The organism is Pseudoalteromonas sp. CH_XMU1449-3 (assembly GCF_037027245.1).
GTDB classification, from domain to species: domain Bacteria; phylum Pseudomonadota; class Gammaproteobacteria; order Enterobacterales; family Alteromonadaceae; genus Pseudoalteromonas; species Pseudoalteromonas shioyasakiensis.
Genome location: NZ_JAYMDY010000013.1, coordinates 1 through 57,671 on the forward strand (window position 1 = coordinate 1; position 57,671 = coordinate 57,671).

58 protein-coding genes and 1 tRNA gene (1 of these 59 running past the window's edge) are annotated in these 57,671 nt (G+C 42.3%); 19 read left to right on the plus strand and 40 right to left on the minus strand.

Features of this window, described 5'->3' with window-relative positions:
- Window positions 1-172: 172 nt before the first annotated feature.
- Window positions 173-1,168 (minus strand): aspartate--ammonia ligase, encoded by a 996-nt coding sequence (gene asnA / locus WA256_RS15435; protein WP_054563419.1) that lies wholly within the window; start codon window positions 1,166-1,168, stop codon window positions 173-175.
- Between the two features lie 197 nt (window positions 1,169-1,365).
- On the opposite strand from asnA, the gene asnC reads away from it, so the two are divergent.
- Genes asnC through recG form a run of 3 tightly spaced genes read left to right on the plus strand, consistent with a single transcriptional unit; the run spans window position 1,366 to window position 4,706 of the window.
- The gene (gene asnC, locus WA256_RS15440; protein WP_054554220.1) at window positions 1,366-1,824 is read left to right on the plus strand and encodes a transcriptional regulator AsnC; all 459 of its coding nucleotides are present in this window, start codon (window positions 1,366-1,368) and stop codon (window positions 1,822-1,824) included.
- Between the two features lie 44 nt (window positions 1,825-1,868).
- Window positions 1,869-2,585: a tRNA (guanosine(18)-2'-O)-methyltransferase TrmH gene (gene trmH, locus WA256_RS15445; RefSeq protein ID WP_055197629.1), complete on the plus strand. Its 717-nt coding sequence runs from the start codon at window positions 1,869-1,871 to the stop codon at window positions 2,583-2,585.
- A gap of 39 nt (window positions 2,586-2,624) precedes the next feature.
- A complete protein-coding gene (gene recG / locus WA256_RS15450; RefSeq protein ID WP_335992580.1) occupies window positions 2,625-4,706 on the plus strand; it encodes an ATP-dependent DNA helicase RecG in 2,082 nt (693 codons plus the stop codon).
- Window positions 4,707-4,801: 95 nt separating this feature from the next.
- Here the strand turns inward: recG and WA256_RS15455 are convergent, their stop codons facing one another.
- Window positions 4,802-5,734, minus strand: a complete 933-nt coding sequence (locus WA256_RS15455; protein WP_054563416.1) for a porin — start codon at window positions 5,732-5,734, stop codon at window positions 4,802-4,804.
- A 196-nt stretch (window positions 5,735-5,930) separates the two neighbouring features.
- Complete coding sequence (locus tag WA256_RS15460) at window positions 5,931-6,785, minus strand: LysR family transcriptional regulator (RefSeq protein WP_054554216.1); 855 nt, start codon at window positions 6,783-6,785, stop codon at window positions 5,931-5,933.
- A 90-nt stretch (window positions 6,786-6,875) separates the two neighbouring features.
- Between WA256_RS15460 and WA256_RS15465 the strand changes: the two genes are divergently transcribed.
- Window positions 6,876-7,250: a DUF413 domain-containing protein gene (locus WA256_RS15465; protein WP_054563414.1), complete on the plus strand. Its 375-nt coding sequence runs from the start codon at window positions 6,876-6,878 to the stop codon at window positions 7,248-7,250.
- 78 nt (window positions 7,251-7,328) lie between these two features.
- On the plus strand, window positions 7,329-8,564 hold the full coding sequence (locus tag WA256_RS15470) for a GGDEF domain-containing response regulator (RefSeq protein WP_335992581.1): 1,236 nt from the start codon (window positions 7,329-7,331) through the stop codon (window positions 8,562-8,564).
- A 2-nt stretch (window positions 8,565-8,566) separates the two neighbouring features.
- Here the strand turns inward: WA256_RS15470 and rarD are convergent, their stop codons facing one another.
- The gene (gene rarD, locus WA256_RS15475) at window positions 8,567-9,490 is read right to left on the minus strand and encodes an EamA family transporter RarD (RefSeq protein WP_063529309.1); all 924 of its coding nucleotides are present in this window, start codon (window positions 9,488-9,490) and stop codon (window positions 8,567-8,569) included.
- A gap of 225 nt (window positions 9,491-9,715) precedes the next feature.
- Here rarD and recQ point away from each other — a divergent pair, with 225 nt between their 5' ends.
- From recQ to WA256_RS15495, 4 genes are all read left to right on the plus strand, one after another.
- Window positions 9,716-11,539, plus strand: coding sequence for a DNA helicase RecQ (recQ, locus tag WA256_RS15480; protein WP_055021899.1), 1,824 nt, complete (start codon window positions 9,716-9,718; stop codon window positions 11,537-11,539).
- Between the two features lie 7 nt (window positions 11,540-11,546).
- Complete coding sequence (locus tag WA256_RS15485) at window positions 11,547-11,843, plus strand: DUF3630 family protein (RefSeq protein WP_062565955.1); 297 nt, start codon at window positions 11,547-11,549, stop codon at window positions 11,841-11,843.
- A 67-nt stretch (window positions 11,844-11,910) separates the two neighbouring features.
- Window positions 11,911-13,626, plus strand: coding sequence for a BamA/TamA family outer membrane protein (locus tag WA256_RS15490; protein WP_335992582.1), 1,716 nt, complete (start codon window positions 11,911-11,913; stop codon window positions 13,624-13,626).
- Window positions 13,627-13,690: 64 nt separating this feature from the next.
- Window positions 13,691-14,251, plus strand: a complete 561-nt coding sequence (locus WA256_RS15495) for a mechanosensitive ion channel domain-containing protein (protein ID WP_063529308.1) — start codon at window positions 13,691-13,693, stop codon at window positions 14,249-14,251.
- Between the two features lie 341 nt (window positions 14,252-14,592).
- Here WA256_RS15495 and WA256_RS15500 read toward each other — a convergent pair whose 3' ends face one another.
- The 3 genes from WA256_RS15500 to WA256_RS15510 are packed head-to-tail and all read right to left on the minus strand — an operon-like array spanning window position 14,593 to window position 17,071.
- On the minus strand, window positions 14,593-15,651 hold the full coding sequence (locus WA256_RS15500) for a succinylglutamate desuccinylase/aspartoacylase family protein (protein ID WP_062565957.1): 1,059 nt from the start codon (window positions 15,649-15,651) through the stop codon (window positions 14,593-14,595).
- Between the two features lie 32 nt (window positions 15,652-15,683).
- Window positions 15,684-16,589 carry a 30S ribosomal protein S6--L-glutamate ligase gene (gene rimK, locus WA256_RS15505; RefSeq protein WP_054563407.1) on the minus strand — a complete coding sequence of 302 codons (906 nt, stop codon included), beginning with the start codon at window positions 16,587-16,589 and terminating at the stop codon, window positions 15,684-15,686.
- A gap of 59 nt (window positions 16,590-16,648) precedes the next feature.
- Complete coding sequence (locus WA256_RS15510; protein WP_054554208.1) at window positions 16,649-17,071, minus strand: ATP-dependent zinc protease family protein; 423 nt, start codon at window positions 17,069-17,071, stop codon at window positions 16,649-16,651.
- Between the two features lie 160 nt (window positions 17,072-17,231).
- On the opposite strand from WA256_RS15510, the gene zntB reads away from it, so the two are divergent.
- Window positions 17,232-18,203 (plus strand): zinc transporter ZntB, encoded by a 972-nt coding sequence (gene zntB, locus WA256_RS15515; RefSeq protein WP_062565958.1) that lies wholly within the window; start codon window positions 17,232-17,234, stop codon window positions 18,201-18,203.
- Here the strand turns inward: zntB and WA256_RS15520 are convergent.
- Both WA256_RS15520 and WA256_RS15525 read right to left on the minus strand, forming a co-directional pair.
- A complete protein-coding gene (locus WA256_RS15520; protein WP_058583795.1) occupies window positions 18,198-18,419 on the minus strand; it encodes a Rho-binding antiterminator in 222 nt (73 codons plus the stop codon). The genes zntB and WA256_RS15520 overlap by 6 nt on opposite strands.
- Before the next feature lie 62 nt (window positions 18,420-18,481).
- Window positions 18,482-18,556, minus strand: a tRNA-Arg gene (locus tag WA256_RS15525).
- A gap of 219 nt (window positions 18,557-18,775) precedes the next feature.
- On the opposite strand from WA256_RS15525, the gene WA256_RS15530 reads away from it, so the two are divergent.
- On the plus strand, window positions 18,776-18,958 hold the full coding sequence (locus tag WA256_RS15530; protein WP_054563404.1) for a helix-turn-helix domain-containing protein: 183 nt from the start codon (window positions 18,776-18,778) through the stop codon (window positions 18,956-18,958).
- On the opposite strand, the gene WA256_RS15535 is transcribed toward WA256_RS15530, so the two are convergent.
- From WA256_RS15535 to WA256_RS15545, 3 genes are read right to left on the minus strand one after another with little or no spacing between them, the layout of a single operon-like run.
- The gene (locus WA256_RS15535; protein ID WP_062565960.1) at window positions 18,955-19,761 is read right to left on the minus strand and encodes a phosphotransferase family protein; all 807 of its coding nucleotides are present in this window, start codon (window positions 19,759-19,761) and stop codon (window positions 18,955-18,957) included. The two genes, WA256_RS15530 and WA256_RS15535, sit on opposite strands and share 4 nt — an antisense overlap.
- On the minus strand, window positions 19,762-20,385 hold the full coding sequence (gene pnuC, locus WA256_RS15540; protein ID WP_058583797.1) for a nicotinamide riboside transporter PnuC: 624 nt from the start codon (window positions 20,383-20,385) through the stop codon (window positions 19,762-19,764).
- A 20-nt stretch (window positions 20,386-20,405) separates the two neighbouring features.
- Entirely contained in the window at window positions 20,406-20,663 is a 258-nt protein-coding gene (locus WA256_RS15545; RefSeq protein ID WP_054563401.1) for a YkoF family thiamine/hydroxymethylpyrimidine-binding protein, read from the minus strand.
- Window positions 20,664-20,778: 115 nt separating this feature from the next.
- On the opposite strand from WA256_RS15545, the gene WA256_RS15550 reads away from it, so the two are divergent.
- Window positions 20,779-21,018: a DUF2960 domain-containing protein gene (locus tag WA256_RS15550; RefSeq protein WP_054554201.1), complete on the plus strand. Its 240-nt coding sequence runs from the start codon at window positions 20,779-20,781 to the stop codon at window positions 21,016-21,018.
- 5 nt (window positions 21,019-21,023) lie between these two features.
- Here the strand turns inward: WA256_RS15550 and alr are convergent, their stop codons facing one another.
- The 17 genes from alr to radC all read right to left on the minus strand — a co-directional run bounded on the left by alr (window position 21,024) and on the right by radC (window position 32,764).
- Window positions 21,024-22,103 (minus strand): alanine racemase, encoded by a 1,080-nt coding sequence (gene alr / locus WA256_RS15555; RefSeq protein ID WP_062565961.1) that lies wholly within the window; start codon window positions 22,101-22,103, stop codon window positions 21,024-21,026.
- Window positions 22,103-23,482: a replicative DNA helicase gene (gene dnaB / locus WA256_RS15560; RefSeq protein WP_054563398.1), complete on the minus strand. Its 1,380-nt coding sequence runs from the start codon at window positions 23,480-23,482 to the stop codon at window positions 22,103-22,105. The genes alr and dnaB overlap by 1 nt, the downstream gene beginning before the upstream one ends.
- 291 nt (window positions 23,483-23,773) lie before the next feature.
- Window positions 23,774-24,715: a DUF4097 family beta strand repeat-containing protein gene (locus WA256_RS15565; RefSeq protein WP_062565962.1), complete on the minus strand. Its 942-nt coding sequence runs from the start codon at window positions 24,713-24,715 to the stop codon at window positions 23,774-23,776.
- 11 nt (window positions 24,716-24,726) lie between these two features.
- Entirely contained in the window at window positions 24,727-25,212 is a 486-nt protein-coding gene (locus WA256_RS15570; RefSeq protein WP_082401718.1) for a hypothetical protein, read from the minus strand.
- Window positions 25,199-25,750 carry an RNA polymerase sigma factor gene (locus WA256_RS15575; RefSeq protein ID WP_054554197.1) on the minus strand — a complete coding sequence of 184 codons (552 nt, stop codon included), beginning with the start codon at window positions 25,748-25,750 and terminating at the stop codon, window positions 25,199-25,201. The genes WA256_RS15570 and WA256_RS15575 overlap by 14 nt, the downstream gene beginning before the upstream one ends.
- Before the next feature lie 142 nt (window positions 25,751-25,892).
- Entirely contained in the window at window positions 25,893-27,641 is a 1,749-nt protein-coding gene (locus WA256_RS15580; RefSeq protein ID WP_335992583.1) for a DUF7305 domain-containing protein, read from the minus strand.
- The gene (locus tag WA256_RS15585) at window positions 27,634-28,158 is read right to left on the minus strand and encodes a prepilin-type N-terminal cleavage/methylation domain-containing protein (RefSeq protein WP_062565963.1); all 525 of its coding nucleotides are present in this window, start codon (window positions 28,156-28,158) and stop codon (window positions 27,634-27,636) included. Before WA256_RS15585 ends, WA256_RS15580 begins: the two co-directional genes overlap by 8 nt.
- On the minus strand, window positions 28,155-28,556 hold the full coding sequence (locus WA256_RS15590) for a type IV pilus modification PilV family protein (protein ID WP_335992584.1): 402 nt from the start codon (window positions 28,554-28,556) through the stop codon (window positions 28,155-28,157). The genes WA256_RS15585 and WA256_RS15590 overlap by 4 nt, the downstream gene beginning before the upstream one ends.
- Window positions 28,553-29,005, minus strand: coding sequence for a GspH/FimT family pseudopilin (locus tag WA256_RS15595; RefSeq protein WP_058583802.1), 453 nt, complete (start codon window positions 29,003-29,005; stop codon window positions 28,553-28,555). Before WA256_RS15595 ends, WA256_RS15590 begins: the two co-directional genes overlap by 4 nt.
- A gap of 5 nt (window positions 29,006-29,010) precedes the next feature.
- A complete protein-coding gene (locus WA256_RS15600) occupies window positions 29,011-29,442 on the minus strand; it encodes a type IV pilin protein (RefSeq protein ID WP_306464842.1) in 432 nt (143 codons plus the stop codon).
- Window positions 29,443-29,744: 302 nt separating this feature from the next.
- Entirely contained in the window at window positions 29,745-30,197 is a 453-nt protein-coding gene (rplI, locus tag WA256_RS15605) for a 50S ribosomal protein L9 (RefSeq protein ID WP_054554192.1), read from the minus strand.
- A gap of 35 nt (window positions 30,198-30,232) precedes the next feature.
- Window positions 30,233-30,460, minus strand: a complete 228-nt coding sequence (rpsR, locus tag WA256_RS15610) for a 30S ribosomal protein S18 (RefSeq protein WP_002962753.1) — start codon at window positions 30,458-30,460, stop codon at window positions 30,233-30,235.
- A gap of 12 nt (window positions 30,461-30,472) precedes the next feature.
- Window positions 30,473-30,775: a primosomal replication protein N gene (gene priB, locus WA256_RS15615; protein WP_036973732.1), complete on the minus strand. Its 303-nt coding sequence runs from the start codon at window positions 30,773-30,775 to the stop codon at window positions 30,473-30,475.
- Between the two features lie 67 nt (window positions 30,776-30,842).
- A complete protein-coding gene (gene rpsF, locus WA256_RS15620) occupies window positions 30,843-31,184 on the minus strand; it encodes a 30S ribosomal protein S6 (RefSeq protein ID WP_036973113.1) in 342 nt (113 codons plus the stop codon).
- Window positions 31,185-31,412: 228 nt separating this feature from the next.
- The gene (rpmG, locus tag WA256_RS15625; protein ID WP_022946036.1) at window positions 31,413-31,568 is read right to left on the minus strand and encodes a 50S ribosomal protein L33; all 156 of its coding nucleotides are present in this window, start codon (window positions 31,566-31,568) and stop codon (window positions 31,413-31,415) included.
- 11 nt (window positions 31,569-31,579) lie between these two features.
- Window positions 31,580-31,816: a 50S ribosomal protein L28 gene (rpmB, locus tag WA256_RS15630; RefSeq protein ID WP_036973115.1), complete on the minus strand. Its 237-nt coding sequence runs from the start codon at window positions 31,814-31,816 to the stop codon at window positions 31,580-31,582.
- Between the two features lie 273 nt (window positions 31,817-32,089).
- Complete coding sequence (gene radC / locus WA256_RS15635) at window positions 32,090-32,764, minus strand: RadC family protein (RefSeq protein WP_175080365.1); 675 nt, start codon at window positions 32,762-32,764, stop codon at window positions 32,090-32,092.
- A 144-nt stretch (window positions 32,765-32,908) separates the two neighbouring features.
- Here radC and coaBC point away from each other — a divergent pair, with 144 nt between their 5' ends.
- The 5 genes from coaBC to WA256_RS15660 all read left to right on the plus strand — a co-directional run bounded on the left by coaBC (window position 32,909) and on the right by WA256_RS15660 (window position 42,029).
- The gene (gene coaBC, locus WA256_RS15640) at window positions 32,909-34,102 is read left to right on the plus strand and encodes a bifunctional phosphopantothenoylcysteine decarboxylase/phosphopantothenate--cysteine ligase CoaBC (RefSeq protein WP_335992585.1); all 1,194 of its coding nucleotides are present in this window, start codon (window positions 32,909-32,911) and stop codon (window positions 34,100-34,102) included.
- A gap of 112 nt (window positions 34,103-34,214) precedes the next feature.
- Window positions 34,215-34,802: a nucleoid occlusion factor SlmA gene (slmA, locus tag WA256_RS15645; protein WP_054554189.1), complete on the plus strand. Its 588-nt coding sequence runs from the start codon at window positions 34,215-34,217 to the stop codon at window positions 34,800-34,802.
- A 238-nt stretch (window positions 34,803-35,040) separates the two neighbouring features.
- The gene (locus WA256_RS15650; RefSeq protein WP_335992586.1) at window positions 35,041-37,794 is read left to right on the plus strand and encodes a S9 family peptidase; all 2,754 of its coding nucleotides are present in this window, start codon (window positions 35,041-35,043) and stop codon (window positions 37,792-37,794) included.
- Window positions 37,795-37,983: 189 nt separating this feature from the next.
- On the plus strand, window positions 37,984-40,197 hold the full coding sequence (katG, locus tag WA256_RS15655; protein ID WP_304638233.1) for a catalase/peroxidase HPI: 2,214 nt from the start codon (window positions 37,984-37,986) through the stop codon (window positions 40,195-40,197).
- Between the two features lie 185 nt (window positions 40,198-40,382).
- On the plus strand, window positions 40,383-42,029 hold the full coding sequence (locus tag WA256_RS15660) for a diguanylate cyclase (RefSeq protein ID WP_335992587.1): 1,647 nt from the start codon (window positions 40,383-40,385) through the stop codon (window positions 42,027-42,029).
- A 58-nt stretch (window positions 42,030-42,087) separates the two neighbouring features.
- On the opposite strand, the gene WA256_RS15665 is transcribed toward WA256_RS15660, so the two are convergent.
- The 6 genes from WA256_RS15665 to WA256_RS15690 form a co-directional block, all read right to left on the minus strand.
- The gene (locus WA256_RS15665) at window positions 42,088-43,353 is read right to left on the minus strand and encodes a sensor domain-containing protein (RefSeq protein ID WP_335992588.1); all 1,266 of its coding nucleotides are present in this window, start codon (window positions 43,351-43,353) and stop codon (window positions 42,088-42,090) included.
- Window positions 43,354-43,675: 322 nt separating this feature from the next.
- Entirely contained in the window at window positions 43,676-43,885 is a 210-nt protein-coding gene (locus WA256_RS15670) for a hypothetical protein (protein WP_130167293.1), read from the minus strand.
- A gap of 305 nt (window positions 43,886-44,190) precedes the next feature.
- The gene (locus WA256_RS15675; protein WP_130167292.1) at window positions 44,191-44,544 is read right to left on the minus strand and encodes an immunity protein Imm33 domain-containing protein; all 354 of its coding nucleotides are present in this window, start codon (window positions 44,542-44,544) and stop codon (window positions 44,191-44,193) included.
- A gap of 106 nt (window positions 44,545-44,650) precedes the next feature.
- Window positions 44,651-44,998, minus strand: a complete 348-nt coding sequence (locus tag WA256_RS15680; RefSeq protein WP_335992589.1) for an immunity protein Imm33 domain-containing protein — start codon at window positions 44,996-44,998, stop codon at window positions 44,651-44,653.
- A 227-nt stretch (window positions 44,999-45,225) separates the two neighbouring features.
- Window positions 45,226-45,507, minus strand: coding sequence for an Imm27 family immunity protein (locus WA256_RS15685; RefSeq protein ID WP_130167290.1), 282 nt, complete (start codon window positions 45,505-45,507; stop codon window positions 45,226-45,228).
- 196 nt (window positions 45,508-45,703) lie between these two features.
- Window positions 45,704-46,888, minus strand: coding sequence for an NAD(P)/FAD-dependent oxidoreductase (locus WA256_RS15690; protein ID WP_054563381.1), 1,185 nt, complete (start codon window positions 46,886-46,888; stop codon window positions 45,704-45,706).
- Window positions 46,889-47,211: 323 nt separating this feature from the next.
- On the opposite strand from WA256_RS15690, the gene WA256_RS15695 reads away from it, so the two are divergent.
- A complete protein-coding gene (locus tag WA256_RS15695; RefSeq protein ID WP_335992590.1) occupies window positions 47,212-49,347 on the plus strand; it encodes a S8 family peptidase in 2,136 nt (711 codons plus the stop codon).
- An 88-nt stretch (window positions 49,348-49,435) separates the two neighbouring features.
- On the opposite strand, the gene WA256_RS15700 is transcribed toward WA256_RS15695, so the two are convergent.
- The 5 genes from WA256_RS15700 to prlC all read right to left on the minus strand — a co-directional run bounded on the left by WA256_RS15700 (window position 49,436) and on the right by prlC (window position 56,228).
- Window positions 49,436-49,909 carry a peroxiredoxin gene (locus WA256_RS15700; RefSeq protein WP_063529354.1) on the minus strand — a complete coding sequence of 158 codons (474 nt, stop codon included), beginning with the start codon at window positions 49,907-49,909 and terminating at the stop codon, window positions 49,436-49,438.
- A gap of 105 nt (window positions 49,910-50,014) precedes the next feature.
- Complete coding sequence (locus WA256_RS15705; protein WP_335992591.1) at window positions 50,015-51,940, minus strand: methyl-accepting chemotaxis protein; 1,926 nt, start codon at window positions 51,938-51,940, stop codon at window positions 50,015-50,017.
- A 149-nt stretch (window positions 51,941-52,089) separates the two neighbouring features.
- Window positions 52,090-52,845 carry a class I SAM-dependent methyltransferase gene (locus WA256_RS15710; protein WP_054563365.1) on the minus strand — a complete coding sequence of 252 codons (756 nt, stop codon included), beginning with the start codon at window positions 52,843-52,845 and terminating at the stop codon, window positions 52,090-52,092.
- A 43-nt stretch (window positions 52,846-52,888) separates the two neighbouring features.
- On the minus strand, window positions 52,889-54,067 hold the full coding sequence (locus WA256_RS15715) for a response regulator (protein ID WP_335992592.1): 1,179 nt from the start codon (window positions 54,065-54,067) through the stop codon (window positions 52,889-52,891).
- Between the two features lie 109 nt (window positions 54,068-54,176).
- Window positions 54,177-56,228: an oligopeptidase A gene (gene prlC / locus WA256_RS15720; RefSeq protein ID WP_335992593.1), complete on the minus strand. Its 2,052-nt coding sequence runs from the start codon at window positions 56,226-56,228 to the stop codon at window positions 54,177-54,179.
- A gap of 415 nt (window positions 56,229-56,643) precedes the next feature.
- Here prlC and gorA point away from each other — a divergent pair, with 415 nt between their 5' ends.
- Window positions 56,644-57,671: the 5' portion of a glutathione-disulfide reductase gene (gene gorA / locus WA256_RS15725; protein WP_335992594.1), read on the plus strand. 334 nt of this gene lie beyond the right edge of the window; only the first 1,028 of its 1,362 coding nucleotides appear in the window; it begins with the start codon at window positions 56,644-56,646; its stop codon lies off the right edge, out of view.

Genomic DNA, 57,671 nt, shown 5'->3' on the forward strand with positions numbered 1-57,671 from the left:
ATCTGTTAGGTACGCTGAGACTATTTAAACTGCCACCTAGAAGAGAAGATAGGCGATACCCAAGAGCGATAAAGCCTAAGCCATCAAAGTACCCACATAAAAAAAGAAATGCCAGTCAGCTTAACTGACTGGCATTGGGCTTAAAGCCTCTTTTTACCAGGATCATTACTCTTTAAAGAATTCCTTCCACTTGCTGTTTTAGCTGTTCAGGCCAAACACCAACTTGTACTTGCCCGATATGCTGTTTTTGTAACAGCAGCATAGCGAGTCGTGATTGACCAATACCACCACCAATTGTTTGCGGAAACTTTTTCGCCAGTAGCTGTTTATGCCAATCAAACTCTAGGCGAGCTTGATCGCCTGTAATCGCTAATTGTGTAGCTAAGGCATCAGGGCTAACACGAATGCCCATTGAAGAGATTTCAAATGCATCTTCAAGCACAGGGTTCCAAACTAAAATATCACCGTTTAAGCCTGCAAATTTACTACAGGTTTGTGTTGACCAATCGTCATAATCCGGTGCTCGTACGTCATGAATTTTGCCATCTGCAAGTGTGCCGCCTATACCAATTAAAAATACCGCACCGTATTCTTGTGCTACCGCTTTTTCACGTTGTTTCGCAGTAAAGTCAGGATACATCTGGCGTAGCTGTTCACTGTGTACAAAGGTGATTTGCTCTGGCAAAAACGGCGTTAAATCAAACTCGCTTGCGACAAAACGTTCGGTTGCTTTAATAGCCTGGTAAAGTGATGTCACGGTTTCTTTTAGCTTGTCTAAAGTACGCTCTGTACTCTCGCAAATTACTTTTTCCCAGTCCCATTGGTCAACATACACCGAGTGAATTGGGCTTAAAGATTCTTCATCAGGACGAAGCGCCTTCATGTGCGTATAAAGTCCTTCACCTACCGAAAAATCGTAATCAGCCAAAGTTTTGCGTTTCCACTTAGCTAATGAGTGGACTACTTCAAATTGGCTACCCGGAATTGTTTTCACTGCTACCGATACAGCATTTTCAGTACCGCTTAAGTTATCTTGAATACCATCGCCTACTTTTGCCAAGATTGGTGCTTGTACTTCAACTAACCCTAATTGTTGTTCTAATTGGCTTGAAAAAAACTGTTTTACTTTACTAATTTGCTGCTGTTGCTGCAGGTAGTGTGAACTCATAATAATTGGCCTCATTCCCAGTTATTGTTACTTGCTTAATTAGAGAAACCCGCTGCTTGGCCCCTCCTGTTAAAACAATCCTCAACTAAACAAAGGTAATTTTCAATAACCCGCAATAAAAAGAACTTAACATTGAAATTTTCATAAAAATAATGCTATAAAATTTATTGATTCAATAATTAACACTAATAAATACCATGGAAAATTATCAAATCGATAATCTCGATAAAAACATCCTTAATGCTTTAATGGAAAATGCGCGAACAGCCTATGCAGAACTCGCTAAACGCTTTGCAGTCAGTGCCGGGACTATTCATGTACGGGTCGAAAAGATGAAACAAGCGGGAATTATTACAGGCACCCAAGTCAGTATTGATGCCAAACAGCTTGGTTACGATGTTTGCTGTTTTATTGGTATTAACCTCAACAATGCCCGTGATTACCCACAAACTTTACTGCATTTAAAAGAACTAGAAGAAGTTGTCGAAGCCTATTACACCACAGGTAATTACAGTATATTTATCAAAGTGATGGCGCGCTCAATTGATCATCTACAAGATGTGTTAATTAACAAAATACAAGCCATCGAAGCTATTCAATCAACAGAAACGCTGATCTCATTACAAAACCCAATTAGCCGTGCTGTTGTTCCCTAGGGTATAATCAGCGCCAATTAGAATCCGTCAACGAGCACACAACTATGGATACAACTCGCTTTGAGCGTGTTAAGCGCGTGTTAGACCGCCGCCAAACGGACCTAACGGTTTGTTTAGAAGAAGTACATAAGCATCATAATTTATCGGCCATTGCCCGCACAGCTGACGCGACTGGCTGCCATCACGTACATGCAGTATGGCCAGAGAATCAAAAATGGTTAACTAACAATACCTCAGGTGGTAGTAAAAACTGGCTAGAAACTCACTTGCATCGTAATATCGATGAAGCGGTTGCCATGATGCGTGCGCAAAATCCTGAAGTACAAATTTTAGCAACTCATCTCAGCGACGATGCAGTCGACTTTCGTGAAATTGATTACACCAAACCGACGGCTGTTATTGTTGGCCAAGAACGTGATGGTATTTCACCACGCGCCCTCGCTCATGCTGATAAAAATATCATTATCCCAATGCAAGGAATGGTGCAATCTCTTAATGTATCTGTTGCTGCGGCACTTATTCTATTTGAAGCACAGCGCCAACGTGAAGAAGCCGGACTTTACAACCGCGATATGCTTGATGCGAAAATTAAGCACCGCATCTTGTTTGAAGGCTGCCACCCTATCATTGCTGAACAATGCCGTGAAAAAGAGCTACCGTACCCTGAGCTTGATGAAAATGGTGAAATTGTTGCTGATGAAACGTTCTGGAACATTTTAAAACACACGCAACCGCTTGAAGCCACTAACGAGTGCAAGTAAACTGAAAAACAGTCTACTAATTAATAATTTGAGTCACCTTTGAGTCATCCTAGCTTAGCGTTATACCCAATTACAGAATTAAAAGGCGTCGGCCCGAAAATGGCCGAGCGTCTTGCTAAGCTAAATATTCATACGGTGCAAGACATGCTGTTTCATTTGCCTCACCGTTATGAAGACCGCACCCGCATTCACCCAATTTGCGAACTCCAACCGCATAGCCATGTTAGTGTTGAAGCCACCATTGAAACCAGCCAAATTACTTTTGGAAAAAGGCGCATGCTGGTTTGCCAAGTAAATGATGGCACGGGCCGTTTAACACTGAGGTTTTTTAACTTTAGCGCAGCTCAAAAAAATGCCTTAAGTACAGGTAAAATCATTCGCTGCTTTGGTGAGATCCGCCGTGGTCGTGCTGGCTTTGAAATGACACATCCAGAATACAGCTTATCGGATACCCCTTCTGAGCAACCAACTAATACCACGCTTACGCCGGTTTATCCTGTTACCGAAGGGCTAAAACAGTTATCTATTCGTGCACTTAGCGATCAAGCACTTGCACTATTAACTAAATACCCTGTCGAAGAGTTACTGCCAGAACAGTTTCAACCGACCGGAATGCGTTTAGCCGATGCACTTATGACCTTACATCGCCCACAAAACGATGTTGATTTAACTGCCCTTGAACAAGGTATGCACCCTGCCCAGCAACGGCTAGTGTTTGAAGAGCTGCTTGCGCAAAACTTAAGTCTTTTAAAGCTACGTCAAAAAGGGCAAACGGTAAAAGCAGTATCATTAAAGCCTCATAATCAACTTGAGCAGCAGTTTTTAGCTAATTTAGCCTTTAGCCCAACTAACGCGCAAAGTCGTGTGGTGGCAGAAATCAAAGGTGACTTACAACACCCGTTTCCGATGATGCGCCTAGTGCAAGGCGATGTAGGCTCCGGTAAAACCTTAGTTGCAGCACTCAGTGCGCTCACCGCGATAAGCGAAGGCTACCAAGTAGCTTTAATGGCACCAACAGAGATTTTATCAGAGCAACATGGTATCAACTTTAGCCAATGGTTTAATCAACTCGGTGTTGAAGTCGCTTGGTTAGGTGGCAAAAGTAAAGGTAAAGAGCGCGCAGCAACTTTGGAAAAAATCGCCTCTGGGGAAGCACAAATGATTGTTGGCACCCATGCGTTATTCCAAGAGCAGGTTGAGTTTAACAATCTCGTTTTAATTATTATTGATGAGCAGCACCGCTTTGGTGTTCACCAGCGCTTATCACTGCGCGAAAAAGGCCGCTTTGGTGATTGTTACCCGCACCAATTAGTGATGACAGCAACACCTATCCCGCGAACGCTAGCAATGACAGCCTACGCTGACTTAGAAACCTCAGTGATTGATGAGTTACCACCCGGTAGAACACCTATTACAACGGTGGCTATTCCAGATGCACGCCGAGACGAAATAATTCAACGTGTGAGAACAGCGTGTACAGAGCAAGGTCGTCAAGTGTATTGGGTTTGCACTCTGATTGATGAATCTGAAGTACTGCAATGCCAAGCCGCGGAAGATAGCGCAGAGCAATTAAAAGCGGCATTGCCAGAGCTAAACGTTGGCTTAGTGCATGGCCGGATGAAAGCCGCCGAAAAACAAGCCATTATGAGCGAGTTTAAAGCGGGTAATATTCATGTACTCGTTGCCACAACGGTGATTGAAGTAGGTGTTGATGTGCCTAATGCCAGCCTTATCATTATTGAAAACCCTGAACGGTTAGGCCTTGCACAACTCCACCAGCTGCGCGGCCGTGTTGGTCGTGGGGCAACGGCATCACACTGTGTTTTACTTTATCATGCGCCATTATCAGCGACGGCTCAAAAGCGCTTAGGTGTGCTGCGTGAAAGTAATGATGGCTTTGTTATCGCTGAGCGAGATCTCGAAATCCGTGGCCCTGGTGAAGTACTTGGTACCAAACAAACAGGCCTAGCCGAATTTAAAATCGCCGACTTAAACCGCGATAAACAAACACTCGATCATGTAAGACCCATTGCCTTCAAAATTTTGAACGACTATCCAGAGCTTACCGATAAATTGATTCAACGTTGGCTTGCTGGCAAATCAAACTACGCACAAGCTTGATCGCAAGTCTAACTAGGCTACAAATTCTCGGCTAGAACAAAAAAGCCCAGCTAATTAGCTGGGCTGACAAGTTAGGGAGTTATCCAAAGGTTGGATTAGAACTTGTATTCAATACCAACACCTAGGTAGTCTTGGTCAACTTGATTGTCTGTATCAAACGTTGAGTAGAAACCAAATACTTTGGTGTTTTTGCTAAGCTTGTGATCAACACCTGCAGAGATAGCTGTTTTCTTATCGCCTTCATCAAAGTCAATTACTTGGTACTGTACTTTGAAAGTGTTGCTATTCATTTGGTAAGCAGCATTTACTAAGTAACCATCAGCTTCTGCACTACCATCCACTTTTTCTTGTGTTTGGTACATAGCACCTAGTTTGAAGTCACCTAGTTTACCTTGAACTGTTGCACGAACAATGTCGTAACCTTTTACTTCGCTGTCAGCTGCAACTGATGCATAAAGTTTGCTTTCTTTAAGTTTAGCATCGCCGTAAGTTAACGCTACTGAGTAACCGTTATCAGCATCTACATCATCTTCAGCCACATAAGTTGCTAATACTTTGAAGCCACTGAAGTCTTTAGAAGCATAAGAAATTGTGTCGCCTAAACGGTTTTCACCTTTAAATGCGTTCTTGATATCACCTTCAAGGTCATTGAATAAATCAACTTTACCTTGAGACTGCTTCATTGCTGTATCGTTACGACCGATAACAACTTGACCAAAGCTACCTTTAACACCCACGTATTGGTTACGTGCAGTGATGTTATCGTCGTTGTCGCCTTTTGAATCAGCGTCAGATACGTCTACACCAAACTCAAATTTATAAACAGCTTCTAAACCTTCAGAAATTTTTTCTGAACCTTTTAAGCCAAAACGTGAGTTATTGCTTTTAATTTCAGTGAAAGACCCTTCGCCATCATCTGATGATTGAACAGTCACGTTTGCTTTACCATATACATCTACATCAGCTAATGCAGAAAAAGATAAACCACCAAATAAAGCTAGGAATAAGCTAGACTTTGCAAATTTCATGTCGTTTCCTCAATAATCGCAACAAAAAACACATGTTGTGTTTCAATGCGCGCAGTGTGACAGCGAAAAATGACAGAAAGATGACAATTGAAATAAAAGCGTCAATTTAGCTTCACAAAATGTAATTATTTTTGAAATAAAAACGTAACCTGCTGTTGCAGCATTAATTTTTTATGAAAGCTAAATTAAATTAATTTTAAGCTTTTATTTGTAGTTCAGTTAATAAGGTCACTAACTTCTCTAATAAAGGAGTTTGTTCGTTATCTCTGTGGTAAGCAACAAACACATCGCGCGAAGTATGCGCAACATCTTCAACATGATAAAGCTCACCAGATTTAAGCTGCTCTTCAACTAGTAACTGAGGAATAAACGCACTGCCGCCACACTTCAAAATTAAGTCAAGTGCAATACGACCTGTGCTGGTTCTAAAATAAGGAGGAGCGTGACCGTTAAACTCACGAGCATGCCATAAAGAAAAGGTGGTTCCCCAATCAACATAAACATATTGGTTATCGAAAAAGTTTTCACTATTTGCAGTTTCAAAGGCGCTCACTGGAATAATAGGTAGCTCACAAATTCGCTGTACAACTAGTTCATCTACTTTAGGGGGATCGAACAACACTGCTAAATCTAGAGTACGTTCCAGTAATAAGCGAGTACTCTCTTGTTGTGCTTTGACTTCAGCAACTAACGACACACCCGGCATAGCAGAAACAATATTAGTAATACCAAACTGTAAAAATGCATCCCATATATTAGGTGTTCCCGCTAAGCTAATTTGCTTATGCATATTATCTGCAAGTGCCACATCAACTTTTGCGCGCTGCATACCCGTAATGATCATTTGTGCGTGTGGCAGTAGTCTCTCACCCGGCGCCGTTAACTGTATGTTGTTTCGTTGACGAATAAATAAGTTAACGCCTAAACCTTGCTCTAATTGTCGGATCCGAAAACTCACCGCAGACTGTGTAATATATAAATTTTCAGCTGCTTTACCGAAATGGCGTGTACGAACCACTTCAACAAAAGTCTTCAATAAATCGATATCCATTTTTTACCCTTACGATAAAAATAATTTGTTTAATAAAATCGACAACTTGATCCATACTCCAGCAAGAAATTAGGGCATGAGGATAAAGCCATGAGCAATGACATTTCATCACTTCGTCAGGCATTTGCAAGCCAACGTCAATTCTATGATGATCAAAATTTCCCACGCGGTTTTGGTCGTAGTGGTCACTTCACTTTGCTAGAAGCCGACATTCTCGAGCAGCATGGTGTTGTTCTAAAGGGTTTATACAACAAAACCCTAGAACCACAAAATGAATTTCAAACTCAATTTGTACAAGTTGTTACCGGTAATCTTGAAGCGACCAATCCGATTGAGCGCGCTTGGATAAAATACCTTAAGCAAACAACCTGTAAAACCAAGTTTCACACATTATTTGGGCGCTCTCGCATTGCGACCTCAACACCACAAAGTGTTGAATATTATTCTGAGTCAGACAGCCTATAACAATTTGCTTTTTTACCCTTTTAGGGTTAAAACTTGTAATAACTTTTGTTTCGCCAATAAGTTATTACAAGGCAAGCTGTGACTCGAAGAATATTAATAATTGAAGATACGCCAACCATTGCGCGGGTGCAAAAGCACATCGCGCAAAAAGTTGGCTATGAAGCCGACATAGCCGGTAGCTTAGCTGAGGCAAAAGAGCTCATTAGCAAGCACAGTTACTTTTGTGCCGTAGTAGATTTTATTCTGCCTGATGCGCCAAACGGTGAAGCAGTTCCTTGCACCATCGAAGCCGATATCCCGACCATTGTAATGACTGGCAACCTTGACGAAACAACACGTAGTATCGTTGAAAAACACCCCATTATTGATTACATCACCAAAGAAAATAAACAAGCCTATCAATACCTAGAAAAACAACTGGCTCGCTTGCCTCGTAATGAGCAAATATTGGTATTAGTAGTCGATGATTCAGCGGCAACACGCCACCATATTTGTAACTTATTAACCCGTCATAAATACCAAACAATCGAAGCGGTTGATGGTGTTGATGCTTTAAAAGTACTGGCTGAAAACCCAAAAATATCGGTGATCATTACCGATAATGAAATGCCTAACATGAATGGGGATGAGCTCTGTGTTGAAATTCGCCGTTTATACTCCAACGATGAAAAGGCCATAATCGGCATTTCTGCACTCGATACTCTGCATTTATCAACGCGCTTTTTGAAATCTGGCGCAGACGATTACCTTCGTAAGCCATTCAACAATGAAGAGTTTTATTGTCGGCTCAGCCAGAACGTCGACATGCTTGAAAACATTAAAACGATTCGTTTACAAGCAAACACTGATTACCTCACTAAGCTGCCTAATCGCCGCTATTTCTTTGGTGAAGCAAACAGTCATCTAAAAGCTGCAAAAGTGTCAGATACCTCAGTCTCTTTAGCCATGATTGATATTGACCACTTTAAATCAATTAACGATAACTACGGTCATGATGCCGGTGATGAAGTTCTTAAGGGCCTATCGCAATGTATGGCAAAGTATTTTGAAGATAACTTAGTAGGCCGCTTTGGTGGTGAAGAGTTTGCAGTCTATTTTGCAGATCAAGACCCGCAAGAATCTCTGCAACGTTTAGAGAAATTCCGCTTATTTGTCGAAAAACACAGCCCTGAGTTCAGTAAAGACCATATCAAGTTTACACTGTCGATTGGTTTTCATAATGGGCCTGTTTATAGTTTGGATGAACTAATAAAACAGGCCGATTTAAAGCTTTATCAAGCAAAAGACACTGGACGCAATAAACTAGTAAGCTAAGCCTACACAGGCTTAGTTACCGCCTCTAATTGCGCTTTGCGTTGCTTACGGCTCTGACGATACGAATCCCAGCTGAATAATGCCAAAGCGCTCCAAATACACGCAAACGTCACCACTCGCTCAGCATCAAATACCTCACCGTAAAACGCCACGGCAAGCATAAACATTAAACTTGGGCCAATGTACTGAAAAAAGCCAAGCGTACTGTATTGCAGGCGCTTTGCTGCACCGGTAAAACATAACAGCGGTAAGGTTGTCACCACACCAGCACTAATGAGTAACACGTTAATGTGCCAATCATTCGCAGTTAAATCTGAGCTTGCAGTAGGCGCCATCAACCACCAGTAAATAAGCGCAACTGGCAATAATATAAGCGCTTCAAGCAATAACCCTGGCAATGATTCAATCGGCAGCTTTTTACGAAGTAACCCATAAATAGCAAACGATCCTGCTAATGAGAAAGCAACCACAGGGAATGAACCAAAGCTCACAAGCTGAAGCAACACACCACAAAGCGCTAGACCTACCGCAACGCCTTGCCACTTGCGTAGTCGCTCACCTAAAAATAACATACCCAATAACACATTCAGTAATGGATTTATGTAATAACCTAAACTGGCATCGAGCATATGATTATTGTTCACTGCCCAAATAAATAACCCCCAGTTAAAGCCAAGTAAACTTGCTGTTATTACCAACATCAAAAGTAATTTAGGTTGTCCGAGTACAACACGAATACGCTGCCATTGATGACGAGCAGCAATAATAAGAAGTAAAAATAACACCGACCAAATAACACGGTGCATTAAGATTTCAAACGCAGAAATCTGCTGTAGAAACTTAAAGTAAATGGGCGCAAGACCCCACATAAAAAAGGCTAAACAAGCGAAAATAACGCCTTTTCGCTGCTCAATGTTGGTAGGCATAAGTTTGGCTTTATAGTTTAAAAACGCTATTTTACGCCCCCTTAGCAGTGACGCAACCAAAACACGCTAAATAAACCCATGTATTTACTTCTTAAAAGGGACTGTCATTATTGCAAAGTAACGCCTTGATATTAAGCACCTGTGAAACGCTGAATTCTGCATCTTGAGGTCGTTTGGGTATATTTCTACAGACATCGCCATAAAAAACCACTAAAATGCACGGCGATGAATACCAATACCGCAATGTCCAACACACCCGTTAGATCACCACAAGCCGTACTCAAACAAGTGTTTGGTTACAAGGACTTTCGTGATGGCCAAGAAGCGATTATAGCCGCAGCGCTAGACGGACAAGACTCGCTTGTACTCCTACCAACGGGTGGAGGCAAATCATTATGCTATCAAGTACCTGCTTTGATCCTTGATGGTGTGACTGTGGTTATCTCGCCGCTTATTTCCTTGATGCAAGACCAAGTTGCCCAACTAAGAGCACTCGGCGTGCAAGCGGCCTACATCAACAACAGCCTGCCTTTTGAAGAGCAGCAAGCTGTCTATCAGCAATTGCACTATGGGCAAATTAAGCTGTTATATGTTGCACCAGAAAAAGTACTGCAACACGAATTTTTAGAACGCTTGAGTCATCTAAAACTCGCACTTTTTGCAATTGATGAAGCTCACTGTGTGTCGCATTGGGGTCATGACTTTAGGCCGCATTACTGTCGGCTCAACGAGTTAAAGCAACGCTTTATGCATGTGCCCATGATGGCCCTTACAGCAACGGCAGATAAAGCAACTCGTTACGATATTATTGAACAGCTTCAGCTTAACCACCCTTACGTGCACACTGGTAGCTTCGATAGACCGAACATTCGTTACACCATAGAAGAAAAATTCAAACCTATGGTGCAACTGCTTCGATATTTAAAAGAGCAGCAAAATCAAAGTGGCATTATTTATTGCACCAGCCGCAAACGGGTTGATGATGTAGCCGAAAAACTTGCAGACGCCGGGTTCAATGCCGCCGCCTACCATGCGGGAATGAGTAACGAGCAACGCCAATTTGTGCAATCGGGCTTTGCCCGTGACGATATTCAAATTGTGGTTGCGACCGTTGCCTTTGGCATGGGAATTAATAAACCAAACGTACGTTTTGTGGTGCATTACGATATTCCAAAAAGCATCGAGGCTTACTATCAAGAAACCGGTCGTGCAGGTCGTGATGGCCTGGCTGCAGAAGCGATTATGTATTTTGATCCGGCAGACATAGGCCGCGTACGCCGCTTTTTTGAAGATATTGAAGACGAGCAACGTCGTCGTGTTGAAGAGCAGCGCTTTAATGCCATGGCAAGCTTCGCCGAAGCACAAACATGCCGCAGACAAATCTTGCTCAATTATTTTAGTGAATATAAGCGCGAAACCTGTGGTAACTGTGATATTTGCTTAAACCCACCCACCAGCTTTGATGGCACCCTTGTAGCGCAACAAGCCTTGTCGTGTGTATATCGTGCTGAGCAACGTTTTGGGATTGGTTATATTGTTGAGTTACTGCGCGGTGCAAACACTAGCCGCATTCGAGATAACAATCACCATCAGCTAAGCACCTATGGCATAGGTAAAGAACACAGCGTGGAATTCTGGCTAAGTATTTTAAGGCAGCTTATCCATCAAGGGTTATTAAGCCAAGATATTACCCAAGGTTCGTCATTACGCTTAACCGAAGCCGCCCGTGCAGTACTTAAAAGTGAATATGCATTGCAACTTGCTGAGCCTCGCTTACAAGCTAAGCACGTTTACCAAGATAAACTCGCTCAGTTTAATTACGATAAAAAGTTATTTGCGAAATTACGCGCTTTACGTAAAGAACTGGCCGATGCCGATGATGTACCACCTTATGTGGTATTCAATGATAAAACCCTCGCTGAAATGGCGCAGTTAATGCCAACCAACGACAGTGAGTTTTTGAAGGTGTCAGGTGTTGGTTTCACTAAACTCAATAAGTACGGCGCACCGTTTTTAAATACCATTCGCGACTATCTTGCCACCAATTAGGACTGCTATGACTGAACTAACTTATGATGCCGAGCATGAGATTATTCTCATAACGTCGAGTGAGCTTCCACACGATGAAGACTTTGAACTTTGGGCAACCCTTTTCTTGCACGCGCCAGCCATAACAACCGCCGACTTTGATGCCGGTGCTGATCGTCATCAATTACGCTTTCACTTTACAGATCATAGTTTTAATCTAAACTTTGAACATTACAGTGAAAGTATTTGGATCAATGCTGAGGGCATAGAAGCCAGTGCTGCATTGCCACAACTTCATCAGTATTTAGTAGCGCAATTACAATAATAAGCTAGACATTTTCCCACGCTTAGTATGTAGTAGTTGCACAGGAGATACTCAACTAAGGGTGTAAATGGGATTTAAGCAGTCGCACTTTGTTGCTAGGTTAATAACACTATTACCAATCTGCATAGCAGCCAATGTTCATGCAGAGCAGTTCTTTACTGACGATAGTAATTATTGTCAAAACCAACGTACGCTTAAATCACAAGATAATAACTTACGCCGCCAGCTCGATGCGGATAACCCCCTACCCGATGCCGCTAATAACCGTAAAATAGTCTCTATTGAACTTGAACAGCTGAACGTATTTAACACTGAGCTTGAAGAAGAAAATAACTTTTTATTTCGCTTTGCCAATCGCGCTCACATGACTACAGAGCCTAATGTAATACACAGCGTTTTATTGTTTCAAGAAGGTGATGTTTACAATCCACGTAAACTGCTTGAGTCAGAGCGATTACTGCGTAAACAAGGCTACTTATATGATGCGCGTATCAACGCAAAGCTCGATTGTGATGGCAACGTACATGTAAAAGTAATTACGCGCGATCTGTGGACCCTACTGCCCGAAATAAGCTTTAGCCGCAGTGGTGGTAAGAATGAGTCGAGCATTGGCTTTCGCGAATCTAACTTTTTAGGCTGGGGTAAACGAGTGTCGTTTAGTCGTACCCGTGATGCTGATCGCACTGGTTATCTGTTTGTGTATGATGATCCGCATATTTTCTCTAGCCGTTATCAAGGCCGTTTAGAATATTCAGATAACGATGACGGTAAACGTCATTATCTCGATGTAAGCTATCCTTTTTTCTCGATTGATACGCCCTACAGCTACGGTGTTACAAGTTACTCTGATCAACGCCGAGAGTCACTTTACTATCGCGGTGACGTAGTTAGTGAGTTTGAACAAAAAACCTTATTAAACCGCGCTTACTTTGGTCATTCATCACAACTTGGTAATAGTTGGACTCAGCGCATTAAGCTTGGCATCGAAAACCGAGAAGAAACCTTTAGAGAAACGCCATTCACGCGCTTTCCTATCGCTGAAGATAGAACGCTGAGTTACCCTTACGTTAGTGGCCAATGGTTTGAAGATCACTACGTTAAGGTTAGAAACTTCGATAGCATCTACCGCACTGAAGATTTAAACCTTGGTTGGAATATCCATGCCTTACTCGGTTATTCGAGTGATGATTTTAGCGACGATGCCAGCCGTACTATTTATTCGTTATCTTTATCAAAAGCGCATTACTCTGGAGACAATCAGTTATGGCGCTTTAAAGCAGACCTTGATGGCTACTGGAATGAAGAAACCGATGATGTCGAAAACCTATTCGCTAGCACGCAGCTACAGTATTATCTCAATACCACACTAAGGCAAAGCTGGTATGCCAAAGTACGCTTACAATATGCTGAAAACCTCACTGCTGATAAACAACTCACTATTGGTGGTGAAAATGGTCTACGCGGTTACCCGCTTGACTACCAAGTAGGCGACCGCAGCTTCTTAGTGACTCTAGAAAAACGCTACTACTGGGAATATGACTTACTACAATTGTTTAAAGTGGGTGGTGCCGCGTTTTATGATATTGGTAGAGCTTGGTATAACGACAAAGATAATGGTGCCAATGGTAACGTGCTACAAAATGTGGGTGTGGGCCTGCGCTTAGCGCCAAGCCGTGCCAATGCCGGTACGGTTATTCACCTAGATATTGCCGCACCTATTAACAAGCAAGATGACGACATAGACTCTGTGCAATGGCTAGTAACGGTTAAAAATACCTTTTAAAGTAGTGTTATTGTTAAGCTAAAAAGCTAAAATCGAAGCGTAAAATATTAACTTAGGAACCCTTTTGGACTTCGTCGAATTCTTTAACGAGCAATATCATTTAATCGTGACTATTATCGCGGTTTTGCTCTATCCATTACTGCGTAAAACCACCAAAAAGCTGCTGTTAAAAGCAATTAAAGGCAAGGCTGATCCGCATCGTGAATACCGTGCGGAGCTGTTGCTGAATATTATTCTTGCCATTGTTATGCTGTGCTTAGTGTTAGTTTTTTGGGGGATAGAGCTACGGGGCTTATTAGTACTTGGCTCATCAATTTTTGCCATGCTAGGTGTCGCGCTTTTTGCCGCCTGGTCTTTACTAAGTAACCTAACAGCGTTCTTGTTGATGTTTATTCAAAACGACTGCCGTGTTGGCTTTTGGGTAAGAGTAATTGACGGTGCAAACTTCTTAGAAGGCCGCATTATCGAAATGGGCTTAATGAATGTTGTACTTGAGCATGTTGATGGTCACAAAGTGATTTACCCAAACAACATCTTTGTCACCCGCCCTGTAATGGTGTTAAAGAACCCACCTACAGCGACTAAAGCGCCAACCATAAAACGTATTTTAGGCCCAAAAAAGTAACGGCTTAAAGTTAACGAGACCTTGCTAAATAGGTGTTATTTTTCTGCTTCCGTAGGCGATTAATATAAAACAAAATAGAATGACTAAAGGGTGAAATAACACGATATGAGCAACACTTAGCTCTGTAAAAAAGCCGTGCGTAAGTGAAATAGCAAGCGTAAATAAGCCTGTGTAAAATAGAAACATTTTCATCTTTGATCCTTTAGTCATTTTTACGACAATTAAGTAAGTAAAAAAACTATAAACCTTGCACTTGCTCTAAGGTCAAGTAATAGATGGGGACAGGCGGATACAAAAAAGCCAAACATATAGTTTGGCTTTTTGAATTACAGAATAGGTTATTAGTTATTTAAATCTGCGGTTTTTAACTCGTCTTCAATATCACTTATTTCATCAATAAAGTTTTCGAGCTGTTGTTCAACTAGGCTGTTTGCGTGAGCAAAGTAAGCAAGATGGAATACTGCATCCCCCTCGTTTACCAGCGGCATAGTTTGCTGACCAATGACAATACCACTGCGTGGCGCCAGTAGTTCAAGTTCAGCATCACCTAGTGGGCTACTTATATAAGCTAGAACCTGCCCTTTCATTACTCGCTCACCCAGTGATACCTGTGCACGAACAATACCGTCAACTTCGGCACGTATCCAACTCGTCGAGCTTGCAATAACCGGCTCTGGCAGTTTCTTAGCACGCTTACCACGCACCATTTTTAAATGACGCATCACATAATCAACACCTTGCACGCCTGCAGCAATGGCAATTGGGTCAAAGCGAAGCGCTTCACCAGCTTCATAAGTAATAACGGGTATGCCTAAATTGGCCGCTTCACTGCGCAATGAACCATTACGAAGTGACGCATCAATCACTGCTGGGGTGCCAAACGCTTTTGCCATGGCTGCTGTTGCAGGGTCGCTCAAATTAGCACGAATTTGCGGCAAGTTCGTACGATGAATTGCACCTGTGTGTAAATCAATAATATGCGTACAATGCATTGCCACTTGAGTAAAAAACGCATTCGCCATTCGCCCAGCTAACGAGCCACGCGTTGAGCCCGGAAAACTGCGGTTCATGTCACGGCGGTCTGGTAAGTAGCGTGACTTGTGAATAAAGCCAAACACATTCACAATCGGTACCGCAATAATAGTACCGCGCAATTGCTCTGGATCGATTTTAGCAAGCAACTGCCTAACAACCTCAACACCATTGAGCTCATCACCGTGAATAGCAGCACATACCATTAATACAGGCCCTTGCTGCACACCATTGACGACTTCAATTGGAATATTTAACGGCGAATGGGTGTAAAGCTTGGCAGCTTCAATTGCAAATGTTTTACGTTCGCCAACACCCACCGTATCGCCTAAAATTGAAAACGGTGTATTTTTCTTAACCTTAGCCACGCACTTTTCCTTTTAATAGAGCGCTTATTTTCTTAACCTTTACCACGAGTTGCAGTTTTCTTTGATGCCGCTGTTTTTTCAATAAACTCGACAATCATGCCTGCAATGTCTTTACCGGTTGCAACTTCAATACCTTCAAGACCAGGTGATGAGTTAACCTCCATCACCAATGGACCACGAGCAGAGCGAAGTAAATCAACACCTGCTACGTTTAAACCCATCGCTTTAGCTGCAGCAACAGCTGTTTTTCTTTCTTCTGGAGTAATACGAACCAACGTCGCACTACCACCACGGTGTAAGTTAGAACGGAATTCACCTTCTTGCGCTTGACGCTTCATCGCGGCAATTACTTTATCGCCTAATACAAAGCAGCGAATATCAGCACCGCCCGCTTCTTTGATATACTCTTGCACCATGATGTTGGCTTTTAAGCCCATAAACGCTTCAATTACACTTTCTGCGGCTTTGCGTGTTTCAGCTAATACCACACCGATACCTTGGGTACCTTCAAGTAGCTTAATAACGACTGGCGTGCCACCCACCATGCTTAATAAATCTTTTACGTCATCTGGTTTACTTGCAAAGCCTGTCACTGGCATACCCACACCTTTACGAGAGAGTAGCTGAAGTGAACGTAACTTGTCGCGCGAGCGAGTGATCGCCACAGATTCATTGACAGGGTATACACCCATCATTTCAAACTGACGTAATACCGCACAGCCATAGAAAGTTACTGACGAACCAATACGCGGCACGATAGCATCAAAATCTTTTAAATTTTCACCACGGTAATGGATTTCAGGCTGCTCTGAATTGATGTTCATATAACAACGAAGTGCATCAATTACTTTCACTTCGTGGCCACGCTGCTCTGCGGCTTCAATTAAGCGACGTGTTGAATACAAATTTTGGTTGCGAGATAAAATACCAAGTTTCATAAGTTAAAAACCTTAACTGATAAACTCATACACGTAGCAACGTGTGATAAGTCCTTTTCCTATAATAAATGAGATAAAGCCGGATCAACGACTATGCGATTTTCCATTGCTGTACGCCCTAACAACATTCTAAACTTCATTGTTGAACGGTTACTTAAAGTCACCCTTACAGGCCAGCTTTGGGTTCCTGCGACTAATTTTGTTTCAATAAAGTAGCGTAGCTCACGCTGACCGCTTGAACTGGTCACATACTTACGCTCAACTACTTTGGCGCGACACTCTACCGTTGTTTCTACATCGTCTTGTAGAGGATGGGTAGTAAATTTCACCCATGCTTCGCCATTTTCTGAAAATTCCTCAATGTCAAAAGCATGAATACATGAAGTTCTCGCTCCGGTATCAACTTTTGCTTTGATTTTTTCTATTCCCAGTTCAGGCAGGCCAAGCCATTCTCGCCAGCCAACAATAATTTTTGCGCTCATTAATGTGCCCTCTATAAAAAAGTGTCTTATACGCTACAGAGCTAGAAACACCAACGAAATATATTTATCCACTCGATAAGTCGATTTCATTAATATAGTCTTGACTATACTAATGTATATACTCAACCATATCCCACTATTTGTAAAACGAGAGTTCAATATGATCAATGGGTTACTTCATGTCTTAATTTTAGACGAACAAGGCGGTGCACGTGCTATTGAAAATAGTACTGAGCTGCAAAATTGGCAACCCGAACACGGAAAACTTTGGGTGCACATGGACTACAGCCAAGCTGAAGCCGTTGACTGGCTTGAGCAAAGTAATTTATTAACTGATTTCGAGCTTGAGTCCCTTATTGCCGATGAAACACGTCCGCGTTTAAGCAAAGTCACTAATGGTAATATGCTGTTTTTACGTGGCGTTAATCTAAACCCTGCGCAAAGCCCAGAAGACATGGTCTCGTTACGCTTATTTATTAACGAAAATATTGTGATCACAACCCGTAAGCGCCGTTTATTATCGGTGCAGGATGTTGTTGAATCGTTTGATGGCGGCAATGGCCCTTGCTCAATCTCTGAGTTAGTTTGCCAATTGGCGCAAAACTTAACGTCGCGTATGCAAGCTGTTATCGACAGTTTAGATGACACACTCGATGGCTTTGAAGATGAAATTGATGAACCAAACAAAGGCTTTGATCATCAATCATTAGCACAAATACGCCGCCAAACAATCGCGTTAAAACGTTATTTAAGGCCACAAAAAGAAGCGCTTATTACTTTGTTAAACAACAAATATAAGTGGTTAGATGAAGACGATAAGGCACGCTTAAACGAAACAACCAATATGTTGATCCGTTATTTAGAAGAGCTAGATAGCTCAATTGAACGCGCGCAAATTATTCAACAAGCAATAACAAGCCAAGTATCTGAGCAACTAAACCAACGCATGTATGTGATGTCGGTGGTTGCAGCGCTGTTTTTACCACTTGGCTTTTTAACTGGCTTACTAGGTGTAAACGTAGGCGGTATTCCGGGCACTGAAAGCCCTTACGCATTTAGCTTATTTATTATTTTTTTGGTGGTGCTAACTGTTGGGATTGGCATTTACTTTAAAAATAAGAAGTGGCTATAACGCGACAACCTTTTTAATTAAATCAAGGCGGACGGCATGTTCGCCTTTTTTTGTTGCCAAAATCAGGTGCTCACCATCGGAGTTGAGTATTTTGAGGGTCTCTGCTTTTCCTTCTAACTGCTCACCAGATACTAAGGTAATGCGTAATAGAGATTTATGCATGCACCATAATTCATATTTATCGTAGTCGCCACAAGCGATAGGTTGATAAGTCATTAGCTTTTTGGAATTGTTTGAGGAGTTAATCGAGCTTAGAAGATATTAAAGTGAAGAGCAAATGGCGCTCTCGGCAGGGATCGAACCTGCAACTTAGCCTCCGGAGGGCCACGTGATATCCATTTCACCACGAGAGCACATTTGTCGTCGTCAATACTGACTCGCGATATCAGCATGACAACCCGGCAATGATAATGGCATCTTGTGCTAAATGCTAGCATCGAGGCCTTTATATGCACATAAATTCAGCAATTTGCATTAAAACACTTCACTTTCGTGCAGAACCAAGGTATTAACGTATACTTAATAAAATTAATAACAAGGTGGCAGTATTGCCATGTAAGGGGAATTTGATCATGAGTTTAATGTCTACAGAGCAAGTCGCGGAATTTTTAGGTGTAAAAGTCGAACGCGTAAAACGTCTTGCTCGCGAGCATTTACTGATCTCGAAATCACAAGATGACAAAGGTGAACCTTTGTTTGATCCAGAAGACGTAAAAAAATATAAAGAACTTGCCGAGCGAATTGGCGGTCTTTAATTTTTAGCTTTTTCTATGAAGTGGTTAAGCTGTATTAGCAGTGGCGCCACTTTATCCATCGCACCACGTTGTTCGTACCAACAAATACATAAAAGCAAAAACAGCGCATGAAATGCCTCGAGCTTTTCAACTGATAAGTAAAACTCATGATGTTCGCACACTAACGCTTGATAGCGTTTAAGTAACGCCAGTTGCTGCTCGTCATTTAACGCAAAGCTCACTACCAGCGCAGCTAAGTCGAAGTAAACATCGTTGCTTTTGGCATACTCAAAGTCGATTAAAAACATACCCGACTCATTCACAATGATATTTTCTTTCACTAAATCATTATGACAAAAACCCATGTCTTTAGGCACTGAAGCAATATAAGCCAGTGACTGTTTAATTAGCTCTGCATGTTGCTGGTACCGCGCTGTTTGTTGGTAGTAGTTAATTTCGTAGGCAATATCCATAGGTTCAGTAAGCACAGGGTAACGGTGTAAATTAACTAAGTCGGGCAATAAGCTACTACAAAATTCACCGCTGGCAATACTACCTGCCACGTATTCGAAAATAGCCGTATCGGTTGCTTGCTCTAACCAAAGTGGGGCTGGGCAGCAGCTTTGCTTTGCAAAGTGCGCTTGCGCTGCAAGGCCAATCGCCGGCCAATGGTCGCGATAGTGCTTAACCAAGAAATCTTGGCTTGCTGTTTTAACCAGGTAGTTATCATTGCTTAGCCCCTCAACCAGCGGGCTGATTGAGGTGATAACTAAACGTGAGTTGAAGCGCGTAAAAAGCGCGTGAATTTGTTGCTCAGTTTTCATCTATAGCTGTGCAAGCGGCTTAGCCTGATGCTGCTCGTATTCTTCATACCAGGTTTTAAAGCCCCACGCGGCCATAATGGTGTAAAACACGAAAAGTACTAAGGTTGGGTAATACCCTTTTTCAAAGTATAGATACATAGATGCTGCATCAATCACAATCCAGTACAACCAGTTTTCCAGTACCTTCTTGGCAACAAGGTAGGTTGTCACCACCGCAAAACAGGTGGTAAAGCTGTCTAAATAAGCAAAATCAGCGTGAGTGTAATTGGTCATCACAAAACCAATGGCAACTGAGGCCAGTGAGGTGGCAAGCAAAATCACCGCATGACGCTTTAACGACCATGAAATAATGGGCAAATGATCTTTATTATTCATGCCCCTGCGCCAAACCACCCAACCATATACCGCCATATACATGTAGTAAAAATTAAGGAGCGACTCCATCAACAGTGCGCCATTCCAGTACATTACGGTATAAATAAAGGTGCTCACAAACGCGGCTGGCCAGCACCATAAGCTTTCTTTAATCGCTAACAGTAAATACGCCATCGATAGGGCAACGGCAATATATTCCCAATGCGACATGGCAGTAAAGCCAGAGAAGGTTTCGCTTAAAAATTCCATAACTCGCGCTACTTTAGGGTTTAGTCTTCGCTAGGCGACAAGTCACCATGTAAGAATTTACAGACGAAAATAGCTTTACCAAACTCTTCATAAGAACGTTTGATTTCAGTATTAAGTACAGACATCACTAAATCATAGTCACCGAAAATCTGAGTAGATAAGGTGTTGGTGATCACTTTAAGACCTTCGTAACTGTTTACACGGTCAATAAAACCTTTGATAAACGGAATGTAGTCTTGATGTAGTGGGTACTTACTGATCTCTACTGAAAGTTTCATTATGATTTACCGAGTCTTTGAAAAGTATTGCATTGTAACCCGCTTATACTAACAAGTCATGGCTATGGTTATTTTTTAGTGTAAAATCAGCCCCGATAAACATTGAGGATTCATTATGGCACGCCGCATCACTTACAAATTTAAAAACCAGCCTCGCGAAATCAATTTTGCAAAAGATAAATACCGCGATATGTACCATGCCATTGCTGCGGCTGAAGGCATTGATTTAACCAATTATTTAAAGATGGAACAGCAAGTCGAAATGACTTCAAAAGGCTCTGCAGCAGTACGTAACTTTCGTGACCAAGAATTCGCACGAATGGGTTTCAGTGACGTGTATTTTATTAAAGAGTAACAAAGTTACTCTTGATACTCGTAGCTCACACGTGGGGTGATATTACAGAGTAACTCGTAAGGAATAGTTGTTGCGCACTGGGCAATCTCTTCAACGGGTAGCTCAGGCCCCCACATAATCACCTCATCACCCACTTTGATGTTGTCGCGGTTATCACCAATATCCACCGTGATCATGTCCATCGCTACACTGCCAACAATACCATAGCGTTGTGATTTAATAACCACAGGTGTGCCCTGCTCAGCATGACGTGGATAACCATCACCATAGCCCATCGCAACCACCGCAAGCTTAGTCGGTTTATCGCTATGCCAGCGTCCGCCATAGCCAACACACTGATCGGCATCGACATCGCGTATCGCGATAACTCGCGTTGTTAAACGCATAACAGGCTCTAGTCCGTGCTGTTGCCCTACGCCATTGAGCATTGGCGATACACCATAAAGCATCAAGCCAGGGCGCACCCACTCGCCATGACCTTTTGGCCAAGCAATAATGCCAGCAGAGTTTGCAAGGCAATGCTGCTCACTTTTGCCATCTGCCAGTGAGTCAAATAAGGCAATTTGCTGAGCGGTTTTTTCATCATTGATGTCGTCGGCGCATGAAAAATGCGTCATTAACTTAATGTCATCGCGGGCATTCGGGCTTGCTTTTAAGCGACTGTAGAAAGACTCAAATTGCGATGGCGCAATACCCAGTCGATGCATACCCGTATTCACCTTTAACCAGCACGCAATTGGTGCATCAAGGCTTGTATTTTCAAGCGTTGCGAGCTGATTTTCATCATGAATAATGGTTTGAAAGTTATTGGCAAGCAAGATAGGTAAATCATCTTTATGAAAAAAACCTTCAAGCAATACAATAGGTTTTGTCAGTCCACCTGCACGTAGCGCTAGCGCTTCGTCTATTCGAGCAACCGCAAATGCATCGGCATCATTTAAGTATTGAGCAATTTTAACTAAGCCATGGCCATAGGCATTGGCTTTAAGCACTGCCATTACTTTGCAACCAGGCGCAAAGCGCTTCACTTGTGCTAAATTATGAGCAAGTGCTTTTAGGTTGATTTCGGCAATGGCTAAGCGCATTAGTATTCGTCGTCCATAGCTGGACCCGCGTAGTTATCAAAACGCGAAAATTGACCTTGGAAGGTTAAACGTACTTTACCGATTGGACCGTTACGTTGCTTACCTATGATGATTTCGGCCACGCCTTTTTCAGTACTGTCTTCGTTATACACTTCATCACGGTAAATAAACATGATTAAGTCGGCATCCTGCTCGATTGAGCCTGATTCACGTAAGTCGGAGTTGATCGGGCGTTTATCGGCACGTTGCTCTAGGGTACGGTTAAGCTGCGATAGTGCAATAACCGGACACTGCAGTTCTTTTGCCAGTGCTTTTAATGAACGAGAGATTTCAGCAATCTCTAAGGTACGGTTATCCGATAAGCTTGGCACACGCATTAACTGCAAGTAGTCGACCATGATCATACTAATACCGCCATGGTCGCGGGCAATACGGCGTGCACGCGAACGCACATCTGTTGGTGTTAGGCCCGATGCATCATCAACATACATCTTACCTTTTTCCATCAACAAGCCCATGGTTGACGACAGACGCGCCCAATCGTCATCATCTAGCTGACCGGTACGAACTTTAGTTTGGTTAATACGACCTAGCGATGCCAGCATCCTCATCATGATTTGCTCTGAAGGCATCTCTAGTGAGTAAATAAGTACAGGCTTATCTTGTGTCATGGCTGCGTGTTCGGCTAAGTTCATCGCAAAGGTTGTTTTACCCATCGATGGACGTGCCGCCACAATGATAAGGTCAGAAGGCTGCATACCCGCCGTCATTTTATCTAGGTCAGCATAGCCGGTACTTACACCCGTCACACCATCTTGTGGTGACTGATAAAGCTCTTCAATCTTATCAACGGTTTTTTCTAAGATACTGTGTAAGTTTTGTGGACCTTCGGTGCTTTTACTACGCTGCTCAGCAATTTTGAATACTTTACTTTCAGCAAAATCTAGCAGGTCATGACTGGTACGCCCTTCAGGGCTAAAACCAGCTTCTGCTATTTCGTTCGCAACACCAATCATTTCACGAATAACAGCGCGCTCTCGCACGATATTCGCGTAGGCATCAATGTTCGCCGCACTTGGTGTGTTCTTAGCAATTTCAGCGAGGTAGGCGAAACCACCAACACTACTTAACTGATTATTTTTCTCTAAGCTCTCAGAAATAGTGATCAAATCGATTGGATCACCGCCTTCAGCAAGACTAACCATAGCCTCAAAAATCAGCTTATGGGTTCGGGTATAAAAATCCTGCGCAACCACTAACTCAGCAACTCGGTCAAACGCTTGATTATCAAGCATTAAACCACCTAAAACAGATTGCTCAGCTTCTATTGAATGGGGAGGGACTTTTAACGTATCGACTTGCTTATCTGGTTTGGCCATAACATCACAAAACTAAAATTGAATGGCTCTATTCTATCTACTTGCTAAGGCTGTGCAAATAGTTAATACCAATCGACTTAAATATTTGGTCATTCTAGCGTGCTAAAAAAGCGCTAACTGCGTTAGAAATGTCTAAAGTAGAGTAACTACATGTCAAAATTTCTGCCTTGTTATCACTTCATTTATCTGTCGCTATTTAAGACCAACAACTTAACACGATTGGTATAAGCGGGAAGTCCTCCCGCTTTATTGTAATTGAGTGAAATATTGTAATTGAGTGAGCTCTAATCGTTATTTCTGTTTACGAAGTTCAATACGTCCGCTAATCGTATCCATTTCGATATCAGCATCCCCACCGTTAATACTAAATTCTAAGTCGCTAGATGGGCCATATTTCGCCTTCGTTGCTTTGTCATCGCTGAGCTCATTAACAATTTTACCGTTAGCGTGAGCTTCAATTTCAAACTTTGCCGATACATCAGCTGGGAAGTAAAACTCGGCGTCACCACTGACTGATTCAAAACGAATATTGGCATCTGCTAGTAACTTGTTGATGTGAACTTCTGCTTCACCATTTACGGTATTGATGCGCAGCTTTTTAATTGCATCAAAAGCAAAGTCGATATCACCGTTTACATTTTCAAGGCGAACATCTTGTGCTTTGGTTTTTGACTTAATGTCGCCATTCACCGCGGTAAAGCGTAAAGCACCTTGCGAGTTTTTATCGTTAATTTCACCATTGACTGTTTCAAAGCGAATATCACCGTTTAAGTCGTGGGCATTTACATCACCATTGACCGTTTCAAAGCTCATGTTGCCGCTAATATCTTGCACTGTGATATCACCGTTGACGGTATCAATCTCTGCACCTGCTTCAAGCTCTTTAGCACTAACTGTGACATTCACCCCAGCAAACTCAAGCTCACTACTTTTTGGCATGTAAATGGTCAATCGAGAGCCGTCACCGCTATTCCAGCCACCTAAGTTACGCGGCATTTTTACGATAAATTCAACACGGCTGCCTTCAACCTCTAAACGATAGCCTTGTGCTTTATCGTCAAGCTCACCTTCGATTTTAAGTTGTGGTTTATCCCACCCTTCAATGCGTACATCACCACGTTGGTTTTCAATAAAAATACGTTTATTTGCAGGTACATCAATTTGTTCATTAATAGTTTGTCCTGCCATTGCCATCAGTGGCAGTAATCCTAAAGTTAAGGCTAGTAATTTCATAATTGTCACTCCTAAATCGTTTGCCACTTCGGTGCATGCACCTTGTTAATTAAGTCCAATTGTTGCTGATAAACCTGCGACAGCATTTGTAATAAAGCTGGGTTTTCAGGTTCATTCTCAAGTGCTTGCTTAATGGCACTTTCGGCTTCTTCTAACTCTTTTAGTTGTTGCTGCCAGTTATCGGTTAATGCAGGTTGATTTTGATACTGCACCAACAAACCTTGCTTTTGCTTGGTAAAATAATCGCTCATTGCCATCATGCTATTTGGCTCACCTTGGCCAACAAAAAGCTGTACGGTCAATAGTGCGGCAATACAACAAGCGGCAACTGCAGCGAGTTTATTCCAGCCATGGGTTGGCTTATCAGTTTGCTCTGATTGCCCTGTTGCAATTGCTCGCTCAACACCGGGCCAGAGATCTTTGTCTGGGCTAATATCTTGCTTATGGTTAAGCGAGTCATTTAAAAATTGTTCAAATTCTGGCTTACTCATTTTCATACCACTCTTTTAATAACTGCCTTGCACGGTGAAATTGCGATTTACTTGAACCGACCGCCATATCAAGCATGCTTGCTATCTCTTCATGGCGATAACCTTCAATTGCATGGAGTACAAACACCATACGTGCTCGCTCAGGTAGTCTCAGTACTAATTTATCGAGGCCGTTAAAGCCGTCGCAATCTGCTGCGCTTTGCTCATCCATACCGCTTTGTTCAAAACTCACTACTTTTTGAAACCAGCTTTTATGTTTGCGAATGTAGCTAATCGCAATATTGCTGGTAACACTGTGTAACCAAGTCGAAAATTGTGAGCGTCCATCAAAGTTCGCGATTTTGTGCCACAACTGTACAAACACTTCTTGTGTTGCATCTTCGGCGTGCTCTTTGTCAGCAAGTAATCGCAAACATAGGCTATAAACCCGCTTCACATGCAACTCATAAAGTGTTGCATAGGCTGCTTGATCACCGCTTTTTACGCGCTCAATCAAGGCATGCTCACTTTGCTGGGCGAACGCTTGTTCTGCATCTATCAACATCCTGGATGTTGTCCTTTATGATTATTGTTGTGAATTTAGTGTATTAGACGTAAGGAGGGATTCAAAAGGTTTAAATGAAATTAATTTTTTTTGTGTAAGCTACAAATAATTGAGCTTACACAATTTTATTTGAGGCTTTGCGTTATTCTCCAGGTGATGCTTCGCTTTCTTCTTCAGTTGTTTCTGCGGTTTTGTAGCTCCAACCTAAAAATACGATACGTGCCGAAGAAGCAGGCGTGCCGCCATTTTGTACTTGTAATAAACCCGCATCATAGTGAGCACCACTGCCCCCTGTTGCGGTAATTGTTGAGCCACGCACACTACCAAACAGCTCACCACTGCCCGATAGCTTCACTGTTGTCAAAGGGGCATAAATAGCCGCATATAAATTCGCAGCACCACTAAATTGCACACCATTTACACCATTAAATGATGAATAAAATGATAACGACGGATGGCCACTGGTGGTTAATCCTTCTTGCTCAGTAATGACTTTTGCGCCTGCACCAATATTTACTTTTCCGGTTAATAACACTGTTAAGCTACTGTCTTTTTTAATTGTTAGGCTAGTATCCCCTTCCATCGAAAAGTCGCCATCAATCAGTAAAATAACATCACCACCAGAAACTTCCATTTTGCCGTCACTGGTCATCTTGAGTCTATCAAGTGCAAAAATGTACTCTTTGCTATTACTGCCATTGGCTTGGTTTTGCGCTTTAGAGTTAAACAAGAAAATATCGGCAAGGCTCGGCACAATTACTTGGCTACCACCGCTACTAAAAAAGCCCTTTTCAGTATTAAGTTTAAATTGTTGCGTAGGACCAATCGAAACAGAACTATAACTGCTCACTTGATCTGTGATGTCTGTCATTTTCTCTGGCAAAATTAACGGGTCGCAACTGGTGTCTGGATTTGTTGGGTCATAATCGGGGGCTGTTGGGTCAGCAACGGTTATCGGTTCTACATTCGGGTTTACGTTAAACTTGCTATCACTGTAGTGCACACCATCTTGTTGATTATTGTAGGTGTCTTTAAAATCGCCTGAGCCGCCATACATAATATCCAGAGCTTCGCCTTGGCTATTAGTGATGAATGTTGACCACTGCATTTTCGCATCACCATTGGCTCGCACAACCCCCGAAACAGTCCCACCACGGTGGGTATAATAACCTCGGGTATAGACATTACCGTCAACACGTAAACCACTGCCAGGAGAGATATAAACGCCGGTATTTGAATGGATATTACCAATAATTGGTGATGAACCATTTAAGTAGATAACCCCGGTTGCTTTTACATCGCCTTTTATCGGTGAATGGCCCGATAGCACCACATCTGAATCACCAGCAATCGTTGAAACATCACCATCATTAGATTTGGTTTCTTCATAGGTGCCTTTGCTCGAATCGTAACTATCGATACTGCCACTACCCGACAAGTTAACCCCTTTACAGCCCACCATCGCATTAGTGAAAATCGAGCTTCCCTTCGCGCCTTGTACAGCAAAACGGGCGACTAAATTACTTTGCGCATCACCATCAAATCGTTGCCCTAAGCTTGCAATTTCAAGTTCACCGGCAGCGTTTTGACTTAAACTGGCATTAAAAATGGCATCATCAGCGATAACACCAGAGCCCGATGCATTACTGGTTTTACTGATCAAATCTTCAACCGCTAATACACCTTCCTCATTCAAGGTTTGTTGCAATAACTTAGCTTGTTCAAACACACCTTTTTCAGCCATTAAGCGACTGTTTAATTTCTTTTGAAAGTTACCACTTAAGCGCTCTTGAACAATGTTTTCACGCAGCGAACTAAGCACCACGATGCTGGCCATACTGGTTAAGATCAACACTGTAATTAGGGTGAAACCATTTTGTTTGTTATACACTGCCAGCTCCGTATGCTTTGACTAATATTGCATTAGTTAACGCAATATCAATATTAATGCCATTGCCAAATTGCGCAGGTAAATCATTTGGCTTTACAGTGACTGTGACAAGCTCACCGGCGATATCAAATGACAAAGCTTCGATTCCTGTCAGTAATCGCTCTGAGGCCGCACCATCGAGTGAACACATTAAGTTGCTACCATTTAAGCTATATACTTCAACCACCTGCGCAGTTGTCGCAGAGCCATCACAAGCAATGACACCACTTGGCTGAGTAATAGTAATTGTGCTTTTATCTGCACTTATGGTGGGTGTTAGTTGTGTTTGCTTTATGCTGCGGTTGAATACTTTACTGGTATAGCGAATCACTTCTTGAGCGTTTTCAAGCTCTTTACTCACTTCAATCGTGCTTTTTATCGCCGAGTAAGACAAGCTCACCCCAGCTAATAAAAAAGCGCCTGCTGCCAATGCCACCATCAGTTCAACTAAGGTAAAACCCTGAACGTGTTTATTCATGAGCAAACCGCCGTTAAATCAGGGAAACTGGCATTTAGACTAATTTGATTTTCTGCATTGTCTATCATGCGCTTATCAACCCAAGCCACATTAACTTGCATATCATCACTGTAAGTAGCTGGGATTGTCAGTTGATAATCACTCACTTGTGGCGCGAGGGAAGCTCTAAATGTCGCGTCTTGAAAAAGTGCGGTATTGGTTTTTTGAATTTCACAAATACGCGGCCACAAACGCTCAATGGTATTTTGCCCTTGAATAAGTGACACGGTGTAATTAAAGCTATTGGTTGCATATTGCAGCGATTTGAGCTGCGCTGCCGCCAAGCCTAATAATGCGATGCCAGCGATCACCACTGAAATCATCACTTCTAATAATGAAAAGCCTGCCTGCTTATTCATGCACATCCTCGCTGTGAATTTTCTACTAACCAGTTTTGGCCACTTTTAAGCACACACATCACGTAATCAGTGGTATTTGTGTGCTCATCTTTCACTAAAATTTCAGCTTGTTTATCAACTTCGCCACTAGCACTAATAGCCAATGCGACTAAATTGACGGTAACACCGCTTTTTGTGACCGAAAATTCTTTTAAAACTGTGTCTACCCCGCCCTCGTTGAGGGTCACTTGCCAGCTATTATTACTGACAACTAGGTTAATAGGTTTGTCGCGTTTGACCGCTTCACTGCGTGCAAATTTATAAGCGCTATTTAATTGATTTGCAGTTGTTACCACGCGATCTTGCAAAATTTGTTGGCTAAAAGACGGAAAAGCAAGGGCTGCCATAATGCCAATAACACTCAGCACAACCATTAACTCAATTAAGGTAAACCCTGCAATTCGACGCAATTGTGTTACTCCCAGCAATCACTAAATGAAGCGCTATAACTACCATCATGTTTAACGGTTAAGTCACCACAGCGATCACTTGCTTGCGCCGAACCCGATTTAGGAGCGGCTTTTAAACTGTAGCCACGATTTTTAAAGTCGCTTACAGCACCTGATACTTTATCTGTTGCTGTGTAGGTAAAGGTGTAATAGTCGGTATTTTGAGTTACGAATGCATTAGGGTAGCCACCATTTCGTGAATAAATACGTTCAAGGCTGGCGCTGTATTGCAGTAACTCTTGTTGAATATCAGCACGGCGACTACGTTGCATGTGCTCAGTGTAAGCAGGCAATGCTACGCTATATAAAATCCCTAAAATAGCGATCACGATAAGAATTTCTACTAATGTAAAGCCTGTTTGTTTACCCATTCCATGTGGTACTAATGCACTTTTCAACCTCAACCCCTTAATACTTTTTAACCAGCACAATATAAATGACAGCGTTGTCAGTGTCAATTTTAACCAATTTACTTTTACTCATTCGATTATACTGATAAGAACAAAAAAATTAAGAAAAAAGAATGTATGTTTGTAATATAGGTAAGATTATAGGATGGCATTTATATGTTTAAAATATAGAAACCAATACTATTGGATGATCAACGAAGAAGCAATAGCGGTACAAAATGCTACAATTTATAAATTTCGGGCACAAAAAAGCCGCACCTAAGTGCGGCTTTTTTTACTTAATATTGCTATTAAGCTTCAGCGATAACGATTACTTTGATAGTAGCCGATACGTCTGAGTGTACTGCGATTGCTACGTCAAATTCGCCAGTCTCACGGATAGTACCTAGAGGTAAACGAACTTCTGATTTAGCAACTTCAACGCCAACAGCTGAAATAGCTTCAGCGATGTCGCGAGTACCGATAGAACCGAATAACTTGCCTTCGTCACCAGCTTTAGAAACTAGTGTAACTTCAGCTAATGCTTCTAACTTGTCAGCGCGAGCTTGAGCAGCAGCTAGATCTTCAGCGATCTTAGCTTCTAAATCAGCACGACGTGCTTCGAAAGTTTCGATGTTAGCTTTAGTTGCAGGAACTGCCTTACCTTGTGGGAAAAGGAAGTTACGTGCGAAGCCAGATTTAACTACAACCTGGTCACCTAGGCCACCTAGGTTTGCGATCTTGTCTAGTAGAATAACTTGCATGTCTCTACACCTTTTAAAAACTGTTAATCCGCTGCTTACTTATGTAAGTCAGTGTATGGAAGAAGGGCTAAGTAGCGAGCACGCTTGATAGCAGTTGCTAGCTGACGCTGATATTTAGCGCTAGTACCTGTGATACGGCTAGGTACGATTTTGCCACTTTCTGTAACATAGTTTCTAAGAGTAGCTAGATCTTTATAATCGATTTGTTGTACGCCTTCCGCTTTAAAGCGGCAGAACTTACGACGTCTGAAATAACGTGCCATGAGTAAAATTCCTCAAAAAATTCTTTCTATATGTTGAGCATGCAAGACCAATTGGCTTAAGCCGTTTCGGCCTTCGTGACGGTTTAAAAACCCCGTCACTTGCACTTGTTGCCCAACGTGCAATTGTTGAGTTTGTTGTTGCATTGGCGTGCCGCTGGCAACAACTTGAAGCCTGACATAACTATTACGGTTAAGGTCTGCTTCAACTTGCATCGATTTATGTTCAAGAACAAAAATACAATGCGGTATACCAGCAGGGCTTTGACTATATTTAGGTGTTTTACAAACAACCCCAGATAGTGTCAGCTGATTCATATAAGGATTAAGCGGTTGGCTCATCTTTTTGTCTCAACTGCAAGCGCCATGCTTGAACTCAAAACGATTAAGCAGCTGGTGCTTCTTTCTTCTCTTCTTTCGCAAGAGGAGATGCTTCAGTTACAGCGTCTTTAGTACGCATAACTAAGTTACGAAGCACTGCATCGTTGTAGCGGAAAGTAGTTTCTAGCTCGCTGATTACTTCAGTAGGTGCTTCAACGTTCATAAGAACATAATGAGCTTTGTGAAGCTTGTCGATTGGGTAAGCCAATTGACGACGGCCCCAGTCTTCAAGACGGTGGATAGTACCACCAGCTTCAGTGATAGAACCAGTATAACGTTCGATCATACCAGGTACTTGCTCACTCTGATCAGGGTGAACCATGAATACGATTTCGTAATGACGCATGGATATTCCTTACGGTTAATAGAGCCTTCTACCGTTTCGGCCAGTCGGTTTAAGGCAAGGAATTAAATTTAATAAGCCGAAATGAGCGCGCATTTTACGCTTAGATTGATAATTAAGCAAGATAAAACAGCAAGCCAAGCTAGATTATTGTGCTCTATTAAGATTTTCTAAGTTGCAAAAAACAAAAAACCCAGCCGAGGCTGGGTTTTTGAATTCTGAAAACTAAAATTACTTGATTTTAGCTTCTTTGAAAATCACGTGTTTACGAGCTTTAGGATCGTATTTTTTGATTTCCATTTTTTCAGGCATGTTACGCTTGTTCTTGTCGGTAGTGTAGAAAAAACCAGTACCAGCAGTTGAAACTAAACGGATCTTATCGCGCATGATTCAGTTCCTTAAACTTTTTCGCCACGAGCACGGATTTCTGTAAGAACCGCGTCGATGCCTTTTTTATCGATAATACGCATACCTTTAGTAGTAGTGCGTAGTGTTACAAAACGTTTTTCACTTTCAACCCAAAAACGGTGAGTTTGTAGGTTAGGTAGGAAACGACGTTTAGTCGCGTTTCTCGCGTGTGAACGGTGGTTACCAACCGCTGGACGCTTACCTGTAACTTGACATACTTTAGACATGTCTATATATCTCCAATAACTTCGCTCGAGCTTAATTTTCCCTTAGGCCAGTATTTGTGCCCCGGGATAAATCGAAGGGCGCTCTTTATACAGCTTATACAGGCAAAGATCAAGTAACAGATCTTATCCAATCAGCTCATGTGTAAATTTGATAGCGGCTAATTATAAAGATCGAATGCCCTTAGGGAAAGTAAAAACTGCATTTAAATTAAACTAATTTCTAAAATCGCCCTAAACTGCTCATTTTTAACACACTCTCTAATACAGTTGGCTCTATATAAGCCCTCTTTCAGCAAACGAAACACAATTTTCACCACCCACTATGATGTGATCCAGCACATTTATATCAATTAAGGCTAAGGCTTGCTGTAATTTTGTGGTGATTAATTTATCGGCCTGACTAGGTTCAGCAACCCCACTTGGGTGGTTATGAGCAAGTATTAGTGCCGCCGCATTATTACGCAGTGCAGCTTTAACAACTTCGCGAGGGTACACAGAAGCGGCATTAATAGTGCCGTAAAAAAGTACTTCGTCTTTAATTAGCTGGTTTTGACTATCTAAGTACAGCACCATAAATACTTCTTGCTGTAAGCCTCGCAGCTGAATAGTTAAATAGTCATACACTGCTTGCGGCGAAGTAAATAGCGCCTCGCGCTTACATTGCTCAAGCATATAGCGCCGGCTTAGCTCAAGTACCGCTTGAAGCTGCACATACTTAGCAGCTCCTAAACCCTTTTGGGCACAAAACTCTTGTTCAGATGCATTAAATAAGTCGTGCAAAGTGCTGTTTATATCGAGCAGGTGCTCAGCCAGCTCAATGGCATTCATGCCCGGCACACCGGTACGTAAGAAGATTGCTAATAACTCTGCATCTGAGAGTGCTTTGGCGCCTTGGGCAAGTAACTTCTCCCGCGGCCTTGCTGATAAAGGTAGATCGGTTAATGGCATTGCTTCATCCTTAAAACAACTATTCCACTTATTAAACTGTACTATAAAATCCAATTTTTTCCTGTCTGTATAAAAGAAAACTTCATGCTATCGGTAAAGATTTGCTATCGTTAGCCCATATCGACAAAGGTTAAATTTCACGTAATGACAAAATCAGTAAATAAAAAAATCCTGCTAGGTATGAGTGGTGGTATTGCAGCCTATAAATGCGCAGAACTTGTTCGCCGTTTAAAAGATCAAGGCTGTGAAGTAAAAGTCGTCATGACCGACTCAGCCAAACACTTTATTACTCCTTTAACTATGCAAGCGGTTAGCGGTGAGATTGTTTCTGATTCATTACTCGACCCAGCAGCAGAAGCCGCAATGGGTCATATCGAATTTGCCAAATGGGCAGACCTTATATTAGTCGCCCCAGCAACCAGTAATATTTTAGCAAAAATGGCGATGGGTATTGCGGATGACTTACTGACGACCCTACTACTCGCCACCCCAGCAAAAGTGGCGGTTGCACCTGCAATGAACCAACAAATGTATGCCCACCCTGCTACACAATCAAACCTTGCCACACTTAACGAGCGTGGCGTGGCTATTTGGGGCCCAGGTAAAGGCGAGCAAGCCTGTGGTGATGTTGGAGCAGGCCGCATGTTAGAGCCTCATGAGTTAGTCGCGCTTTGTACACAACCTGAAGTAGAGCCACTACTTAAAGGCAAAACCATCACGATTACAGCAGGACCAACCCGAGAAGCCCTCGACCCTGTTCGTTATATCTCTAATCACAGCTCAGGCAAAATGGGTTATGCCCTTGCAGAAGCTGCACTTGCGCTAGGTGCAAAGGTAAATCTGATTTCAGGCCCCGTAACAATTAAAGCACCTGCTAATGCCCTGCTTACTAATATAGAAAGTGCTGAGCAATTACTTACCGCCTCAATGAAGCTTGCCGCGCAATCGGATGCTTTTATCGGCTGTGCAGCAGTGGCTGATTACCGTGCAGCAGCAATTCATGAGCAAAAGATGAAAAAGCAAGGTGATGAACTGACCCTTACCTTAGTTAAAAACCCAGATGTTATCGCTAACGTCGCTGCGCTTAGCGAAAACCGCCCTTATACCGTTGGCTTTGCGGCAGAGACTCAAGATGTTGCAAGCTATGCTCAAGGTAAATTAAAGAACAAAAACCTCGATATGATCTGCGCAAATGACGTATCAAAAGAAGGCCTTGGCTTTAATTCTGATCATAATGCTTTAACACTCTTCTGGCACAATGAGCAGCTAGATTTAGCAATGGGAAGTAAAAAAGATTTAGCCATGAGCGTAATGACTGAGCTTGCCAAGCGTTTGTAAAAATGCTGGAAAGAAACTGAATAAAACATTAACATAAGCCACTCATTTGCACAAAAAATGGCTTGTCTGACTCCCAACAGCGCAAGTAATAAATTATAAGAAAGGAATGGTCATGCCTGCGACAAAAAGAAGTAATCGCAAAGAGCAGATTCTGCAAGCACTCGCACAAATGTTAGAAACCAGCCCAGGTCAACGTATCACCACCGCAAAACTCGCGGCTGAAGTAGGTGTGTCTGAAGCTGCGTTATATCGTCATTTTCCGAGTAAAGCACGGATGTTTGAGGGCCTAATCGAGTTTATTGAAGATACCCTGTTATCACGCATTAACCTCATTTTAGAAAATGAGAAAGAAAGCCAAACACGTGTATACAATATTTTGCTGTTATTGTTAGCCTTCGCCGAGAAAAACCCGGGCATTACCCGCATTTTGACCGGTGATGCCTTACAAGGTGAACAAGAGCGTTTACGTGAACGTGTACAGGGCTTATTTGAAAAGCTAGAAACTCAGTTCAAGCAAGTGCTACGCGAACGCAAACTTCGCGAAGGTAAAGCATTCCAGTCAGACGAAAGCACCCTAGCCAACTTCTTACTCGCCTATGTAGAAGGTAAGATGAATCAATTCGTGCGCAGCGACTTTAAAGCAAAACCAAGTGCACAATTTGAAAAACAATGGCCAGAACTGCAAAAGATTTGGTTGTAGGAAATTAGCCGTAGGCGCGATTTCATATCGCGCAACGGTGAAATTAAAATTACGCGGGGTAAACCCGCTGCTACCCTTTTAACAAAACCTACGACCACTTTTTTAGCTTATAGCTTAAAGCTTAAAGCTTACAGCTATCAGCTCACCTCCCCAAACACGCCACTTATCGTATCTACTCGAATTGTTTATTAAAAACGCTACACTGGGTGCATCAATTTAAAAACAACGAGAAAGATGAATGAAAGCGCAATTATCACTTTTGAGCTTAGCCTTGGTGACAAGCCTTGGTAATGCACAGGTTAGTGCAAAAGAAGCTCTGCAATTTAAAGACGTGTTTGATTTTAAATACGCAAAAGGCACCCAACTTTCTGAAGATGGCCAAATTCTTAGCTTTAGTGCCGACCCTTATCGCGGTAATGCACAAGGTCAGGTTTATACATTAAACAACAACACCCTGCTAACTAGCGTTGAGCGTGGTACTCGCCCAACTATTAATAAAGCAGCAAACTGGGTCGCTTTTACTCAGGTACCTACCCTACTTGAAAAAGAAACTACCAAGAAAAAAGACCAGCTAAAAAACAACCTTGTTTTAGTGAATACTAAAAATGGTGAGCAACAAACCTTTAACGATGTAAAAGACTATGCGTTATCAGATGATGGTGTATGGCTTGCTTACCGACTAGATAAGAAAGCAGATAAAAAAGACAGCGAAGAAAAAGACGAAAACAGCAGCGAAATCAAGCCAGACAAAAAAGATAAAAGCTTTGATTTAGTGCTTGTTAACCTTCAAGACAAAACCACTCACACTGTAGATAATGTATTTAGTTATGCAATGAGTAGCACTGGCGAGCAATTATTAGCAAGCCAAAGCTACAGTGATGGTGCCGACAACCAAGTTGTATTAGTTGCGCTTAATAATGGCTTTGCAACGAGTGTACTGATTGATGAGCCGGGTGTGGTGGCAAATAAAATAGCTTGGCAACCAAACAGCAATACCGCAGCGCTATTAATTGGTAATTATGTGAATGATGATACACGCCGTCGTGACCACAGCTTACAGCTTTTACAAAATGGGGCGCTTTCAACCATTAACTCTGCAGATAGTAGCTGGACTATTGGCAAAACAGCATCGCTAAAATGGTCTGAAGATGGTGCTCGTTTATACTTTGAAAACCACCCTAAACTCGCTGCAAAAGTTACCCTAAAAGAATACAAAGATGAAGCCTCTTTATATGATTTCGATACCATTCGCGACCAAAAGGGCCTTAACGTTTGGCACAATAAAGACGCTGAAATTAAGCCACGCGAAGAGCAGCAATGGAACAAAGCGAATAAGCTTCGTCACTACCAAGCGGTATATCATGTAAATGGTCAGCAAGTTGTGCAGTTAAGCACGCCTAACATGCCTGAGGTTTCGCTAAATACTCATCGCGAAGCGCTATTAGGTTATTCAGACCGACCTTACCTAGAACGTGTTATGTATGGCGGTTTTTACGCAGATTACTTCAGTGTTGATGTTAAAACTGGTAAACAAACCGCTATTGTCAGCGACTATCCGTTTAGACCAAGCCTTGCGCCTAATGGTCAATTTGCGGCATTTTTCCAAGATAGCCAAGTGCAGCTTAAAGATTTAGGTAACAACAAGGTTTCAACCTTATCTAAAGCAATTAACGCTATTTTTGCTGATGATAAACATGACTACCCTTCGCCTCAACCGGGTTATGGTTTTGCAGGCTGGTTAAACGACAGCAGCCAAGTACTGGTTTACAGTAAATTTGATATTTGGGCTTTTGATGTCACAACACAAAAAGCAACGCGCCTAACTCAAGGTAAAGAAACCAATACCCAATATCGTGTTATTAAACTTGATAAAGACCAAGTGGGCTTTGCCAAAGATGAAACATTATTGCTAAGTGCAAAGAACCTGCAAGATAAGCAAACTGAAATTGCCAAACTTGACTTAACAAACAATAAAGTAAGCAAAGTACTTTCAGGTAAAAAGCGCTATGATGTAGTTAAAAAGGCGAAAAATGCCGACAAATACCTATTTACTGCACAAACATATCAGCAATTCCCTGATTACTACCAAACTGACTTTAGCTTTAAAAAGCCACAACGTGTTACCAACCTAAACCCACAAATTAGCAACTTTGCATGGGGTGAAAAACCTGAGCTTATTAGCTACAAAGGGTTTGATGGGGAAGATTTACAAGGCGTATTAATTAAGCCTGCGGGCTACAAAAAAGGCGATAAGGTTCCGGTGGTTGTGTACTTCTACCGCTATATGAGCCAACGCATGTATGACTTCCCGAAAATGGAATTAAATCATCGTCCTAACTTCCCGATGTTTACCTCAAATGGTTATGCGATTTTCTTACCAGATATCCGTTTTGAAATTGGTCACCCAGGTAAATCGTCAACTCAAACGATGATCAACGCCACTCAAAAGTTGATTGATTTAGGCATTGCTGATCCAGATAAAATTGGTTTACAAGGTCACTCATGGGCAGGCTACCAAAGTGCCTTTATGATCACGCAAACAGATATGTTTAAGGCGGTTGTATCGGGTGCGCCAGTATCTAACATGACCAGTGCATATAGCGGTATTCGCTTAAAATCAGGTCTTGCACGTCAGTTCCAATACGAAACAGGTCAAAGTCGCATTGGTAAAACGTTATTCGAAGCGCCAGAGCTATACATCGAAAACTCACCAGTGTTCTTCGCCGATAAAGTGAATACCCCAATTCTGATTATGTTTGGCGACAAAGATGATGCTGTGCCATGGCACGAAGGTGTTCAATACTACCTAGCGCTTCGTCGTGCAGGTAAAGATGCCACCTTCTTACAATACGAAGGTGAACCACATCACCTGAAGAAATTTCCTAACCAAGTGGATTTCTCAGTACGCATGATGGAATATTTTGATCATTACTTAAAAGGCAAACCAGCCGCTGAGTGGATCAAAAATGGTGTACCCTTTATTGAAGAATAAGCAATAAGCTAAATTAAAGCTTACTGCAAACCTCACCCAGAGCCAGCATTTTTGCTGGCTCTGTTCTATAAAATCAATCACACCATCTATTTTTTCGATTTTATCAATCGATTTAAACCCCAGTTTGTAAGTGGAAAGTTAACCAGAACAAATCTATATTTCACCCAACTTCTAACTGGAGACAACACAATGTTTAAGAAATCAACGTCAGCTTTGTCTAAAGTAGCTGTTGCGGTATCACTGTTGGTGGCAACAGGCGTACAAGCTACAAACGACATCAAATCAAACCAATTCTGGTGGCCAGAGCAATTAGATCTTAGCCAACTTCGTGCCCATGGCGCAGAGTCTGATCCTATGGGTCCTTACTTTGATTACAAAAAAGAATTCTTAAAGTTAGACCTAAACGCAGTGAAAGCTGATATTGAGAAAGTATTGACTGATTCTCAAGATTGGTGGCCTGCTGACTACGGTCACTATGGTCCGTTCTTCATCCGTATGGCGTGGCACGCATCAGGTACTTACCGTACTTTTGATGGTCGTGGTGGCGCAGGCGGTGGTCAACAACGTTTCGACCCATTAAACAGCTGGCCTGATAACGCGAACCTTGATAAGGCGCGTCGTTTACTTTGGCCTATTAAACAAAAATACGGTCGCAGCATTTCTTGGGCTGACTTAATGGCGTTAACAGGCAATGTTGCGCTTGAATCAATGGGCTTCAAAACCTTCGGTTATGCCGGTGGTCGTGAAGACGATTGGGAACCAGATTACGTATACTGGGGCCCTGAAGGCAAAATGTTAACTGACGAACGTCGTGACAAAAAAGGTAAACTTAAAGGCCCATTAGCGGCAGTTGAGATGGGCTTAATCTATGTAAACCCAGAGGGCCCTCACGGTAACCCTGATCCACTTCTAGCTGCAGAAGACATTCGTTTATCATTCGGCCGCATGGCAATGAACGATGAAGAAATCGTTGCGCTAATCGCCGGTGGTCACAGCTTTGGTAAAGCACACGGCGCGAAAAAAGCAACGTGTTTAGAAAAAGAGCCAGCAGCAGCAGGTATCGAAGAGCAAGGCTTAGGTTGGAAAAACAAATGTGGTAAAGGTCACTCTGAAGATACCATCACTTCAGGTCTTGAAGGTGCATGGACAGTGACACCAACACGTTGGTCAATCAACTACCTACAAAACTTATTCAGCTTTGAGTGGGTTAAAACTAAGAGCCCTGCAGGTGCGACTCAGTGGATCCCTGAAAATGGTCAAGCGTCTAACCTAGTGCCAGATGCGCACATTAAAGGTAAGCGTCATGCGCCTATCATGTTCACAACTGATATCGCGTTAAAAGCAGATCCTGAGTTCCGTAAGATCTCACAGCGTTTCTTAAACGACCCGAAAGAATTCGAACTGGCATTTGCTAAAGCATGGTTCAAACTAAACCACCGCGATATGGGCCCACGTGCTCGTTACCTAGGTGACTTAGTGCCAGAAGAAGTATTAATTTGGCAAGACTATATCCCTGCGGTTGACCACAAACTAGTTGATAGCAAAGATATCGCGTCACTTAAAGCTAGCATCTTAGATTCAGGTTTATCTGTATCTGAACTAGTGCGTGTTGCTTGGGCATCAGCAGCAAGCTACCGCGACACAGATATGCGTGGTGGTGCAAACGGTGCACGTATTCGCTTTGCTCCGCAAAAAGATTGGCCGGTAAACAACCCGAAAGAAGTAGCTAAAGTACTTAGCAAACTTGAGAAAATCCAAACTAAGTTCAACAAAAAAGCATCTGGCGGTAAAGAAATTTCACTCGCAGATATGATTGTTCTTGGTGGTGCGGCTGCAATCGAAAAAGCAGCAAGCGACGCAGGTTTCTCTATCGCAGTACCATTCAAGCCAGGCCGTATGGACGCATCATTAGAAATGACTGACGTTGAATCATTCGAAGTACTTGAGCCAACGGCAGATGCGTTCCGTAACTACTACAGCTCAGCATGGAAATCACCGGCTGAAATGTTAGTTGAACGTGCTGATTTACTAAGCTTATCAGTACCAGAAATGACTGCACTACTAGGTGGTATGCGTGCCCTTAACGCGAATACTGACCAAACTAAACACGGTGTATTCACGAAAAAGCCTGGCACATTAAGCAACGATTTCTTCGTTAACCTATTAGATATGTCAACGAAGTGGTCTAAGTCTTCTGAGGAAGGTGTTTACGAAGGCCGTGACCGTAAGTCAGGCAAACTTAAGTGGACAGCAACACCAGTAGATTTAATCTTCGGTTCAAACTCAGAGCTACGTTCAATTGCTGAAGTGTATGCCTCTGACGATGCTAAACAAAAGTTCGTTGATGACTTCGTAGCAGCATGGACTAAAGTAATGACGCTAGATCGTTTCGACCTACGTTAATTCTTATTTTCGCAACCAACAAAGCCGCTAAATTAGCGGCTTTTTTATTTTCGTTGATAATTTACTCGACAAGGCAGCGGTTTACGTTAAAAATAAAACTTTATCATTATATTTATTGGACACAGGCATTAGGGATGATTGCGCGCTTTTTACTGCTTTTTGTTTTCTACTCATTATGCCTAAGCATGACTAGCCAAAGCCGTGCCGATAACTCCCCGATTGTTAATATCGATCAACATAGCGTTGACCTCACTCAATTTGCTATGAGCTATTTTATTGATAGCACAGGCACTATGCCTCTTTCACAAGTTCAGCAGCAAAATTTTATCAACAGTCAAAACGAGCTTACTTTAGGCACCGACGCTAAAACGACGTGGTCAAAAATAGTTATAAAAAATAGCTACAGCGATACCCTACGCTTATTTGTGCATAACCCAGATGCCTATCATTTAGAAGAAGTCAGCTTTTACGAAACACAATCAGCACAACTGATAAACCAATCGGTTATTCAACTTGATAAAACAGGGCCTAAAGCCAACATGTTTGGTGGCAGTGCCGTGTTTTCGTTTTATATTGCTCCTAACCAGCAAAAAACAATTTATATAAAAAGCGTCACCTTTTCTCATCAGTGGTTTGCATTAGCTATTTTTGATGAAGAGCATTCAAAGAGAGCCCTTGTCGGGAATGGTAATTACATTGCGCTGCTTGTCGGGATGATGTTAGCGCTAATGATTTATAACTTCTTCTTGTATTTATCGGCACGTAAAATCGAGAACATTGTTTACGCCCTATATCTTATCTCTGGCACGGTTTGGGTGGCGCTATCTTATGGTGTTGCTGCTAACTTCTTTGGTATTTTTAGTGCTGAGCTATTACAGCTCAATTCTAACTTACTGAGCATGCCAAGCTTTTTAGTAATTTTTGTAATGCTCATTTTCGAAACCAAAAAGCATTACCCTAAAGAGCATATCGCGCTGTCGATTATCTTGTTCCTACTGGTTGCTGACTTTATCTATAGCTTGTTCGATATTGTGGGGGCATTAAAACCTGCTAGCAGCTTAGCAGCTTTAATGATGACGGTGACATTTGGGGTATCTATTTCACTGTGGCGCAAAGGTAATACGCTGGCAAAATACTTTTTGCTCGGCCACTCTATGTTCGTTATTTTTAATATGCTGGCGGTGCTTTATTACAAAGGGATCAGCGACGCAAACGTGATTAATAGCCACGGTGTAGGCATAGGTATTTTGCTAGAGGCGTTAATGATGGCGTTTATTCTTTCTTATCGAATTAAGAGCCTCGAAAAAATTAAAGCACAGCAAACTGAGCTCAACCGCCTAGTCGATACAGATCCTATGACAGGCCTTTACAACCGCCGTTACTTTGACAGAAAAAGTGAGGAATTGATTGCTGCTATGGCAAGCAATCAGCAAGAGTTAACCCTACTAATTGCTGATCTCGACCACTTCAAAAACATTAACGACACATATGGTCACGATGTTGGCGATAAAGTCATTATCGCATTTGCCAACATACTCACCTCAGAGCAAGGCCTTGCTGATATAGCCTGCCGTTACGGCGGCGAAGAGTTTGTGTTACTACTCAATTGTAACCTACTTGATGCCAAGCAAATTGCCGAGCGAATTCGCCAAAAAGCCCAAGAAACTTACATCACAATTGATGAGGTGCAAACCGTGCAGTTTACCGTGAGTATTGGTGTACATAGCGTGGCTCATGCTTCAACAACTGTGAAAGAAACCCTCACCATTGCCGACAAAGCATTGTATAAAGCGAAAAGTAACGGCCGTAATTGTGTTGAAGTGGCTGCTTGAGGGGAAAGTTTCAAGTTTCAAGTTTCAAGTTTCAGAGCAACTTAAGGCGTTAAAACCATTAGCTAAAGTGAATGATGGTTGTTCCGGGTTGCTTTTTAGCTTGGTACATAGCCGCATCTGCTTCTTCAATTAGCTGGTTTGCTGCATACACACCATCGCCGAGAAAATGCGCTGTCACACCGATACTTGCTGTGACTTCAATTGACTTACCTTTACAACTAAAAGGGGCTGAAAATTGATCCGCAATTTTATGTGCCAAGCGATTCAGAATCGTCGTATTAGTTACGCCTGAAATAGTCACTAAAAACTCATCTCCCCCCATTCTTATCACATAATCGGTACTTCTGACGGCAGCTTTAAGTTGCTTTGCAACCCATACCAAAACTTCATCGCCTAGTGCATGACCATGCTGATCGTTGATTTGTTTAAAATCATCTAAGTCGATATAAATAAAGCCCATTCCCTCAGCCACATCACCATTTTCACTAAATACATCATTTAATAATTGCTCTAGATAACGACGGTTCGGTAATTGAGTAAGCGGGTCAAGATTCGCAAGCTCAATCAAAGCCTGCTCTTTATTTTTTCGAGCTGAAATGTCACGCACAATCGCAAGAAGATAGCTTTTCCCTTGATGGTCGATATGACACACACTCACTTCTGTAGGAAAAACCTGACCATCTTTTTGTTTTAAGCACGACTCAAAAATAGTGGTTTCTTGAGCTTTTATACGCGCCACCCTTTCTTGCCATTTAGCCTTGGTATCGTAGTCAGGGTTAATGTCTGGAATGGTTAGTTTTAAAAGCTCCTCCTTTTCATAACCTAAGCACCTATAAGCAAATTGATTACAATTAAGGATTTGGCCAAACTGAGGGTTTGCAACAAAGATGGCATCATTCGATTTATCAACTAAATGGGTCAGCAAAATATCCGCGGCCGCCTCTTTATTGACTGTTGTTAAGTCAATAATTTGCGAAATATAACGCACAACATTACCGTCATTATCCATCTCAGCAACAATATTCAGCTGACAATAAATAGCATGACCCAACTTATGCATGTAACGCTTTTCGATTTGTAAGGGCTGCTCAGGAAACTGATTAAGCTTGGCACGAATAGCTTTATTTAACTCTCTGTCATCAGCATGAGTTATAACAACATCATCTGCGTACACTTCATCGCCTTCGTAACCTAATAGTTGTTTTAGTGCCGGGTTTGCATATTCGAGTTTACCGCTAGGCGAGGAAACAATGACAGGGATAGGTGTAATTTCTATTAACCGATAAATAGGATTAACAAACATCTGTACGTCATTAAGTTTCATGGGCAACCCGAGTCCAATACATTATTACTACTCAGTAAAATGAAAGAATAGACTATAAATTAGCTATCAGCTATCAGCTATCAGCTATCAGCTATCAGCTATCAGCTATCAGCTATCAGCTATCAGCTATCAGCTATCAAAATTATGTAGGGCGTCATTTGGGGTGGCAAGAATTGATTCTAGGTTTTGGGTGCTAGGTGCTAGGTGCTAGGCGCAAATAAAAGACATCGTGTTTCTTCTTTGAGTCACTGTTTTTGAAAACAACCCCAGATTCCACTAAGAATATATTTGGATTCAAACTAAGGTAGAATCCTCTTAATTTTTAATCATCAATAAGGTCGTAAGATAATTCTGCTTTCTTAATCTCGAGTTCCAACTCTTTTGTGTATGGCATCCTTACAATATTTCCCACAAGAATTTCATTCACAGTGGTCTTTGCCTCTGCAATCGTCATTTTCAACTCTCGACGCAATACCTTATTAAAAGATATTTTTCTAAAACCCGTGGACCACTTCGTAATTTCAATAATCATTTTCTTCCAGCTTTATACTTACTGATCTAGGTTATTTACATACACATGGGCTTTTGCTTTTTGCCACTACCTCGCACATGGCGTCAGAAAATGATTTAGCTTATCCCCAATGGTTTTGCTTAACTACTTATCACCAATCATATGCATGAAAAATAAATGGGTAACATTATAGTTGTCTAGTTTAGTTACTAGGTGCTAGGTGCTAGGCTTTAGGTGCAAATATAAGATATCGAGTTACTTCTTTGAGCCATGTTTATTAAGAACAAAGCCCGAGAGTGCGAAGCTCTGAATTAAAAAGATATTATCTATTTGTCGTTTGCTACTTTTTCATCAAACCAAACATGTTCTTGCCCTCCACCCAGCATGAATCGATAACCAGGTGGCAAAGCCATATAAATAGCTACTTCAGGTCTATATTTTACAATATGAGTAAAGTGAACCGTTTTTAAACTCGAAATATCTCCATTATATTCGTCAGTGGTTAACCACCAACCGCTCATATGGTCCGGTGAAGGGTAACGAACTCCTTCTAAAGGCAGCCCCTCATATACACCGTCAGATATTACTACCATTTGCTCCTCGTCAACTGGTGTATATTGTGCACTATAGTGTTCACAACACTTCTGTTGAACTTCTAGCAGATGAGTTATTCCTTTCATCTTAAATTGGATACCACACAATTAATTAATCTATCGAGAATATCATCAAAGTTGAAAACAACAAAAAACCCCCGCGAGTGTGAAGCTTAGAATTCAAACTATGTCGTCAAATATTTAATAAAGACTCATCAAACCAAACATCAACATAATCTCCTGCGATTAAAAACCTATAACCCGGAGGTAGCGCAAGATACTTTTTGATATCAGGACACCTCTCACTTAAATGAGCAACATGAAGAGGAACGAAAAAATCAGGTTCTTCAGAAAACTCTTCTCCCCCCCAAATGTACCAACCTGTTGTATCTCCTTCAGGGGAGTGTCTTAGTCCATTAATAGGAATAACCCCTTGCTTGACGTTACGAGAAATCCCAACTTTCATATCTTCGGGAGATGATACAAAGTCAGCATTAAATTCACTACAGACCAATCTTTGAATTTTTGTAATTTCAGTCATTAAAAATCATGCACCTTTTTCTTCGCTTTAAACACATGGGGTTAGGTCTTGCTTTTGTCACTACCTCACCCATGCCAGCAAGCGGTTCTTTTCATTGAGCAGCTTAGCCAGTTTTGAAAACAAAATCCAAGCAAGCTACTCCAGAAAAAACAAAGCCCCGCTAGTGCAAACCTTAGGTCTGCGAGTGCGAGGCTTTGTTCGACAGCGTTAGCTGTTCATTAATTCTCTTACTTGAATTTGTATTTGTTTTTCGCATTATCCAGCGTTAAGTGAATCAAACTCGGTGCACCTGCGCCATGAAAGCTTGAGTCGTCGTAGACTAGCTCCCAAAGACGCCCATCATTAGGATCTCGCAGTAAAGTTGACCACCCATCATCGGAATATGCAACGACTAACATTACGTTATTTTTTAAATAATCAATTCGCTGTGCCATTTTATCCGCCACAACTTTACCGTTTAAAAAAACATGCTTACCGATTAATTTGTTTTCATCTTTCCTTAGATTCATGTCTTATCAACCTAAATGCTGTTCTTCTGGTACTTTTCAGTTTCGGATTACAAATCCCTCCAGCGCGCTAAAGCACGACCTACAAGCAAGTGCTAACCTAGCTCCTAGAGCCTAGCGCCTGTGACCTGACCACTAACCACTAACCACTAACACCTTTCCCCTTGCAACTCGCAACTAGTAACTAGTAACTAGTAACTCAACAATACTGCCCTGCTGCAAAGCCGCAGCTCCAGGCATATTGGAAGTTATAGCCGCCTAGCCAACCGGTGACGTCGGTGACTTCGCCGATAAAATAAAGGCCCGGTGACTTTTTCGCTTCGAAGGTTTTTGAGCTTAACTCGTCGGTGTCTACACCGCCAAGCGTTACTTCGGCTGTTCTGTAACCTTCGGTGCCGTTGGGTTTAATTTGCCAATTGTGAATGTAGTCATGTAATGCGTCGATTTGTGCATGGCTTAGTTGGTTTACATTGCAATCAGGGATCGCTTTCGTGTCATGCAGCATTTCAACAAAGCGTTTTGGTAAAATTGTCGCAAGGGTATTTTTTAGTGACTTCTGCCCTTGGCTTTGACGCCACTGCTCAAGCTGCTGTTTTAAATCGAGCTCGGGTAACAAGTTGATGTACACAGTTTGCCCTGCACGCCAAAAAGAGCTGATTTGCAGAATCGCTGGGCCCGACAGGCCACGGTGAGTAAACAAGATGTTTTCTTTAAACTGGGTGCCATCTTCACTGGTAACCAGACAAGGAATGCTGATCCCCGATAATCCATCAAAGCGATCTTTATCATGCTGGTGCAACGTAAATGGCACTAATGCCGCCATGGTTGGCAGCACAGTTAAACCAAATTGCTCAGCAATTTTATAACCAATTGGCGATGCCCCAAGCTTAGGCATGGTTAATCCACCCGATGCGACAACTAACGACTCACATTGATAGCTGTCTTGTTCGGTAATAACTTCATAACCCGCATCGGTTTTAGTCACGCTGAGTACTTCGTTACGCAGAGCAATGTTAACCCCCGCCCACTCGCACTCAGTTAGAAGAATATCAACGATATCTTGAGCGCTGTTATCACAAAATAACTGACCCAGTGTTTTATGGTGATAAGCCAAGCCGTGACGGTCCACCAGCTCAATAAAGTCATGCTGGGTGTATCGGCTTAAACACGATTTTACAAAGTGAGGATTACCACACAAGTAGTTGTCTGGGCTTGCATTTTCATTGGTGAAGTTACAACGTCCGCCGCCGCTAATTAATATTTTACGGCCCGGCTTTTTGCCCATATCAAGCACAGTAACATTGCGACCACGGTAGCCAGCTTGTGCAGCACACATCAAACCTGCGGCACCGGCGCCAATCACAATTACATCTACTTGGGTCATTACTCATACTCACTAAAAAAATTTAGCTGATTATAACAAGTTATTGTCGCTGCTGTGTTAACACTGAGGTGTTTTTACAAAAAAGATAAAACCAAAAAACGAAATAAAGTAAAAACTCAAAACAACAAAATTATAACTTTATTATGAGAAAACTACTAAAAAGCACCATAAAAAGACTATTTTAGACGTCTATACATTTAGTTATAACCAAAATAGAGACAACCATAATAAAACGATATTTTAACTAAATTTACATTTATTTTACCTTTGTCCCCCTTCGCGAAAAATATCGTGGAGATTTACATAACAATCTAGGGATCATTATGACAACTAACAACAACTTGAAGAAGTGCGCAATTGCACTGAGCTTGACTGCGTTGTTTGGGACGACGGCAGCAATGGCTACTCCAAACCAACTAATGTCACCATCTATGCAGGAAACTGCGGCGAAATTACAAGGTCAAGAAGGCTTTGGTACACAATTCATCATCAAGTATAAAAACAACAGTGATGAAATGATGACAATGTCGGCAGCAGAACAAACGCCGAGTATGATGAACAAAAAAGCAAAAGGCTTTGTTAAAAACTTCACCAGTAAAAAAGGTAAAGTAAAAGCACAATATGTTCGTGCAATGGCGATGAGTAATCACCACGTAATGCGTGCTGATAAAAAACTTTCTGCTCAAGAAGCACAAGAATTCATGCAAGAGATGGTTGCATCAGGTAACGTTGAATACATCGAAATCGACCAAATGTTAAAGCCATTTGCAACGCCTAACGACCCACGTTACGACGACCAATGGCACTACTACGAGCAAGCGGGTGGTCTTAACCTTCCTACTGCGTGGGATACAGCAACGGGTAGCGGTGTGGTTGTTGCGGTACTTGATACAGGTTACCGCCCACATATTGATTTAAATGCCAACATCCTTCCTGGCTATGACATGATCTCTAACGTGTCTGTAGCTAACGATGGGGGTGGTCGTGATAGCGATGCACGCGATCCGGGTGATGCAATCAGCGCTAACGAATGTGGTTACACACATGGTGCGCAAAGCTCAAGCTGGCACGGTACGCACGTTGCGGGTACTGTTGCGGCAGTAACTAACAACGGTGAAGGTGTTGCCGGTGTTGCATACGATGCGAAAGTAGTTCCTGTACGTGTACTTGGTAAATGTGGTGGTTTAACTTCTGATATCGCTGACGGTATTATCTGGGCTTCAGGTGGTTCGGTTTCTGGCGTACCAGCAAACGCTAACCCTGCTGATGTTATCAACATGAGTTTAGGTGGTAGCGGTTCATGTAGCTCTACAACACAAAGCGCTATCAACCAAGCACGAAACAACGGCACTGTGATCGTAATCGCTGCGGGTAACGATAACGATAACTCTGCAAACTACAACCCAGGTAACTGTAATGGTGTTGTAAACGTTGCATCTGTTGGTCGTAACGGTGGTCGTGCTTATTACTCAAACTACGGTAGCAACATTGATGTTGCAGCACCGGGTGGCGCACAAAGCTTTGCGAATGACTCTGAAGGTGTTTTATCAACACACAACTCAGGCTCTACAAGCCCAAGCAGCGATTCATATCACTACTCGCAAGGTACATCGATGGCAGCACCACATGTTGCGGGTGTAGCAGCGCTAATCAAGCAAGCTAAACCATCTGCAACGCCAGATGAAATCGAAAGCATCTTAAAATCAACAACTCGTTCTTTCCCTGCAACATGTACAAGCTGTGGTACAGGTATTGTTGATGCAGCAGCCGCTGTGGCAGCAGCATCAGGCACAACACCGCCACCACCAACAGGCAATGTGTTAGAAGATGGTCAAGCCCTAACAGGTTTAAGTGGCTCTGCTAGCAGCCAAACTTTCTACACAATGGAAGTGCCAACAGGTGCAACTAACGTAACCTTCACAATGAGTGGCGGTACAGGTGATGCTGACCTTTACGTTCGTGCAGGTAGCGCACCAACAACGTCAACCTATGATTGTCGCCCGTATAAAGGCGGTAACAACGAAGTATGTTCTATCGATAACCCAACAGCAGGCACTTACCATGTAATGCTCAATGGTTACTCTGCATACTCAGGTGTTAGCCTTGTGGGTGATTTAACAACTTCTGGCGGTGGTTCAGGCTCAGGTTCACCACAAGCAGGTGGCGGCACAGTGACTGATATCTCTGCAAGTGCTGGTCAATGGAAACACTACACACTAGAAGTACCTGCAGGTATGGCAAGCTTCACAGTAACAACGTCTGGTGGTACAGGTGATTCTGACTTATTTGTTAAGTTTGGTAGCCAACCAACGTCATCTAGCTATGACTGTCGTCCGTACAAAAACGGTAACGCAGAAACATGTACATTCAGTAATCCACAAGCAGGTACGTGGCACTTAAGCTTAAATGCTTACCGTACTTTCTCTGGTGTAACATTGGATGCACAGTATCAACCTTAATAGTTGATCTCCCCAGTATCCCCCTGGGACTTTTCAGCCGGACTTACGTCCGGCTTTTTTGTACTTATATCAATAAAACGAATTGCTATTAAAGCTTTTCAAGAACAGCTTCAGCGCGACTTACTACAAACTCTTTGTCTTGTTCAACAAACAGCCCTGTTACCGTTTGGTTTTCAACGATCATCGCATAACGCTTTGAACGTACGCCACCAAAGCCAGCTGTGTCTTTATCTAGACCAAGTGCTTTAGTAAAGCTTGCATCACCATCGGCTAACATACGAATATGCTCAGCGTTATGAGCTTCACCCCATGCTTTCATTACAAATGCATCGTTCACCGATACGCAGTAAATTGCATCAACGCCTTTCGCGGTAATTTTATCGGCTAGCGTAATAAACTCAGGTAAGTGAGCATTTGAGCAGGTTGGCGTAAATGCACCAGGCACCGCAAATAACACTACTTTTTTATCTGCAAATAATGCCTCTGTTGATAGAGTTTGCATGCCCTCGCTAGTTAATTCACTAAGGGTTGCTGCAGGTAAAGTTTGGCCTTGTTCGATCATTGTAATTCCTTGAAAGAAAATAAGAGTACAGAGTATATACCCAAAAAATTGAATACCGCATGATTTAAGGGCAAACAATGCAAACCATTGCTCGCCCTTGAAGAGTTATAAACCTAAGCTGGTTTTAATGGTGTGCATTTGCTCTTGTAGGCGGTGCTGAATATCACTAACCAGTGAGTTTGATTCACTTACCTGCCCTTTCATGCTCTGCATTGATTGGCTAAAGTTTTCGAGTAAGGCATTTTGCTGTTTAGCAAGCTCCATAGCATCAAACGCTACCTTGTTAGCATCTTGCGCATTATCGGCAACACCTTCTGAGTTACGTTTAAGCTCTTGGGCATTTTGTGTTTGCAGCTCGGCATCAGTAGCCAGTGCACTAATTTGCTCTGATACCATGGTTGAGTTTTCACTTAGGCGGTTTAGCTGATTGTTGATATCATCAAGCGAGCCTTGTGTTTGTCTGGCAAGCTTTCGTACTTCGTCAGCGACAACCGCAAAGCCTCGACCATGCTCACCTGCACGTGCCGACTCAATCGCCGCATTCAATGCCAGTAGATTTGTTTGCTCAGCAATGTTTTTGATCACCTCAATAACTTGGCCAACATCATCAACCCCTTTTAATAGCTCTTTTAAGCTATCTAGACCTTGCTCAACGCGCTCTTCAGTGCGAGAGCTTGCGGTTAACATGCTGTCGGCAAAGCCTAAGCTCTGCTCCATCGCACCAAAGGTTTGTTTGGCGTTATCAGCAACTTGACCATTAATGTTATTGACCTGTTCACCAATATGCTGAATATCAGTAAGTAAACCTTGGTTTTGTTCAACCTGAGAGTGGCTGGCGTCCGTTTGCTGAGCAATGGTATGTAAGTGCTCGCTCATCTCTAGCATAAAGTCATTAATAACCTTAAGCATTTGTGCTCGCTCTTCTGCCTCACCACGCTGGCGTTCAATCAATTGATTAAAGTAATGAGCAATTTCACCAACTTCGGTTTTCGGGTTTTTACTCTCAATGTTTTTAAGTTCATTACTTTCAATCAAGAAGGCAAAGCCATCACGCAATTGGCGCAGAGGGTTAAGCACTTGGTTGCGCTGTACAAAATACACACCCGCCGCTAAAACCACCAGCATGCCAATAGCGACACAAAACACGATAAACACTTGTTGCTTAAGCTGGCTTTGTTCATCTTTTAATTTTTGCTCTGCACCGAGCACCGTTGCAGACAACGCGCCGATTTGTTCGCGCAGTGCTTGCATGCCGGTTTGTCGTTGCTCAGCTTGCTCAAGTGTTGATGCTAAATCACGAGGGAAACGTTTAGGCCAGCTTGTTAGCTCTGCTTTAATATCACCGGCTAAATCTTCTGCTTCTTCACCAAAAAATAAAGCGTCTTCATCCACTTCACTCATTACACCTAGGTTTTCGAGTCTGTCGATTTTAGTAGCAAGGGCATTTAAGTTTTCAACACTTTGATTAAGGCTGTTTTTAGTGTCTTGATCAAAGTTGATCACTAACTTGTAAGTATATAAAGCAAGTGATGTCACTTCGCTGTAGTAGTCAGCAGCAAGTTGATAATATTCAAGCGCAAGCGCCGTTTGCGGCTGTGCTTTACTTGCATAGCCAATTAATGATGAGGCAGAGCCTGCCATTTGTCTTAACGAGTTATCGAGTAGTGCCATTTCGTTACCCGATAGCTTACCTAAAGCGCGATACTTACCGTTGATGTCTTTATCGAGGGCCGTCAGTTGGCTATTTAGTTGACCTGCAAGGTCATTAGGTAGCTCTGCTAAATGCTGCTTTTTAACATCGCTTATAAGCGTTGAGGCTTTATTCAAATGTTGGCTGTCACCTTGCACTAAATAATCATCAAGGTAACTTTTTAAATCAATAATGATGGTGTTTTTAAGCTTATTATAAGCGTTATCTTGTTGCTCTAATCCGAGTAAAGTTTGACTGGCCCAGAACAAGGTGGCTGCCAGTAAAATACTGGCGAGTGTGAGTAAAACGGCCAATAGCCGAGTAAATGATGACACGCGCATAAACGATATTCCCAAGTAACGTTACGCGCGTAGAATATTAACCTTTTATGACAATTTGATGTAAACCATAAAAAATAACAGGTAAAAGCGAGAATAACTAACCCAAAAGGGCTAAATAAATACCAATTCGCTTAATATTGCGAATGGTATCAGACCATTGCAGCTTTTACGTATACATCAAAGCGGTTCTTCTTGGTTTTGATTTGCATACTCGGGGTTTTGTCATTTAGAAATGGGGCGTAATCAGGGCGCTTCACTACGACTCGCTTACTAGCAAGCGGATAAGCAAAATCTAGTAAATCATCGGCATCGCTATCTCCACCAACAAGCTCTTGGAATACTCGCATTTCTTTTTTAACGAGGGCTGATTTTTCACGATGAGGAAACATAGGATCTAAGTACACAACATCAGGAGTATCACTGCACTGCGCTAGTAACGTATGACTAGAGCCAAATACTAGGCTCATGTTTTCTTTCATCCAAGGGCCAATTTCAGCATCGTTATAGGCGCGTTCTAGGCCGTCAAATAATAGTGCAGCTACCACTGGGTGGCGCTCATGCAAAATCACTTTACAGCCTAGTGATGCCAGTACAAAACCATCGCGGCCAAGGCCTGCTGTGGCATCAAGCACCACTGGCGTGGCACCTTTGTTTAACCCTACAGCCTTGGCTATTGCCTGCCCTTTACCACCACCAAACTTGCGTCGATGAGCTGCAGCACCCGTTACAAAATCAACATGAATAGCACCAAGCTTTGGCTCGTCCTTTTTCTTCAGGCTCAAGCCTTGATCGTCATAATGAAGCGAAAATCCCGCATTTTGCTCAGCCCACTTAGCCAAACCAAAACGCTGTTCAATCGCATCTAAATAAGGACGCATTTCTTTAAAAGGACAATGAATTACCACGCAAAACTCCGAGCTATATTATTCGCCGCCAGTATAGCATGGCTTAAAATAGCTCGATATCCGTTTGTGAGGTCACATCTTCGGTCTCACTCGGCTCAGCCATTTTCTGTAAGCTCGCTAAAAGCTCACTACGCGATTCGATAATATGCTTTAGCTGAAACTTAATAAACGATAAATCTTCATTAAGTGAGGTAAAAAGCAATTGCGTTTGTTTTAATTGCTGCAAGTGAAATGCGACTTCGTCGCTGCCCGATAAACCACTTTGCTCAATAGACTTGTTTAGCTCATCAAGTTGGGCGGCAAATTTCTCTACAGCATGTTCACGCGAATCACTGTTTTGGTACATTTGATCAGATAACTCATTAAACGAGTTACCAATTTGCTGCGCCTGAGTCAGTGCCCGCTCATTGTTTTCCATATCTTGTACTTTGGCGTTAGTCACCTCAAGAATATGCGGGAATAGATCTTTATAACGACCATAAAGCTGGGCATCATCAAGTGGCATGTTTTTGATCAGCATCGACACTTTAGGGTAATTAATAATAGTGCGATGGCTAAAATCAACAAAGCGATTTGCATCACGGTGTTTTTCGAGCAGCTCTTGTTCAAGTGGACACACCCCGCCCTCAGCACTACAAAATATGCCTACATCTTGATACCAAAACGCCAGTACGACATCGAGCTCCATCGGATTAAAAAACTCAAACATATGCTCAGATAAGGCTTTGATATCGTGTGCATGATAGCTTTGCCCAACGTAGCGCATAATGCGACCCATATCCCCTGAATCTGTCATCGCGATTTCGGCAGTGATTTGCGCTCGCTCTACATCACTTTTAAGCTTTTTAGAGTGCTGACGATATTGATATAACACGCGAATACGTGCCATCAGTTCTTCAGCATTAAATGGTTTTACAATGTAGTCAGCTGCACCCGCGTTATAACCTTTTACACGGTCTGGTAGGTCAGCTTTACCCGATAAAAACATCACAGGCGTGTCTTTTGTTTGCGGGTTAGCTTTTAATTCGTTACATACCTCAAAGCCCGTTTTACCCGGCATTTCGATATCTAGTAAGATGATATCAGGGTTGTACTTTAACGCCTGTCTTAATCCTTCGTCGCCATTTTTAGCATGGATCAGTGTGCAAAAGCCCGATAGCGATTCCTCAATCACATGATGGATATATTTATCATCATCAATGGCTAATACAAGTTTTGACATGCTTAATTCCTATAAACTCTTTTTTAAGAAGGATAGTACGAGAGCGTGATTTTGCGAAGAAATATTAATAAAAAAAGCGCCTTACGGCGCTTTAGATCAACAAACTTTATTATGCAGCAATGCCGCTATGTCTAAGTAGTGCATCAACTTGTGGTTCGCGTCCACGGAACTTTTTAAATAGCTCCATTGGCTCTTCACTGCCCCCTTTCTCTAAAATGTTCTTTAAGAAAGCTTCGCCCGTTGCTGGGTTAAAGATGCCTTCTTCTTCAAATTTAGAAAACGCATCGGCCGAAAGTACTTCAGCCCACTTGTAAGAGTAATAACCTGCGCTGTAACCGCCCGCAAAAATGTGGCTAAAGCCATGCTGAAAGCGGTTAAATGCAGGCGCTTTAACAACGGCCGTTTTACTGCGCACATCATCAAGAGTTGCTTGAATGTTACATGGCTCACCCGCTTTGTACGTATGGTGAATAGTAAAATCAAACAACGAGAACTCAAGCTGACGCAGCATTTGCATACCTGATTGGAAGTTCTTCGCAGCTAGGAGTTTATCTAATAACTCTTTTGGTAACGGCTCATCTGTTTCGTAATGGCCCGAAATAAAGCTCAGCGCTTCTTCTTCATAGCACCAGTTTTCAAGGAACTGGCTTGGTAACTCAACCGCATCCCATGCAACACCGTTAATACCTGCAACTGGCGCAGCATCAACTTGTGTCAACATATGGTGAATACCATGACCAAACTCATGGAATAACGTAGTCACTTCGTTATGCGTAAACAAAGCAGGCTTATCACCCACAGCTTTATTAAAGTTACACACTAAATACGCAACAGGGGTTTGTAATTCGCCGTTTGCACGTACTTTTCGACCCATGCAGTCATCCATCCATGCGCCGCCACGCTTACGATCGCGAGCGTATAAATCTAGATAAAAACGGCCACGTAAAGTATTGCTACTATCGTAAATTTCGAAAAAACGTACATCAGGGTGGTAAGTATCAAACTCTGTGACTTCTTTTACGTTAATGCCAAATAAACGATTTACAGTAGTGAATAAACCACTTAAAACTTTATTAGCTGGGAAATATGGGCGCAGTACTTCATCAGAAATCGCGTATTTTTCTTGCTTAAGTTTTTCGCCGTAGTAAGCGTAGTCCCATGCAGCCAGCTCAGTCACACCGTGCTTATCTTTTGCGTAAGCTGTTAGCTCAGCAAGCTCTTGCTCAGCTTGAGGCTTAGACTTAGCAGCTAAATCTTCTAAGAATGAGAAAACTTGCTCTGGCGTTTCTGCCATTTTAGTCGCCAATGACATATCAGCGTAGCTGTTAAAGCCAAGTAACTCGGCAAGTTCATGACGAAGGGCAAGCTCTTCGCTCATAATGGCAGAGTTATCAAATTCACCGGCATTAGGCCCTTGATCAGAAGCACGCGTCACAAACGCAGTGTAAAACTCTTCACGTAACTCGCGGTTATCTGCGTAGGTCATAATGGGTAAGTAAGATGGAAAATCTAACGTGAATACCCAGCCATCTAGCTCTTTGCTTTTAGCTGTATCAGCACCCAGGGCTAATGCAGACTCTGGTAAACCAGCCAGTTCACTTTCATCTGTAATATGCTTTTGCCAAGCAAGTGTGGCATCCATCACATTATTACCAAACTTAGAGGCCAGCTCAGATAAACGCGCACTGATTTCGCCATAACGCTTTTGTTGCTCAGGCTTTAAAGCAATACCAGATAGCTCAAAATCGCGCAGTGCATTAGTAATGGTTTTTTGCTGGGCAATCGTTAGTGTTTTAAATTCGTCACTGTTGTGAAGCGCGTTGTAAGCATCGTATAAACCTTGATGCTGACCAACAAACGTTGAATACTCAGATAACAACGGCAAACATTGCTCATAGGCTTCACGTAGCTCGTCGTTATTAACGACAGAATTCATATGTGATACCGGTGAAAATAAGCGTGATAACTTGTCATCAGCTTCTTCAAGCGGAAGCACCAAATCATTCCATGTGTATGATTTAGTTGCCAGTACCTCATCTATTTTGGTACGACACTCAGCAATCGCTGCTTTTAATGCTGGCACTACGTGTGCTGGTTTAATTTTAGAAAACGGCGGAAGCCCTTCTAAACCAATGAGTGGGTTATTTTCTGCAATTGTCATTTTCGTTCTCAAATTTTATGCGAAGATGATTTTGAAGTTGGGGCGAATTGATGAAATACAAGGGGCTTAACCTTGGTCTTTATTATGCTATTATCAACTTATTACTAAATCGATTAATCAGGGCCTGTTTATCTTTCGAGGTTAAATTTGCAGCAGTGTGTTTGGTATTTAGGCAAGGCAGAGCCTATGTAGTGTGGTTGTTCCCCATAAATAGGCGATAACGCAGCATTAATGCCAAACACGCGCTGCCCTTCGGGTTCTTCCTAGGGGCGATTAACTCTTTGTTGCTCAATTTTTACTTAGTCCACTAGGTTACAAATCTCGCGCCGCGATTAAATCGCCCCTAGAGTGAACAACTTTTAATCCTGAAAGGTCAACAGGCCCTAGAAGAATTATCTATTTTTGAGGACAAACTATGGCTCAGCATTTTGATTACATTGCAATTGGTGGTGGTAGTGGCGGTATTGCCTCTGCAAACCGTGCAGCAATGCGTGGCGCAAAAGTCGCTCTTATTGAAGCAAAACACATGGGTGGCACCTGTGTAAACGTGGGTTGTGTTCCAAAGAAAGTTATGTGGCACGGCGCACAAATTGCTGAAGCAATTAACGCATATGCACCTGACTACGGCTTTGATGTTGAATTAAAAAGCTTTAGCTGGGCTAAATTAGTTGAAAGTCGCGAAGCGTATATTGGCCGTATTCACCAAGGTTACAACAAGTACTTATCTAGCAATGGTGTAACTGTAATCAATGGCTTTGCTAAGTTTGTTGATAACAAAACAGTTGAAGTAAACGGTGAGCTATACACGGCAGACCATATCCTTGTTGCTGTTGGTGGTCGCCCTACTATTCCTAACATCCCAGGCGCTGAGCTTGGCATTGATTCGAACGGCTTCTTTGAACTAGACGCACAGCCTAAGCGTGTTGCTGTGGTTGGTGCAGGCTACATTGCCGTTGAAATCGCAGGTGTACTTCATAGCCTTGGTACAGAAACACACTTGTTTGTTCGTAAAAACAAACCACTTCGTACTTTTGACCCATACATTGTTGATACGCTTGTCGAGATCATGGCGAAAGAAGGCCCGACTCTTCACACTGATTGCACACCTAAAGAAGTGGTTAAAGAAAGCGATGGTAGCTTAACAATTCACTTTGAAAATGGTCACAGCCAAAACGTTGATGAAGTTATTTGGGCTATTGGCCGTACACCTACAACTGACAAGATCAATCTTGCTGCGGCAGGTGTTGAAGTAACTGAAGGTGGTTACGTTAAAGTAGACGAATTCCAAAACACCACTGCTGAAAACGTGTACGCAGTTGGCGATATCATCGAAAACGGTATCGAACTTACGCCAGTAGCCGTTAAAGCGGGTCGTATTTTATCAGAGCGTTTATTCAATAAAGAATTACCTGATGATTTAAAAATGGATTACGAGCTAGTGCC

What these genes read in the sequence shown, in the direction of transcription:
- asnA (WP_054563419.1), bottom strand. Translation starts at nt 1,168, where the DNA reads ATGAGTTCACACTACCTGCAGCAACAGCAGCAAATTAGTAAAGTAAAA.
- asnC (WP_054554220.1), top strand. Translation starts at nt 1,366, where the DNA reads ATGGAAAATTATCAAATCGATAATCTCGATAAAAACATCCTTAATGCT.
- trmH (WP_055197629.1), top strand. Translation starts at nt 1,869, where the DNA reads ATGGATACAACTCGCTTTGAGCGTGTTAAGCGCGTGTTAGACCGCCGC.
- WA256_RS15455 (WP_054563416.1), bottom strand. Translation starts at nt 5,734, where the DNA reads ATGAAATTTGCAAAGTCTAGCTTATTCCTAGCTTTATTTGGTGGTTTA.
- WA256_RS15460 (WP_054554216.1), bottom strand. Translation starts at nt 6,785, where the DNA reads ATGGATATCGATTTATTGAAGACTTTTGTTGAAGTGGTTCGTACACGC.
- WA256_RS15465 (WP_054563414.1), top strand. Translation starts at nt 6,876, where the DNA reads ATGAGCAATGACATTTCATCACTTCGTCAGGCATTTGCAAGCCAACGT.
- rarD (WP_063529309.1), bottom strand. Translation starts at nt 9,490, where the DNA reads ATGCCTACCAACATTGAGCAGCGAAAAGGCGTTATTTTCGCTTGTTTA.
- recQ (WP_055021899.1), top strand. Translation starts at nt 9,716, where the DNA reads ATGAATACCAATACCGCAATGTCCAACACACCCGTTAGATCACCACAA.
- WA256_RS15485 (WP_062565955.1), top strand. Translation starts at nt 11,547, where the DNA reads ATGACTGAACTAACTTATGATGCCGAGCATGAGATTATTCTCATAACG.
- WA256_RS15490 (WP_335992582.1), top strand. Translation starts at nt 11,911, where the DNA reads ATGGGATTTAAGCAGTCGCACTTTGTTGCTAGGTTAATAACACTATTA.
- rimK (WP_054563407.1), bottom strand. Translation starts at nt 16,589, where the DNA reads ATGAAACTTGGTATTTTATCTCGCAACCAAAATTTGTATTCAACACGT.
- WA256_RS15510 (WP_054554208.1), bottom strand. Translation starts at nt 17,071, where the DNA reads ATGAGCGCAAAAATTATTGTTGGCTGGCGAGAATGGCTTGGCCTGCCT.
- zntB (WP_062565958.1), top strand. Translation starts at nt 17,232, where the DNA reads ATGATCAATGGGTTACTTCATGTCTTAATTTTAGACGAACAAGGCGGT.
- WA256_RS15520 (WP_058583795.1), bottom strand. Translation starts at nt 18,419, where the DNA reads ATGACTTATCAACCTATCGCTTGTGGCGACTACGATAAATATGAATTA.
- WA256_RS15530 (WP_054563404.1), top strand. Translation starts at nt 18,776, where the DNA reads ATGAGTTTAATGTCTACAGAGCAAGTCGCGGAATTTTTAGGTGTAAAA.
- WA256_RS15535 (WP_062565960.1), bottom strand. Translation starts at nt 19,761, where the DNA reads ATGAAAACTGAGCAACAAATTCACGCGCTTTTTACGCGCTTCAACTCA.
- pnuC (WP_058583797.1), bottom strand. Translation starts at nt 20,385, where the DNA reads ATGGAATTTTTAAGCGAAACCTTCTCTGGCTTTACTGCCATGTCGCAT.
- WA256_RS15545 (WP_054563401.1), bottom strand. Translation starts at nt 20,663, where the DNA reads ATGAAACTTTCAGTAGAGATCAGTAAGTACCCACTACATCAAGACTAC.
- WA256_RS15550 (WP_054554201.1), top strand. Translation starts at nt 20,779, where the DNA reads ATGGCACGCCGCATCACTTACAAATTTAAAAACCAGCCTCGCGAAATC.
- alr (WP_062565961.1), bottom strand. Translation starts at nt 22,103, where the DNA reads ATGCGCTTAGCCATTGCCGAAATCAACCTAAAAGCACTTGCTCATAAT.
- dnaB (WP_054563398.1), bottom strand. Translation starts at nt 23,482, where the DNA reads ATGGCCAAACCAGATAAGCAAGTCGATACGTTAAAAGTCCCTCCCCAT.
- WA256_RS15565 (WP_062565962.1), bottom strand. Translation starts at nt 24,715, where the DNA reads ATGAAATTACTAGCCTTAACTTTAGGATTACTGCCACTGATGGCAATG.
- WA256_RS15570 (WP_082401718.1), bottom strand. Translation starts at nt 25,212, where the DNA reads ATGAAAATGAGTAAGCCAGAATTTGAACAATTTTTAAATGACTCGCTT.
- WA256_RS15575 (WP_054554197.1), bottom strand. Translation starts at nt 25,750, where the DNA reads ATGTTGATAGATGCAGAACAAGCGTTCGCCCAGCAAAGTGAGCATGCC.
- WA256_RS15585 (WP_062565963.1), bottom strand. Translation starts at nt 28,158, where the DNA reads ATGAATAAACACGTTCAGGGTTTTACCTTAGTTGAACTGATGGTGGCA.
- WA256_RS15590 (WP_335992584.1), bottom strand. Translation starts at nt 28,556, where the DNA reads ATGAATAAGCAGGCAGGCTTTTCATTATTAGAAGTGATGATTTCAGTG.
- rplI (WP_054554192.1), bottom strand. Translation starts at nt 30,197, where the DNA reads ATGCAAGTTATTCTACTAGACAAGATCGCAAACCTAGGTGGCCTAGGT.
- rpsR (WP_002962753.1), bottom strand. Translation starts at nt 30,460, where the DNA reads ATGGCACGTTATTTCAGACGTCGTAAGTTCTGCCGCTTTAAAGCGGAA.
- priB (WP_036973732.1), bottom strand. Translation starts at nt 30,775, where the DNA reads ATGAATCAGCTGACACTATCTGGGGTTGTTTGTAAAACACCTAAATAT.
- rpsF (WP_036973113.1), bottom strand. Translation starts at nt 31,184, where the DNA reads ATGCGTCATTACGAAATCGTATTCATGGTTCACCCTGATCAGAGTGAG.
- rpmG (WP_022946036.1), bottom strand. Translation starts at nt 31,568, where the DNA reads ATGCGCGATAAGATCCGTTTAGTTTCAACTGCTGGTACTGGTTTTTTC.
- rpmB (WP_036973115.1), bottom strand. Translation starts at nt 31,816, where the DNA reads ATGTCTAAAGTATGTCAAGTTACAGGTAAGCGTCCAGCGGTTGGTAAC.
- radC (WP_175080365.1), bottom strand. Translation starts at nt 32,764, where the DNA reads ATGCCATTAACCGATCTACCTTTATCAGCAAGGCCGCGGGAGAAGTTA.
- coaBC (WP_335992585.1), top strand. Translation starts at nt 32,909, where the DNA reads ATGACAAAATCAGTAAATAAAAAAATCCTGCTAGGTATGAGTGGTGGT.
- slmA (WP_054554189.1), top strand. Translation starts at nt 34,215, where the DNA reads ATGCCTGCGACAAAAAGAAGTAATCGCAAAGAGCAGATTCTGCAAGCA.
- WA256_RS15650 (WP_335992586.1), top strand. Translation starts at nt 35,041, where the DNA reads ATGAAAGCGCAATTATCACTTTTGAGCTTAGCCTTGGTGACAAGCCTT.
- katG (WP_304638233.1), top strand. Translation starts at nt 37,984, where the DNA reads ATGTTTAAGAAATCAACGTCAGCTTTGTCTAAAGTAGCTGTTGCGGTA.
- WA256_RS15660 (WP_335992587.1), top strand. Translation starts at nt 40,383, where the DNA reads ATGACTAGCCAAAGCCGTGCCGATAACTCCCCGATTGTTAATATCGAT.
- WA256_RS15665 (WP_335992588.1), bottom strand. Translation starts at nt 43,353, where the DNA reads ATGAAACTTAATGACGTACAGATGTTTGTTAATCCTATTTATCGGTTA.
- WA256_RS15670 (WP_130167293.1), bottom strand. Translation starts at nt 43,885, where the DNA reads ATGATTATTGAAATTACGAAGTGGTCCACGGGTTTTAGAAAAATATCT.
- WA256_RS15675 (WP_130167292.1), bottom strand. Translation starts at nt 44,544, where the DNA reads ATGAAAGGAATAACTCATCTGCTAGAAGTTCAACAGAAGTGTTGTGAA.
- WA256_RS15680 (WP_335992589.1), bottom strand. Translation starts at nt 44,998, where the DNA reads ATGACTGAAATTACAAAAATTCAAAGATTGGTCTGTAGTGAATTTAAT.
- WA256_RS15685 (WP_130167290.1), bottom strand. Translation starts at nt 45,507, where the DNA reads ATGAATCTAAGGAAAGATGAAAACAAATTAATCGGTAAGCATGTTTTT.
- WA256_RS15690 (WP_054563381.1), bottom strand. Translation starts at nt 46,888, where the DNA reads ATGACCCAAGTAGATGTAATTGTGATTGGCGCCGGTGCCGCAGGTTTG.
- WA256_RS15695 (WP_335992590.1), top strand. Translation starts at nt 47,212, where the DNA reads ATGACAACTAACAACAACTTGAAGAAGTGCGCAATTGCACTGAGCTTG.
- WA256_RS15700 (WP_063529354.1), bottom strand. Translation starts at nt 49,909, where the DNA reads ATGATCGAACAAGGCCAAACTTTACCTGCAGCAACCCTTAGTGAATTA.
- WA256_RS15705 (WP_335992591.1), bottom strand. Translation starts at nt 51,940, where the DNA reads ATGCGCGTGTCATCATTTACTCGGCTATTGGCCGTTTTACTCACACTC.
- WA256_RS15715 (WP_335992592.1), bottom strand. Translation starts at nt 54,067, where the DNA reads ATGTCAAAACTTGTATTAGCCATTGATGATGATAAATATATCCATCAT.
- prlC (WP_335992593.1), bottom strand. Translation starts at nt 56,228, where the DNA reads ATGACAATTGCAGAAAATAACCCACTCATTGGTTTAGAAGGGCTTCCG.